Source organism: Streptomyces sp. NPDC040610, assembly GCF_055594065.1.
Map to the genome: position 1 here is coordinate 559214 of NZ_JBVIXA010000001.1, position 47045 is coordinate 606258.

Annotated in this window: 37 protein-coding genes; 17 read left to right on the plus strand and 20 right to left on the minus strand. The window is 72.7% G+C overall.

Going from position 1 to position 47045, the window contains the following annotated elements; translation table 11 throughout:
- Positions 1-103: 103 nt before the first annotated feature.
- The 3 genes from ACZ6AA_RS02625 to ACZ6AA_RS02635 form a co-directional block, all read right to left on the minus strand.
- Positions 104-1321, minus strand: coding sequence for an alpha/beta hydrolase family protein (locus ACZ6AA_RS02625; RefSeq protein WP_471455862.1), 1218 nt, complete (start codon positions 1319-1321; stop codon positions 104-106).
- Between the two features lie 210 nt (positions 1322-1531).
- The gene (locus tag ACZ6AA_RS02630) at positions 1532-2206 is read right to left on the minus strand and encodes a response regulator (RefSeq protein ID WP_468480460.1); all 675 of its coding nucleotides are present in this window, start codon (positions 2204-2206) and stop codon (positions 1532-1534) included.
- A complete protein-coding gene (locus ACZ6AA_RS02635; protein ID WP_471455865.1) occupies positions 2203-3513 on the minus strand; it encodes a sensor histidine kinase in 1311 nt (436 codons plus the stop codon). Before ACZ6AA_RS02635 ends, ACZ6AA_RS02630 begins: the two co-directional genes overlap by 4 nt.
- 281 nt (positions 3514-3794) lie before the next feature.
- On the opposite strand from ACZ6AA_RS02635, the gene ACZ6AA_RS02640 reads away from it, so the two are divergent.
- The gene (locus ACZ6AA_RS02640) at positions 3795-4241 is read left to right on the plus strand and encodes a hypothetical protein (RefSeq protein WP_468451114.1); all 447 of its coding nucleotides are present in this window, start codon (positions 3795-3797) and stop codon (positions 4239-4241) included.
- 342 nt (positions 4242-4583) lie between these two features.
- On the opposite strand, the gene ACZ6AA_RS02645 is transcribed toward ACZ6AA_RS02640, so the two are convergent.
- The 4 genes from ACZ6AA_RS02645 to ACZ6AA_RS02660 form a co-directional block, all read right to left on the minus strand.
- Positions 4584-5495: an aldehyde dehydrogenase family protein gene (locus ACZ6AA_RS02645; protein WP_468480462.1), complete on the minus strand. Its 912-nt coding sequence runs from the start codon at positions 5493-5495 to the stop codon at positions 4584-4586.
- Positions 5488-6933 (minus strand): aldehyde dehydrogenase family protein, encoded by a 1446-nt coding sequence (locus ACZ6AA_RS02650; protein WP_468451118.1) that lies wholly within the window; start codon positions 6931-6933, stop codon positions 5488-5490. Before ACZ6AA_RS02650 ends, ACZ6AA_RS02645 begins: the two co-directional genes overlap by 8 nt.
- 5 nt (positions 6934-6938) lie before the next feature.
- The gene (gene deoC / locus ACZ6AA_RS02655) at positions 6939-7922 is read right to left on the minus strand and encodes a deoxyribose-phosphate aldolase (protein WP_468451120.1); all 984 of its coding nucleotides are present in this window, start codon (positions 7920-7922) and stop codon (positions 6939-6941) included.
- 258 nt (positions 7923-8180) lie between these two features.
- Positions 8181-10514, minus strand: a complete 2334-nt coding sequence (locus ACZ6AA_RS02660) for a glycosyl hydrolase family 18 protein (RefSeq protein WP_468480463.1) — start codon at positions 10512-10514, stop codon at positions 8181-8183.
- Positions 10515-11040: 526 nt separating this feature from the next.
- Between ACZ6AA_RS02660 and ACZ6AA_RS02665 the strand changes: the two genes are divergently transcribed.
- The gene (locus tag ACZ6AA_RS02665; RefSeq protein WP_471456602.1) at positions 11041-11616 is read left to right on the plus strand and encodes a PH domain-containing protein; all 576 of its coding nucleotides are present in this window, start codon (positions 11041-11043) and stop codon (positions 11614-11616) included.
- Between the two features lie 23 nt (positions 11617-11639).
- Here ACZ6AA_RS02665 and ACZ6AA_RS02670 read toward each other — a convergent pair whose 3' ends face one another.
- From ACZ6AA_RS02670 to ACZ6AA_RS02690, 5 genes are all read right to left on the minus strand, one after another.
- The gene (locus ACZ6AA_RS02670; protein WP_471455872.1) at positions 11640-12803 is read right to left on the minus strand and encodes a beta propeller repeat protein; all 1164 of its coding nucleotides are present in this window, start codon (positions 12801-12803) and stop codon (positions 11640-11642) included.
- A gap of 270 nt (positions 12804-13073) precedes the next feature.
- On the minus strand, positions 13074-14282 hold the full coding sequence (locus tag ACZ6AA_RS02675; RefSeq protein WP_468451125.1) for a hypothetical protein: 1209 nt from the start codon (positions 14280-14282) through the stop codon (positions 13074-13076).
- Positions 14283-14556: 274 nt separating this feature from the next.
- Positions 14557-16224: a phospho-sugar mutase gene (locus ACZ6AA_RS02680; protein WP_471455875.1), complete on the minus strand. Its 1668-nt coding sequence runs from the start codon at positions 16222-16224 to the stop codon at positions 14557-14559.
- Between the two features lie 115 nt (positions 16225-16339).
- On the minus strand, positions 16340-17164 hold the full coding sequence (locus ACZ6AA_RS02685; RefSeq protein ID WP_030363584.1) for a purine-nucleoside phosphorylase: 825 nt from the start codon (positions 17162-17164) through the stop codon (positions 16340-16342).
- A gap of 466 nt (positions 17165-17630) precedes the next feature.
- Positions 17631-18068, minus strand: coding sequence for a gamma-glutamylcyclotransferase family protein (locus ACZ6AA_RS02690; RefSeq protein ID WP_385714210.1), 438 nt, complete (start codon positions 18066-18068; stop codon positions 17631-17633).
- A gap of 194 nt (positions 18069-18262) precedes the next feature.
- Between ACZ6AA_RS02690 and ACZ6AA_RS02695 the strand changes: the two genes are divergently transcribed.
- Together ACZ6AA_RS02695 and ACZ6AA_RS02700 are read left to right on the plus strand one after the other, a co-directional pair.
- A complete protein-coding gene (locus tag ACZ6AA_RS02695) occupies positions 18263-19711 on the plus strand; it encodes an NAD(P)H-quinone dehydrogenase (protein WP_468480468.1) in 1449 nt (482 codons plus the stop codon).
- Positions 19712-19927: 216 nt separating this feature from the next.
- Positions 19928-20917, plus strand: coding sequence for a DeoR/GlpR family DNA-binding transcription regulator (locus ACZ6AA_RS02700; RefSeq protein ID WP_189728425.1), 990 nt, complete (start codon positions 19928-19930; stop codon positions 20915-20917).
- 66 nt (positions 20918-20983) lie between these two features.
- Here the strand turns inward: ACZ6AA_RS02700 and ACZ6AA_RS02705 are convergent, their stop codons facing one another.
- Both ACZ6AA_RS02705 and ACZ6AA_RS02710 read right to left on the minus strand, forming a co-directional pair.
- The gene (locus ACZ6AA_RS02705; protein WP_471455879.1) at positions 20984-21562 is read right to left on the minus strand and encodes a TetR/AcrR family transcriptional regulator; all 579 of its coding nucleotides are present in this window, start codon (positions 21560-21562) and stop codon (positions 20984-20986) included.
- Between the two features lie 215 nt (positions 21563-21777).
- On the minus strand, positions 21778-23550 hold the full coding sequence (locus tag ACZ6AA_RS02710) for an acetyl/propionyl/methylcrotonyl-CoA carboxylase subunit alpha (RefSeq protein WP_468480470.1): 1773 nt from the start codon (positions 23548-23550) through the stop codon (positions 21778-21780).
- 357 nt (positions 23551-23907) lie between these two features.
- Between ACZ6AA_RS02710 and ACZ6AA_RS02715 the strand changes: the two genes are divergently transcribed.
- Positions 23908-24336 (plus strand): hypothetical protein, encoded by a 429-nt coding sequence (locus tag ACZ6AA_RS02715; protein ID WP_468480471.1) that lies wholly within the window; start codon positions 23908-23910, stop codon positions 24334-24336.
- A gap of 34 nt (positions 24337-24370) precedes the next feature.
- On the opposite strand, the gene ACZ6AA_RS02720 is transcribed toward ACZ6AA_RS02715, so the two are convergent.
- On the minus strand, positions 24371-24979 hold the full coding sequence (locus ACZ6AA_RS02720; RefSeq protein WP_471455882.1) for a nucleoside triphosphate pyrophosphatase: 609 nt from the start codon (positions 24977-24979) through the stop codon (positions 24371-24373).
- A gap of 31 nt (positions 24980-25010) precedes the next feature.
- Positions 25011-25139: a morphogenic membrane protein MmpB gene (gene mmpB, locus ACZ6AA_RS02725; RefSeq protein ID WP_468451140.1), complete on the minus strand. Its 129-nt coding sequence runs from the start codon at positions 25137-25139 to the stop codon at positions 25011-25013.
- A gap of 138 nt (positions 25140-25277) precedes the next feature.
- On the opposite strand from mmpB, the gene ACZ6AA_RS02730 reads away from it, so the two are divergent.
- The gene (locus ACZ6AA_RS02730; protein ID WP_471455886.1) at positions 25278-26768 is read left to right on the plus strand and encodes an FG-GAP-like repeat-containing protein; all 1491 of its coding nucleotides are present in this window, start codon (positions 25278-25280) and stop codon (positions 26766-26768) included.
- Positions 26769-26826: 58 nt separating this feature from the next.
- On the opposite strand, the gene ACZ6AA_RS02735 is transcribed toward ACZ6AA_RS02730, so the two are convergent.
- Positions 26827-27033: an acyl-CoA carboxylase epsilon subunit gene (locus ACZ6AA_RS02735; RefSeq protein WP_030363570.1), complete on the minus strand. Its 207-nt coding sequence runs from the start codon at positions 27031-27033 to the stop codon at positions 26827-26829.
- A gap of 37 nt (positions 27034-27070) precedes the next feature.
- Positions 27071-28690, minus strand: a complete 1620-nt coding sequence (locus tag ACZ6AA_RS02740) for an acyl-CoA carboxylase subunit beta (protein ID WP_471455890.1) — start codon at positions 28688-28690, stop codon at positions 27071-27073.
- Between the two features lie 150 nt (positions 28691-28840).
- Between ACZ6AA_RS02740 and ACZ6AA_RS02745 the strand changes: the two genes are divergently transcribed.
- The 5 genes from ACZ6AA_RS02745 to hutH all read left to right on the plus strand — a co-directional run bounded on the left by ACZ6AA_RS02745 (position 28841) and on the right by hutH (position 35780).
- Complete coding sequence (locus ACZ6AA_RS02745) at positions 28841-29719, plus strand: biotin--[acetyl-CoA-carboxylase] ligase (protein ID WP_468451146.1); 879 nt, start codon at positions 28841-28843, stop codon at positions 29717-29719.
- 154 nt (positions 29720-29873) lie between these two features.
- Complete coding sequence (locus tag ACZ6AA_RS02750; protein ID WP_468480474.1) at positions 29874-31172, plus strand: adenylate/guanylate cyclase domain-containing protein; 1299 nt, start codon at positions 29874-29876, stop codon at positions 31170-31172.
- 84 nt (positions 31173-31256) lie between these two features.
- Positions 31257-32051: an enoyl-CoA hydratase/isomerase family protein gene (locus ACZ6AA_RS02755; protein ID WP_468451150.1), complete on the plus strand. Its 795-nt coding sequence runs from the start codon at positions 31257-31259 to the stop codon at positions 32049-32051.
- Between the two features lie 308 nt (positions 32052-32359).
- A complete protein-coding gene (locus ACZ6AA_RS02760; RefSeq protein WP_468480475.1) occupies positions 32360-33511 on the plus strand; it encodes a GGDEF domain-containing protein in 1152 nt (383 codons plus the stop codon).
- Between the two features lie 730 nt (positions 33512-34241).
- On the plus strand, positions 34242-35780 hold the full coding sequence (gene hutH / locus ACZ6AA_RS02765; protein ID WP_468451724.1) for a histidine ammonia-lyase: 1539 nt from the start codon (positions 34242-34244) through the stop codon (positions 35778-35780).
- A gap of 137 nt (positions 35781-35917) precedes the next feature.
- Here the strand turns inward: hutH and ACZ6AA_RS02770 are convergent, their stop codons facing one another.
- The gene (locus tag ACZ6AA_RS02770) at positions 35918-36202 is read right to left on the minus strand and encodes a hypothetical protein (protein WP_468451154.1); all 285 of its coding nucleotides are present in this window, start codon (positions 36200-36202) and stop codon (positions 35918-35920) included.
- A gap of 111 nt (positions 36203-36313) precedes the next feature.
- Between ACZ6AA_RS02770 and ACZ6AA_RS02775 the strand changes: the two genes are divergently transcribed.
- From ACZ6AA_RS02775 to ACZ6AA_RS02790, 4 genes are all read left to right on the plus strand, one after another.
- Positions 36314-36649, plus strand: coding sequence for a hypothetical protein (locus ACZ6AA_RS02775; protein ID WP_468451156.1), 336 nt, complete (start codon positions 36314-36316; stop codon positions 36647-36649).
- Positions 36650-36886: 237 nt separating this feature from the next.
- The gene (locus ACZ6AA_RS02780) at positions 36887-38137 is read left to right on the plus strand and encodes a L,D-transpeptidase (protein ID WP_468451158.1); all 1251 of its coding nucleotides are present in this window, start codon (positions 36887-36889) and stop codon (positions 38135-38137) included.
- A 293-nt stretch (positions 38138-38430) separates the two neighbouring features.
- Entirely contained in the window at positions 38431-41706 is a 3276-nt protein-coding gene (locus ACZ6AA_RS02785) for a S8 family peptidase (protein ID WP_468451726.1), read from the plus strand.
- 151 nt (positions 41707-41857) lie between these two features.
- Entirely contained in the window at positions 41858-45184 is a 3327-nt protein-coding gene (locus ACZ6AA_RS02790; protein ID WP_471455898.1) for a S8 family peptidase, read from the plus strand.
- A 113-nt stretch (positions 45185-45297) separates the two neighbouring features.
- Here ACZ6AA_RS02790 and ACZ6AA_RS02795 read toward each other — a convergent pair whose 3' ends face one another.
- Complete coding sequence (locus tag ACZ6AA_RS02795; protein WP_468999646.1) at positions 45298-45672, minus strand: YybH family protein; 375 nt, start codon at positions 45670-45672, stop codon at positions 45298-45300.
- 25 nt (positions 45673-45697) lie between these two features.
- Between ACZ6AA_RS02795 and ACZ6AA_RS02800 the strand changes: the two genes are divergently transcribed.
- Together ACZ6AA_RS02800 and ACZ6AA_RS02805 are read left to right on the plus strand one after the other, a co-directional pair.
- Positions 45698-46120 (plus strand): winged helix-turn-helix transcriptional regulator, encoded by a 423-nt coding sequence (locus ACZ6AA_RS02800; protein WP_468451164.1) that lies wholly within the window; start codon positions 45698-45700, stop codon positions 46118-46120.
- Positions 46117-46905, plus strand: coding sequence for a globin domain-containing protein (locus tag ACZ6AA_RS02805; protein WP_468451166.1), 789 nt, complete (start codon positions 46117-46119; stop codon positions 46903-46905). The genes ACZ6AA_RS02800 and ACZ6AA_RS02805 overlap by 4 nt, the downstream gene beginning before the upstream one ends.
- The last annotated feature ends 140 nt before the right edge of the window (positions 46906-47045 follow it).

Here is a 47045-nt window from a genome sequence, read left to right on the forward strand (position 1 = left end):
GCTCGTCGGCGGTGGTCCGAGCCATTATCAACCGGTGTGCCCCGGGTGCCCAGACCCGGGGCGGCGGCAATGTGCCGACGCCCCGGAACGGCTTGCGGAAACGTTATTTCTGTGTGCCGGGGCGGGCCAGGTGATGGAAGCCGACCTCGGGGTTCGCGGCGCTCGGGCCGTTCAGGATCGGCTGCGGGCGGCCGCGCAGATGCTGGTCGAAGAACGCGCCGACATAGGCGCCGGTGATCGCCGCCGCGCGGCGGCCGGGCAGGCCGCCCGGCTCGTCCTCGCCCAACTGCCCGGCCAGCGGTGCCAGGTCGGTGAAGGCGAAGTGGTCCGCCCCCGCCACCCGCAGCCAGCGCTTCCAGCCGTTGAGCCGGTCCCAGGCGGCCTCCCACGTCCTGTCCCGGCCGCTGTGGTCCTCGGCCGTCCCCACGAACAGCATCGGGCGGCCGGACAGGTCCGACGCGGGTCCGACGTCGACGGCGGGCCCGTCCAGGTTCACCGCGGCCCGCACCCGGGCGTCGCCCGCCGTGGCCGCCGCCGCGCCCGCGCCGCCGAGCGAGTGCCCGGCCATGCCGACGCGCTTCTTGTCGATCAGGTCCGCGTGCCGCCACACCGGCCGGGCGCCGGTCAGCCGGTCCAGGACGAAGCGCAGGTCCTTGGCGCGGCCCCGCGCGGCGGGCCCGACGGTGTTCTCGTCGACCCGGCCGCAGGCCGCGCACGGCAGGATGCCCCGGCCGGGGAACTCCACGCCCACGGCCTCGTGGGCGTGGTCGACGACCGCGACGACGTACCCCCGGCTCGTCAGCTCCTCGGCCAGGCCCGTGAGGGTGGTGCCGGGCACGGAGAAGCCCGGCGAAAGGACCACGAGCGGGTACGAGCCGGGGGCGGGGCGCGCGCCGACGCGAGTGTGGGTGCGGGTGCCGCTCAGGACCTCGGGCGGGACGCCTTCGATGCCCCGGTCCTCCAGGAAGAGTTGGGCGCCCTTGACGCTCATGTACGGCGCCGGGGTGCCGGTGCCCTTCCGCGCGGGGTAGTACAGCGACACCATCAGCTCCCGGTCGCCGGACCTCGGCACCCACGGGTCGCGGCGGCTGTGGTCCGTCAGGTGCAGGGAGGCGCGGCCGACGGCGCGGGGGCCGGTCGGCTTCGGCAGGCGCAGTCGGGGGCTCGGGGCCTCGGGCCGGGTGGACGCGGGCCCGGCGTTCGCGGTGCTGTCCCGGGCGGCCGCGGGGGCCGCTTCGGCGCCGGTGGCGAGGGCCGTGGCCCCGCCGGTGAGGGCGCAGGTGAGGAGGGCGGCGACGGCCCTGCGGCGGCGCGACTTCATGGGTGTGGGCTCCTCTGTCTCACGGCCGCACCCCGTACGCTGCGGGCGGCCTCGGCGACTTCAACGTAGGAGCGGGGGGTGGCGCGGCGAGTCCCGCTGGGGAGCCAACTCCGGGGGTGGCTCCGGGGAGCCAGTCGGCCCGGCGGGGCCCGTCGGCCCGGCGGTGCCAGTCCGTCCGAGGAGTGAGTCGACCCCGGGAGGCCGCCCGTCCTAGTTCTGTCTGCCGCCCGGTACGACGAGGCCGCTCTCGTACGCGAAGACCGCGGCCTGGGTGCGGTCGCGCAGCTGGAGTTTGTGCAGGATGCGGCCCACGTGGGTCTTGACCGTCTCCTCGGCGACGGTGAGCGCCGCGGCGATCTCCGTGTTGGACAGGCCCTGCGCGATCCGGGCGAGCACCTCCGTCTCCCGGCCGGTCAGCCCCTCGACCCGGGCGCCGGAGGCCCGCACCGGACCCGTGCCGAGGCGGGCGAACTCCGCGATGAGGCGCCGGGTGAGGTCGGGCGAGAGCAGCGCGTCGCCGCCCGCCACCACGCGTACGGCCTCGGCGAGTTCGACGCCCGACGCGTCCTTGAGCAGAAAGCCCGCGGCGCCCGCGCGCAGCGCCTCGTACACGTACTCGTCAAGGTTGAAGGTGGTCAGGACCAGGACCTTCGGGTGGGTGTCGGGGTGTGCGGTGATGCGGCGTGTCGCGTCGATGCCGTCGACGCCGGGCATGCGGATGTCCATCACGATCACGTCCGGCCGCAGGTCCGCCGCGAGTCCTACGGCCTCCGCACCGTCCCGTGCCGTCCCGACGACCTCGATGTCCGGCTGGGCGCCGAGCAGGACCGAGAACGCGTCCCGGACCATCGCCTGATCGTCGGCGATCACCACGCGGATCGTCATGCGGGGGAGTCCTTGTCGGTGCGAGGGGAGGGGGAGGGAGCGGGGGTGGAGGTCGTGGCGGGTGCGGGGGCGGGCGGCGGGGTGGTGTGGGTCGGCAGGGTCGCCGTCACTTCGTACCCGCCCTCCGGTGCGGGGCCCGCGGCGAAGTCGCCGCCGAGCATGGCGACGCGCTCCCGCATGCCCGTGAGGCCGTGCCCCGCGCCCGGCGAGGGCGGGGCGGCCCCGGCGGCCGGGCCGTTGGTGACGCGCAGGGTCAACGTGCGGAGACCGTAGCCGAGTTCCACGGTCGTGGGGGCGCCGGGGGCGTGGCGCAGGGTGTTGCTGAGCGCCTCCTGGACGATGCGGTACGCCGACAGCTCCACGCCCGGCGGGAGCGCGCGGCGGGTTCCCGTCACGCTTGCCGACACCGGCAGGCCGGTGGCCCGCACCTGGGACAGGAGGGCGTCGAGCTGGTCCAGGGAGGGCTGCGGGGTGGTGTCGGCCGGGGTGCCGCCGTCGGACTCGGCGCGCAGCAGGCCGAGCAGTCGGCGCAGTTCGGCCAGGCCCTCCAGGGCGTTGGCGCGGATCGACGCCAGCTCCGTGACCAGTTCGCGCGGCGGGTCCGGGACGCGGTAGGGGGCGGCGTCGGCCTGGATGGAGATCAGCGACATGTGGTGGGCCACCACGTCGTGCAGCTCACGGGCGATGCGGGCGCGCTCCTCCAGGACCGTGCGGCGCGCCCGCTCCGCCGCCGTTGCCTCGATCTGTTCGGCGAGGCGGGCGCGGTCCTCGCGGCGGCCCCGGCGGATCGCTCCCGCGAGCAGGGCGGTCGCGTACAGCGCGGTCCCGGTCGCGACCGTCGGCCAGGAGCCGACGCCCGCGCCCAGCAGCTTCAGGGTCGCTCCCAGGGCCGCGCTCAGGGCAGTCGCCGTCGCCGCCGGGAGCAGGGGGACGCGCAGGGCGAGCAGGAACAGGGTGCCCGCTTGGACCGCCCACGCCCACAACTCGTTGTCGTGCGTGGGCGGGTGGCCGAGGGGGATCGCCGCGAAGCAGGCGAGGGACAGCCAGTACGCCAGGGTCGGCCTGCGCAGGGCCAGCAGCAGGGTGGCCGCGTGGGCTGCCGCCAGGAGCCGGGCGGGCAGGTCGGCGCCCGTCGCGGCGAGCGCTGTGGCCGCGAGGGCGATCAGGGTGTGGGGGAGGAACCGGAGGGGGCGGGGCCAGGTGAGTGGGGGGAGAGGGTCGGGGGTGGGGGTGAGGAGGGGCTTGAGGAGGGGCTTGTGGGGGGTGGGGGTGGTGGTGATGTCGTTCGTGGGAGGGGTGGCGGGCACGGTGAGGGTCCTTCGGGCGGGCGTGGTGGGTGCCGGTGGGCCCGGTGGTGGTGACGCTATGCGACCGCGGGGGTGGTGTGCGTCCCGCTCAGGGGCGGTTTCGGGGAGTAGCTCTCCAGGGGGAGACGGGGGCGGGACGGGCTGGTGGAGGGCTTTTGCGGGGTGGTGGAGGGTTCTTTTGGGGGCGTGGGGGTGCGGGTGGTCTTTGATATGCGGGGGGCGGCTCAACTACTCTTCGTGCACGCTCGATTACTTACGTATGTTCCGTAGAGGTGGTCCCCATGGCTCGAAACCCTGCACGTGACTCGGCGCGGCACTCGGCGTCGAAGACTTCTCCCGCCGCCCGGGCGCTGCTGCGCGCGGGGCTCGGCGTCTCCGTGGCGGGGGCGGCGCTGGGGCTCGGGGGTGGGGTCGCCAGTGCGGCGCCCGCGGTGGTGCCTGCGGCGGGGCTGGCCACGCCGGTGGGGGACGTCGACCCCGACACGGCTGGGAACGCGCTCGCCGATGGGTTGCATCGGGCTACCGCCGGGGGGTTGGGGGCCGCGAAGCATCTTCGGCTCAATCCGTTGGCCGGGACGGGGGTTGATCCGCTCGACAACGCGGTGGGGACTCAGGTGGCCGACTTCAAGCCGGTGTCCACGGCCATGGCCACGGGGCCGTTGACCCAGGGTGGGTCGTTGGCGGAGATGCCGGTTGTGGGGGCGGTGGCTGGTGTGTTGCCCGGCTAGGCCCTCGCGGGGCGCCCCAGTCCCGCCCCTTCTCCGTAACCGGGGCTGCGCCCCTGGACCCCGGGGGTGGGTGTCCCGTGGCGGGTGGGACAGTCCTCCGCCGAATCGGCGCTCCGCGCCTCGTCCTCAAACTCCCCCAAGCTCTTAGGGAGCAGGGGGTACCCCCATGACGGGCTGAAACTTCGCCGCTGCGGGCTGGAAGTGAGCCCGTGGCGTGTGGGTCGGAACGGCCCAGGCCTGCACTGCCTGAACGTCCCGGGCCTGCCCTGGACGGTGCGCTGCCCGAAACGCCCTCAGCCCGCCCTGGACGGCGGGCGGGCTGAGGGGTGATTCGGGGGTGGGTCAGTACGCCGAGCCCGAGGCGCCCAGGGAGCCTGTGGGGTGCCAGACCGTCTTGGTCTCCAGGAATGCGGTCAGGCGGTGGGTGCCGGGGGTGGTGGTGAAGTCGGCGTCGGTTTCCACAGCCTGTGGACGCAGTACGCGCTTGAGGTTGTCCGCCGCCGCGATCTCCAGGTCCTTCGCCAGGTCGGCGTCCGCGCCGGCCAGGTCCAGGCCGTTCACGTCCTGGTGGGCGGCGAGGGGGAGGGCCAGCTCCGCCGTCTTGCCGCTGAGGATGTTGACGACGCCGCCCGGCAGGTCCGACGTGGCCAGGACCTCGCCGAGGGAGAGGGCGGGGAGCGGGGACTCCGCGGAGGCGATGACGACCGCCGTGTTGCCCGCCGCGATCACGGGGGCCACCACCGACACCAGGCCCAGGAACGAGGACTCCTGGGGGGCGACGACGGTGACCACGCCGGTCGGCTCGGGCGTGGAGAGGTTGAAGAAGGGGCCCGCGACCGGGTTCGCCCCGCCCACGACCTGCGCGATCTTGTCCGTCCAGCCCGCGTACCAGACCCAGCGGTCGATGGTCGCGTCCACGACCGCGGCCGCCTTGGACTTCGACAGGCCCTCCGCCTCGGCGACCTCGCGCACGAACTGCTCGCGGCGGCCCTCCAGCATCTCGGCCACGCGGTAGAGGATCTGGCCGCGGTTGTACGCGGTCGCGCCCGACCAGCCGCCGAACGCCTTGCGCGCGGCCACGACCGCGTCACGGGCGTCCTTGCGGGAGGACTGCGGGGCGTTGGCCAGCCACTTGCCCTTCGAGTCCGTCACCTCGTACACCCGGCCGCTCTCGGAACGCGGGAACTTTCCGCCCACGTACAGCTTGTAGGTCTTGAAGACGCTGAGTCGCTGCTGCTCGGACTTGTCAGACATCGAGGTACGCCTCCAGGCCGTGGCGACCGCCCTCGCGGCCGAAGCCCGACTCCTTGTAGCCGCCGAAGGGCGAGGTCGGGTCGAACTTGTTGAACGTGTTGGCCCAGACGACCCCGGCGCGGAGCCTGTTCGCGACAGCGAGGATGCGCGAGCCCTTCTCCGTCCAGATGCCCGCCGACAGGCCGTACTGCGTGTTGTTGGCCTTGGCCACGGCCTCTTCCGGGGTGCGGAAGGAGAGGACGGACAGGACCGGGCCGAAGATCTCGTCGCGGGCGACCGTGTGCGCCTGGGTGACGTTCGTGAAGAGCGTCGGGGCGAACCAGTAGCCCGACGTGGGGAGTTCGCACGGCGCCGACCAGCGCTCGGCGCCCTCCGCCTCGCCCGTCTCGGCGAGCGCCGTGATGCGGGCCAGCTGCTCGGCGGAGTTGATCGCGCCGATGTCGGTGTTCTTGTCGAGCGGGTCGCCCAGGCGGAGGGTCGACAGGCGGCGCTTGAGGGAGTCGAGGAGTTCGTCCTGGATCGACTCCTGGACCAGCAGGCGGCTGCCCGCGCAGCAGACCTGGCCCTGGTTGAAGAAGATGCCCGTGACGATGCCCTCGACGGCCTGGTCGATCGGCGCGTCGTCGAAGACGATGTTCGCGCCCTTGCCGCCGAGTTCGAGAGTCAGCTTCTTGTCCGTGCCCGCCACCGTGCGCGCGATCTGCTTGCCCACGGCCGTGGAGCCCGTGAAGGCCACCTTGTTCACGTCCGGGTGCGCGGTCAGGGCCGCGCCCGCGTCGCCGTATCCGGGGAGGATGTTGACGACGCCCTTCGGGAGGCCCGCCTGGCGGCAGATGTCCGCGAAGAACAGGGCCGAGAGGGGGGTCGTCTCGGCGGGCTTGAGGACGACCGTGTTGCCCGTCGCGAGCGCCGGGGCGATCTTCCACGCCAGCATCAGGAGCGGGAAGTTCCAGGGGATGACCTGTCCCGCTACGCCCAGCGGGCGCGGGTTCGCGCCGTATCCGGCGTGGTCGAGCTTGTCGGCCCAGCCCGCGTAGTAGAAGAAGTGCGCGGCGACCAGGGGGAGGTCCGCGTCGCGGGTCTCCTTGATCGGCTTGCCGTTGTCGAGGGTCTCCAGGACGGCCAGCTCGCGGCTGCGCTCCTGGATGATGCGGGCGATGCGGAAGAGGTACTTCGCGCGCTCGGCGCCCGGAAGCGCGGACCACTTCTCGAAGGCCTTGCGGGCCGCCTTCACGGCACGGTCCACATCGGCCTCGCCCGCCTGCGCGACCTCGGAGAGTACCTCCTCGGTCGACGGGGAGACGGACTTGAAGACCTTGCCGTCGGCCGCCTCGGTGAACTCGCCGTCGATGAACAGGCCGTAGGACGGGGCGATGTCGACGACCGAGCGGGACTCGGGAGCCGGTGCGTACTCGAAGATCGATTTCGGATTTGCCATGGGTCTCAGTCCACCGTCACGTAGTCAGGGCCGGAGTAGCGTCCGGTGGCCAGCTTCTGGCGCTGCATCAGCAGGTCGTTGAGCAGACTCGACGCGCCGAAGCGGAACCAGTGGTTGTCCAGCCAGTCCGCGCCCGCGGTCTCGTTGACCAGGACCAGGAACTTGATGGCGTCCTTGGACGTCCGGATGCCACCGGCGGGCTTCACGCCCACCTGGACGCCGGTCTGCGCGCGGAAGTCGCGCACGGCCTCCAGCATGAGGAGGGTGTTCGCGGGGGTCGCGTTCACCCCGACCTTGCCGGTCGACGTCTTGATGAAGTCCGCTCCCGCGAGCATGCCGATCCAGCTCGCGCGGCGGATGTTGTCGTACGTCGAGAGTTCGCCGGTCTCGAAGATCACCTTCAGGCGGGCCCGCGCGGAGGCCTCCTTCACGGCGACGATCTCCTCGTACACCTTCATGTAGTCGCCGGAGAGGAACGCGCCCCGGTCGATGACCATGTCGATCTCGTCGGCGCCCGCGGCCACCGCGTCGCGGACGTCCGCCAGCTTCACGTCCAGGGCCGCGCGGCCCGCAGGGAACGCCGTCGCCACCGAGGCGACCTTCACGTCCGTGCCCGCGACGGCCTGCTTCGCCGTGGCGACCATGTCCGGGTACACACAGACCGCGGCCGTGCGCGGCGTCGTGCGGTCCGTCGGGTCCGGGTGGACGGCCTTCGCGCCGAGCGCGCGGACCTTGCCCGCGGTGTCGGCGCCCTCCAGGGTCGTCAGGTCGATCATGGAGATGGCCAGGTCGATGGCGTACGCCTTCGCCGAGGTCTTGATCGAACGCGTCCCGAGAGCGGCGGCGCGAGCCTCCAGGCCGACCGTGTCCACGCCCGGGAGGCCGTGCAGGAAGCGGCGGAGGGTGGCCGCCGACGCCGTGACGTCGGCGAAGGGGGTGCCGGTGGGTGTGGCTGCCCCTGGGGGTGGTGTCGTCGTCGGCATAGTCACGAGGGGAGCATATCTACGCGCGTAGCGGCGTGTACAGGGGGCGGTGCGGGTGGGTGGGCCCTCGTGGGGCGCCCCGGGCCCGCCCCTTCACCGTAACCGGGGGCTGCCGCCCCCTGGACCCCCGCTGTCGGCGCTTCGCGCCTCGTCCTCGAACTCCCCCAAGCTCTTGAGGAGCAGGGGGTACCCCCATGACGGGCTGAAATGTGCCGGACGGGCTGCGAGCAGCCCGTCCGGCTGGTGAAGGTCACCTGGTGAAGGTCACCGCAAGCCGTTGTCCAGGGCTGTCATGAGTGTGCCCGTCGGGGTGTCGCCGGACATTTCCCAGATCATGCCGCCGAGCAGGCCCTTCGATCTGATCCACTCGGTTTTCTTGCCGATGGACCAGGGGTCGTCGAAGCTCCACCACTGGCCGTTGTTGCCGGTGTAGCCGTAGGTGGATATGGACTGTTCGTCGTGGTGGACGGTGAGGTTCGGGACGGTGGTGAGGAGGTTGTGGTAGCCCTTGGTGCCCGCCTCCTCCGGGAACTGGCCGGGTGCCGCGCCGTTCGCCGACTGCCATTCGCCCTTGGCGCCGCCGTCGACGACCTCCTTCCAGCCGCGGCCGTAGAACGGGAAGCCGATGGTCAGCTTGCGCGGGTTGACCCCGGCGTCCAGATAGGTCTGGACCGCCTTCTCGATGCTGAATTCGAAGGGGTAGGGGTCCTGGGCGTCGCGGCGGAGATTGGCCTGGTGGCCGGTGCGCTTGGGCTCCCAGGAGTTGTCGCTTCCCGCGCCGTGGAAGTCGTAGCCCTGGACGTTGGCGAAGTCCAGGTACTCGAAGATCTTCTTGATGTCCCAGCCCGCCTCGATCTTCACCGGGTCGGCCGGGGTGAACGCGGTCAGGAGCTTGTGGCTGCCGCCGGTGGCGTCGAGCTGCTTGCGGAACTCGGCGAGCAGCGCCGTCAGGTTGTCCTTGTCGGCCGGGCCGTAGCGGTTGCCGGGGTGGCCCTCGGAGCCCGGCCACTCCCAGTCGATGTCGATGCCGTCGAAGACGCCCGCGCCGGTGCCGGGGCCGCCCGCGCCGTTGTAGACGGGCAGGTCGCCCTTGATCCAGGTGTCCACGCAGGACTTCACGAACTTCGCGCGGGAGGCCGGGGTCGCCGCCGCGTCCGCGAAGAACTTGGAGAACGTCCAGCCGCCCAGCGAGACCACGACCTTCAGGTGCGGGTGCTTGGCCTTGAGCTTCTTCAGCTGGTTGAAGTTGCCGCGCAGCTTGCCCCAGCCGTCGTCCGCGACCCCGTCCACCGACTGTGCGGCGGAGAAGGCACGGCCGTAGTCCGCCTCGGCGTCGCCCGCGCCGGTGCCCTCGTCCGGGTCCTGCGGGTTGCCGGAGACGCCCTTCACCACTCCGGCCAGGCAGGTGTGGTTGACCGGGTCGACGTTCTCGAAGGCGTAGTTGATGACGTCGAGCTTCGCGGCCGCCCCGGACGTGTCCAGGTTCTTCACGAAGTGCTGGCGGCCGTAGATGCCCCACTGCGCGAAGTAGCCGACCTTGAGGTGGTTGCCGGGGCCTGCCGCGTCGTCCGTGGTGACGCTCACGGCGTTCGAGGCGGGCGAGGCGTTGTCGGCCGTGTCCCGCGCCTTCACGGTGAACGTGTAGGCGGTCGCGGGGGTCAGGCCCTCGACGGTCGCGGTGGTCGCCGAGGCCGGGACCGTCTTCGCCAGCGTGCCGCCGCGGTAGATGTCGTACGCGGCCACCGCCACGTTGTCCGTCGACTTCTCCCAGGCCAGGGACGCCGACACCTGGGTCTTGCCGGTGGCGCGCAGATTGCCCGGCGCGGTCGGCGGGGTCGGGTCGGTCGACGGGTCGACGGTCGTCGCGGTGACCGGGGGGCTCTCGGGGCTGGTGTTGTCGCGCCGGTCCTTGGCGCGGACGGTGAAGGTGTAGCGGGTCGCCGGGGTCAGCTCGGTGACCGTCGCGCTGTTCGTCGTCGAGGTCGCCACCACGCTGTTGCCGCTCAGGACCTCGTACTTGGTCACGGGGTAGTCGCCCGCCCCGGCCGGGGGCCAGGTCAGGGAGATCGTGCGGGACGTGGCGGTGGTGACCGTCGGGGTGCCGGGCGCCGTCGGGGGCTTGTCCGGCGTGCCGTCGCACTTGTCGCCGTTGATGGTGCAGCCCGTCGGCGTCCCGACCGGCCCCCGGCCCGTGAACGTGTAGCTGTACGGCTCGGTCGAGCCGCCCGCCGGGACCCGGCCGTTGTAGTACGCGTTCTTCACGGTGACGTGGCTGCCCGAGACGGTCGCCTCGCCGTGGGTGTGGCCGCTGACGGTGACGCCCGGCGGCAGGTCGAACTCCAGCGTCCAGGCCGTGGACGGGGCGGAGCCGCTGTTGCGGACGACGTACTTGCCCTGCCAGGACGAGCCGCTGCCCTCCGTCGTGAAGGTCGCGGTGAGCGTGCCCGCCGCGTGTGCGGGGGCCGCCGTCAGGGCGGTGAGCAGGGACAGGGGGAGCAGCAGGGCGACGAGCAGGGCGGCGGTGCGGCCGCGCGTGGCCTCGGTCGCTCTTCGTAAGACTCCTGGCGTTCTCCTGGATCCTCTTTCTGTGGGGGTCATGGCTCTCCTCGGGGGTGTGGCGTGCGGGTGGCTCCTTGGGGTTCGGGTGGCGCCGGTGCGTCGGGTCGCCGTCTGGTTGTCGGCGTACATGACAACCCTCGACCGTACTAGGTCTGGACCAATCCCCATACCCCCGCCGCGCGTGGCCGACCTCATCGCGTCAGGCAGAATCAGGCCCATGACGAGCGACCCGCAGCCCACTCCGGCGGAGCAGGACCCGGCCACCCCGGCGAGCCCGGCCGAACCGGAGACGTCGGCCACCCCGGGCAAGTCGACCGAACCGGAGACCTCGGCCGCCCCGGGCAAGTCGGCCGCCCCGGCGAAGCCCGCCGCCTCGGAGAAGCCCGCCGCCTCGGAGAAGTCCGCTGCCCCGGCGAAGCCCGCCACCCCGGCGAACTCGGCAGCCCGGGCGAAGTCCACCGCCGCGGCCGCCCCGGCCGCCCCGGCCGCCCCGGCGAGCAAGGCCGACCACAGCGACCAGGCCGACCCGGCCTACAAGGACCGCGTCTACCGGTCCCACGGAGCCATCGCCGGAGGCGTCCTGCTGCTCGCCATCGGCATCTGGCTCGGCGTCGACGCGCTGATCCGGGGCGAGGGGCGCACCCCGTGGGTGGCCCTCGCCGGACTGCTGTTCGCCGTGCCCCTCGTCATCGCCTACACGCTGCGGCCCGCCGTCTACGCCAACGAGGACCGGCTGCGCGTCCGCAACCCGTTCCGCACGATCACGCTGCCCTGGGGCGCGATCTCGGGGCTGCGCTCCGGGTACTCGAACGAGGTCTTCACGCAGGACGGCACCAAGTTCCAGCTGTGGGCCATCCCCGTCTCGCTGCGCGGCCGCAAGAAGGCCGCACGGCGGCACGCCCAGCAGGTCGCGGCGGACGACCCGGCCGCGAGCCGGGTCCGGCCCGGCGCCCGGGGCGTGACGCAGCCCCACGCCCGCGACGCCGGCGACCAGTCCATGGACGACCTGCGGGAGATCGCCGAGCGGCGCGAGGGCGCCGAGGCCGCGCAGGGCGAGGCGGTCGCGCACTGGGCGTACGAGATCCTGGCGCCGAGCGCCGCCGGTGCCGTGCTGCTCGCCGTGCTGCTCGCCCTGGGCTGACCGGTCCGGGACCGCCGGAGCCGTCAGTCCCCGCGTCCCAGCCGGAACCCCCGCCAGTGCACTCCGTCCGCCGATATGCGGAACCAGTTCCCGCCGAAGCTGTCCCGCCACAGCCAGCCCACCGGCGTGCCGACCACCGAGCCCGTCGGCGCCCTGGCCGTGGTCCGGTCGAACGTCCGCGCCCCGTCCGTGCTGCGCCACCCCCCGTCCTCGCCGTGCACCGTCAGGCCGTCGTCGGCCACCAGCAGGTCGCCCATGAGCGTGCGCGGCTCGACGCCCTCGCGGTGCCGCCATACCCGCGTCCACGTCAGGCCCTCGTCCTTGCTGACGTGGATCGTCACCAGGCCGTTCTTCGCGGGCGGTGACACCGGTCCGTGCTGCGTCGCGTACAACCCGCCCCGGCCCGCGACCACCCGGAACGCCGCGCCCCCGGCACCGGCGCCCGTCAGGTGCGGCCGCTGCCATGTGCGACCCCGGTCCGTGCTCCTGGCCAGCGCGGGCAGGCCCGTGCGCGGGTCCCTGCCGGAGACGAACAGGCCCGCCCCGCGCAGGTCACCGGCCTGACGCAACGGGCCCTTCAGCGGCGGCTCGTGGGCCAGGACGTGGTGCCGACCCGTCCTCGGCGATACGGCGAGCAGCCGCTCCCGCGCGCAGTCGTTCGGGTCGGACCGGTCGCGCTCCACGCACTCCGGAACGAGCACGCCGCCCCGCGCCACCGCCGCCGCCGTGCCCACCGCCCCCGTCGTCCCGCGCCGCCACGTCCGGCCGCCGTCACCCGTGAACCACGTGCGCCCCGGCGTGTCCGCGCGCTCCGCGCCCTCGCCCATCAGCGCCCGCCCTGGACCCAGCACCGTCACGTCCGCCGAGACGCCCCGGTCGCCCGTCACGTCCCGCAGCGGCGAACTGCCGAGGCGCCACGCCTTCGCACCCCGGTCGAGCACCGCCACACTCTGGCGGCACCTGCGCTCCGAGCACTCCGCGAGCAGCGCGAAGCCGGAGCCGTCCGCCGCGAATCCGATGGCGAACGGCGAGCCGGGCAGGTCCGGCGCCGACGGGACCCGCGGCACCGGGGCCCGGCCCTCCGCCGCCCTCTGCTCCGCCTTCCCCGTTCCCCGGCCGCCGCCCACGGGCCCCGCGCCCCCGCCGCCCTCTCCGCTCCCGCACGCCACCAGCACCCAAACCGCCACCAGGGCCACCACTCCCCGAAGCCCACGCCCTTTCATGCGACGCCCCCCACTCCGCGACGAACCAGCAACTACTCCTGATACACCGCCCACCGCCCGGAGGTTCCCAACCCCCGACCCCCAATTCCCCGACCCTCAATCCCCCACCCCCGACCCCCAAAAATTCCCCGACCCCCGACCCCCGACTCCGGGCCCCGACTCCGGACCCCCGGCCCCCCAATTCCCTTCAACCACCCGCGCCTTGCGGAGCCCACGTCCCGCAGACCCCACAGATCACGGAGGCCCCAGCCACACCAGCAGCATGTGTCCGCCGAACGCCGCAGACGTCAGCGCCGCCGCCGAGACCACCGCGAGCGTCACCCGTGTCCGGGCCCGCGCGAGCGCGAGGGCCACCGGCAGCAGCAGCGGGAAGCCGGGCAGCAGGAAGCGGGCGCGCGGGAAGTAGACGCCGCTGGAGCCGAGCACGATCGCGACCAGCAGACCCGTGAACACCAGGAGCGGCAGCGGCTGTTCGCGCCCGGTCACCGAGAGGACGTACAGCACGAGCGCGCCGAGCAGGACGAGCGTCACCATCACCAGGAACAGTTGCGGGCGCTCCACCAGGAACAACTGCTTCATCCAGCGCAGGGTGCCGATGCCGCCGTCCCACTCGTTGTGCCACAGCTTCTGCACGGCGAAGTAGCCGTCCCAGCGGCCGAGGCGCGCGCCCACCCAGCCGACGTACGCGAGCCAGCCGAGCGGCGCGAGCAGCGCGCCGGTCAGGGCGCGGGCGTCGAAGCGGCGGCGCAGCGCGAGCAGCGCGGTGACGGACACAGCGGCGGCGACGGCGACGCCGGTCGGCCGCGTCAGGCCCGCGAGCGCGGCGAGGGCCCCCGCCCACACCCAGCGGCCGGTGAGCACCGCGTACAACGACCAGGCCGCGAGCGCCGTGAACAGCGACTCCGTGTAGCCCATCCACTGCACGAGCGCGACCGGCAGACAGGCCCACAGCGTCACCAGGAGCACGCCCGCGCGCCGCCCGTGCAGCCGGTCGCCGATCTTGAAGATCCCCCAGGCCGCGAGGAAGGAGCAGCCGACGGCGAGCGCGAGCCCGACGGCGCCGCGCGGCGCCGGGAGCAGCGCGTCGCCCGCCCGGATCAGGAGCGGGAACAGCGGGAAGAACGCCAGGTTGTTGGTGTCGAAGGCATGCCCGAGCGTGTCCGCGTAGCCGTGCGCCGCGATCCTCAAGTACCAGTCGCAGTCCCAGGACTCGGCGAGGAGATGCCACAGCTCACGGCGCTCGCGGCGGGCCCAGACGGCGAGGACGAGCAGGCCCACGACGCGGACGGCGGCGTACGCGAGGAGCGCGGGCGCCGCGTACCGCAGCGCGCGGGCCGCACGCCGGTGCGCGGCGGCGCGCGGGGCCGTGGCGCGGGGGCGGCGGGAGGCGGGTACGCGGGACGGCGCGGTGGTCGAGAGGTCGGAAGGGGGTCCGTACGGCACTGCGGCTCCCGGTACGAGAAGGTGCGCTACCGGTCGACCCTTCCCGAGGGACCGGTGGCGCGCCGGGGAGCCGCGTCAGGCGCCGTACGGGAACCACCCCTTCGGGTGGCAGGGTGTGCGCCCACCCGTACGGGTGGCGGGAGCGGGCCGGAGCTGACGCCACCCGCACGGCCGTACGCGGCCACACGACCTCGCCGTCCGAGAGCGCCCGGCCCGTCGTGCGTCAGGGCCCGCAGCCGTCCCAGCGACCGCAGCCGTACGCGCCCGCAGCGCCTCAGATCCCCGCGGCCTCCGCCAGATCCCGCTTCAGCGCCGCGAGCAGCTCCGCCGCCTTCTCGTGGGCCGCGGGCAGTGCGGCACGGTCCGCCACCGGCACCACGACCTCCAAGTAGCACTTGAGCTTCGGCTCGGTGCCGCTGGGGCGCACGATGACGCGGGCGCCGTCGAGGGTGTACCGCAGGCCGTCCGTGGGCGGCAGCGTCTCCGTGCCCTTGGTCAGGTCCTCCGCGCGGGTCACCGCGAGCCCGGCGAGGCGCTCCGGCTGCCCCTCGCGCAGTCGCCGCATCGCGGCCGCGATCAGCGACAGGTCCTCCACGCGCACCGACAGCTGGTCGGTGGCGTGCAGGCCGTGCTCCACGGCCAGGTCGTCGAGCAGGTCGAGGAGGGTGCGGCCCTCCTCCTTCAGCTCGGACGCCAGCTCCGTGATCAGCAGGGCCGCCGTGATGCCGTCCTTGTCGCGTACGCCCTCGGGGTCGACGCAGTAGCCGAGCGCCTCTTCGTAGCCGTACCGCAGGCCCTCGACACGGGCGATCCACTTGAAGCCCGTCAGCGTCTCCTCGTAGCCGAGGCCCGCCTTCTCGGCGATGCGGCCGAGCAGCGACGACGACACGATCGACTCCGCGAACACGCGCCCGCCGTCCGCCGCCACGCCCCGGCGCACCAGGTGCGCGCCGAGGAGCGCGCCGACCTCGTCGCCGCGCAGCATCCGCCAGTCGCCGTCGCCCACCGGGACGGCCACCGCGCAGCGGTCCGCGTCCGGGTCGTTGGCGATCACCAGGTCGGGGCGGGCCTCGCGGGCCGTCGCGAAGGACAGGTCCATCGCGCCCGGCTCCTCCGGGTTGGGGAAGGCGACCGTCGGGAAGTCAGGGTCGGGCTCCGCCTGCTCGGCGACGAGCACCGGCGCGGGGAACCCCGCCCGCGCGAACGCCGCCAGGAGCGTGTCCTTGCCGACGCCGTGCATGGCCGTGTAGACGGTCCGCGCGGTCCGCGGGGACCCGGCGGCCAGGACGGCGTCCGTACGCGCCAGATAGGCCTCCAGGACGTCCTCGCCGAGGGTCTGCCAGCCGCTCTCCGGACGCGGTACGTCGTGCAGGCTGCGCACGGCCGCGATCTCGGCGGCGATCTCGCCGTCGGCGGGCGGCACGATCTGCGAGCCGTCGCCCAGATAGACCTTGTAGCCGTTGTCGCGCGGCGGGTTGTGGCTGGCGGTGACCTCCACGCCCGCGACCGCGCCCAGGTGCCGTATGGCGAAGGCGAGGACCGGGGTCGGCAGGGGGCGCGGCAGGACGGCGGCGCGCAGGCCCGCGCCGGTCATCACGGCGGCCGTGTCCCGGGCGAAGTCCGCCGACTTGTAGCGGGCGTCGTAGCCGATCACCACGAGGCCGTCGGTGTGGCCCTTCCCCTTCAGGTACGCCGCCAGGCCCGCGGCAGCACGGATCACCACGGAGCGGTTCATCCGCAGGGGGCCCGCGCCCAGCTCGCCGCGCAGACCGGCGGTGCCGAACTGCAGCGTGCCCGCGAACCGCGCGGCCAGCTCGTCCAGGACGGCCGGGGCGCCCGGCGCCGCGTCGACGAGCTTCGCCAGCTCCTCGCGGGTCTCCGGGTCCGGGTCCTCGGCCAGCCAGGCCTGGGCGTGGGCGATGAGTTCTCCGTGGTCCTGCACGTCTGGTCGGCCTCTCCGTGACGGGGGTCTTGCTCTTCCGGCTTTCCCGCCCGGCGCGCGTCGGTACCCGCCGCGCGGCCGGACGGGGGCAGATGGATCAGATGGGACAGCTGGGTCAGATGCGGCCCAGGACCTGCCCGAGCAGCTCGCCCATCCGCGTCGCGGAGTCGCGGCCCGCCTGCAGGACCTCTTCGTGGTTCAGCGGCTCGCCCGTCATGCCCGCGGCGAGGTTCGTCACCAGGGAGATGCCGAGCACCTCGGCGCCCGCCTCGCGCGCGGCGATGGCCTCCAGGACCGTCGACATGCCGACCAGGTCCGCGCCGATCGTGCGGGCCATCCGGATCTCGGCCGGGGTCTCGTAGTGCGGGCCGGGGAACTGGGCGTACACGCCCTCTTCCAGGCTCGGGTCGATCTCCTTGCACAGCGCGCGCAGCCGCGGCGAGTACAGGTCCGTCAGGTCCACGAAGTTCGCGCCGACGATCGGGGACGTCGCCGTCAGGTTCAGGTGGTCGCTGATCAGTACCGGCTGGCCCGGGCGCATGCCCTCGCGCAGGCCGCCGCAGCCGTTCGTCAGCACGATCGTCTTACAGCCCGCGGCCACGGCGGTCCGTACGCCGTGCGCGACGGCGGCGACGCCGCGGCCCTCGTAGTAGTGCGTGCGGCCCAGGAAGACCAGGGCGCGCTTCTCGCCGATCTTGAAGGAGCGGATCCGGCCGCCGTGGCCCGCGACGGCCGGCGGCGGGAAGCCCGGCAGCTCGGTGACGGGGAACTCGGCCTCGGGGGCGCCGAGCGCCTCGACGGCGGGTGCCCAGCCGGAGCCCATCACGAGGGCTACGTCGTGGGTCTCGGCGCCTGTCAGCTCGCGCAGGCGGGCGGCGGCGGCGTCGGCGGCGGCGTAGGGGTCGCCCTGGATGTCGTCCGGAATAACTGAAGCGTTCACGCCGACGAGGGTAGCCGGTTACGCCCTACGCGCGTAGATGACGATGCCCACGGGATCCGGATCGTTGTCTTGTCGTTTCCGACGAAGTCGGCTGGTGCCTGGCCTTCGCGGGGCGCCCCGGTCCCGCCCCTTTCCCGAAACCGGGGCGCTGCGCCCCCTGGACCCCAGCCACTCGCCCGCCGTGCCGTGCGGGTGGGACCCGCCTCCGCCGGATCGGCGCTCCGCGCCTCGTCCTCAAGCGCCGGACAGGCTGAAATCTTGCCGGGGCGGGATGTGCGGGTGGGACCCGCCTCCGCCGAATCGGCGCTGCGCGCCTCGTCCTCAAGCGCCGGACGGGCTGAAATCTTGCCGGGGTCGGCCTGGAGGTGCCGGATGTGGGCGGTAGCCCTGGGTGAGCGGGTGAGCGGGTGAGCGGGTGAGCGGGCCGACGGTTGAGCGGGGGAGGGCGGAGTCGCCGGGGGCCGTTCTAGCAGGGGTGTTTGCGGAGGTTCATGACGTAGTCGTGGGGGGCGCCCGCCGACTCCGCGGCGTCCGCCAGTTCGCCCAGGTAGCGGGCGGAGGGCAGGCCGCCCTCGTAGCCGTTGAGGACGTACACCCAGGCGGCCTCCTCGCCCTCGAGGGTGTGCACGCGGACCCGCATGCGGCGGTAGATGTCGAGCCCGACACCCTCCCACCGGTCCATGGAGTCCTCGTCCATCGGGGCGATGTCGTACAGCGCGACGAACACCTGTGAGCGCGGCGCCTCGACGATCGTCGCGAGCGCGCCCTCCCAGCCCATGTGCTCGCCGCCGAACGTCAGCCGCCAGTCGTTGAGCCAGCCGGTCGCGCGCAGCGGCGAGTGCGGGGCGCGGCGCGTCATCAGCCGCGCGTCGAGATTGCCGGCGTACGCGGCGTAGAGCGACATGGGACCGAGGGTACGTCTTCCTGGCGCGGGCGCCTTACGCGATGGGTTCCCATGGGGCTGCGCCCCTTTCCCCCGCCCGTCGGCGCTTCGCGCCTCGTCCTCAAACGCCGGACCGGCTTTGTCCCCCGGCTCGTCCTCGAACGCCGGGGGCGCACTGCCCCCCGGCTCGTCGTCGGCTCGGGCTGTGCGGGACAATGGGGGGCGTGACTCGGATCGTGATCATTGGTGGCGGACCCGGCGGATATGAGGCGGCCCTGGTGGCCGCCCAGCTCGGCGCGGAGGTGACCGTCGTCGACTGCGACGGTCTGGGCGGGGCGTCGGTGCTCACCGACTGCGTACCGTCGAAGACCCTGATCGCGACGGCCGAGGTGATGACGACCTTCGACTCCTCGTACGAGGAGCTGGGCATCATCGTCGAGGACGACACGCCGCACATCGACCAGGCGGCACGGGTCGTGGGCGTGGACCTCGGCAAGGTCAACCGGCGTGTGAAGCGGCTCGCGCTCGCGCAGTCGCACGACATCACGGCGTCCGTGACGCGTGCGGGCGCCCGGGTCATGCGCGGCCGCGGCCGTCTTGAGGGTCAGCAGGCCATGGACGGCTCCCGCAAGGTCGTCGTGCGCGCCGCCGACGGCTCCGAGGAGACCCTGACCGCCGACGCCGTGCTGATCGCCACCGGCGGCCACCCGCGCGAGCTGCCCGACGCGCAGCCGGACGGCGAGCGGATCCTGAACTGGACGCAGGTGTACGACCTCGACGAGCTGCCCGAGGAGCTCATCGTGGTCGGGTCGGGTGTGACGGGCGCCGAGTTCGCCGGTGCCTACCAGGCGCTCGGCTCGCGGGTCACCCTCGTCTCGTCGCGCGACCGCGTGCTGCCCGGCGAGGACCCGGACGCCGCCGCCGTCCTGGAGGACGTCTTCCGCCGCCGCGGCATGAACGTCATGGGCCGCACCCGCGCCGCCTCCGCCAAGCGCGTGGGCGACCGCGTCGAGGTCACCCTGGCCGACGGCCGCGTCATCTCCGGCTCGCACTGCCTGATGGCCGTCGGCGCCATCCCGAACAGCGACGGGATGGGCCTGGAGGAGGCCGGGGTCAAGGTCAAGGAGTCCGGGCACATCTGGACCGACCGGGTCTCCAGGACCTCCGCCCCCGGCGTGTACGCCGCCGGTGACGTCACCGGCATCTTCGCCCTCGCCTCGGTCGCCGCCATGCAGGGCCGCATCGCGATGTACCACTTCCTGGGCGACGCGGTGACCCCGCTGAACCTGAAGACCGTCTCGTCGAACGTCTTCACCGACCCGGAGATCGCGACCGTCGGCTACAGCCAGGCCGACGTCGACGCCGGAAAGATCGACGCCCGCGTCGTCAAGCTGCCGCTCCTTCGCAACCCGCGCGCGAAGATGCAGGGCATCCGCGACGGCTTCGTAAAGATCTTCTGCCGTCCGGGTACGGGAATCGTGGTCGGCGGAGTCGTCGTCTCGCCCCGCGCCTCGGAACTGATCCACCCGATCTCGATCGCGGTCGACAACAATCTGACGGTGGAGCAGATCGCTAACGCCTTCACCGTGTACCCATCGCTTTCGGGCTCGATCGCCGAAGTCGCCCGTCAGTTGCACACGCGTAAGGTCGCCGGGGAGGCCTGATCCCGACCGTTCGGTCAGCGCGCGCCGACCGGCCGATGTGATCGTCCGGTCGGCCGGAATCAACTCTCCGCAGGTCACAGCCTGTTGCCGCGCATTCGCCCGGCATAGGCGGGGAGAGTACCCCCTATACCACTTCCACCCCTACTGTGCGAACAACTTCTGTAATTCGGCGCAAACTGCTGAAAGCAGACGGTCGTTGGGGTTACTGTCAGTTTCGTGTTCGCTGCAGAACGTCGCCAATTGATCCTCGAAATGGTGCGGGCCAACGGAGCGGTGTCGCTCCGTGAGCTCGCCCGCGTCGTCCAGACCTCCGAAGTGACCGTACGGCGGGACGTGCGCGCGCTGGAGGCAGAAGGACTCCTCGACCGCCGACATGGCGGTGCGGTATTGCCGGGCGGATTCACGCGGGAGTCCGGCTTTCCGCAGAAATCACATCTCGCGTCCGCCGAGAAGACGGCCATCGCCGATCTCGCGGCGGGTCTCGTCGAAGAGGGCGAAGCCATCGTCGTCGGGGCGGGTACGACCACGCAGGAGCTGGCCCGCCGGCTCGCGCGGGTGCCCGGCCTGACCGTCGTCACCAACTCCCTGTTGGTGGCACAGGCACTCGCCCACGCCAACCGGGTCGAAGTCGTCATGACCGGCGGCACCCTGCGCGGCTCGAACTACGCGCTGGTGGGCAGTGGCGCCGAGCAGTCCCTCCAGGGGCTCAGAGTGTCGCGGGCGTTCCTGTCGGGCAGCGGCCTGACCGCCGAACGCGGCCTGTCCACGTCCAACATGCTGTCGGCGAGCGTGGACCGCGCGCTCGTGCAGGCCGCCGCGGAGGTGGTGGTCCTCGCCGACCACACCAAGCTCGGCACCGACACCATGTTCCAGACGGTGCCGACGGACGTCATCACCCGTCTGGTCACGGACGAGCCGCCCGCGCACGACGACCGCGCGGCGACCGAATTGCAGGCACTGGCCGACCAGGGCGTGCAGATCGCGGTCGCCGGAGCGTCTGCGGGCCCCGGCCAGGCCCCCGGAGTTGACTCCGTCCCAGCGGGCCGGCAGCCACGCAGGGACGTGCCGTTGCCCGGTCAGCGGCGGGGGCACGGGGGCCATGGCGCGGGGCCCGGCGCCGGGCCGCAGTTGCGCAGCGCGTCCGTGCTCGGTGAGCAGCCGGCCGGGGAGCGGGCGGCGCGCGTCGCCGACCTGCGCCGTCGGTAGGGCGGGGAGGTCGGCTCGGCCCTGCCCGGCCGGCCCCAGCCTGCCCGGGGGCGATGCGGGGTGCCCTCAGGCGCCGGGTCCTGCTGTGTGGATGCCGGGCTCCGCCTTGAGGCCGCGCAGCGTCAACATCAGGAGGCGGTCCGCCAGTTGCGGGTCGTCCGGGGACTCCTCCGCCGCCAGCGCGATCGCGTTCGTCAGCTGGAGCAGGTCGTCGATCGACACGCCCTCGCGCACCGCGCCCGCCGCCTGGGCCCGTTCCAGGAGCCGGGTGCCCGCCTCCCGCATCGGGCGGCTGCACCGCGCCAGCGCGGAACTGTCGTCCCGCGAGGCCGACATGAGGGCGCGGGCGAGCCCGCGGTACTCGCCCGCGTGCGTGATGATCGCCCTTAGCCACTCCACCAGGGCGGTGCAGGGCTGCGGGGCGTCCAGGAGGGCGCGGGAGCGGGTCAGGAGGTCGCTGACCGCGTCCTCGAAGACGGCGCTCAGGAGGGCGTGGCGAGTGGGGAAGTGGCGGTACAGGGTGCCGATGCCCACGCCCGCTCGGCGGGCCACGTCCTCCAGGGAGGTGTCCGTGCCGTGTTCCGCGAACGCGGTGCGGGCCTCGCTCAGGAGGCGGTGGTGGTTGCGGCGGGCGTCGGCGCGCATGTCGTCTCCTCGCGGGGGCGCCCCAGTCCCGCCCCTTTCCCGAAACCGGGGGCTGCCGCCCCCTGGACCCCCGCTTGTCGGCGCTTCGCGCCTCGTCCTCAAGCGCCGGACGGGCTAGATCATGGGCTGCTGTATTTCAGCCCCTCCGGCGTTTGAGGAGCGGGAGTCTGGGGGCGGAGCCCCCAGGTTCGGGAAGGGGCGGGGTTGGGGAGTGCTCAGTCCTTGATCTCGCAGATCGCGGCGCCCGACGTCAGCGACGCCCCGACCTCCGCCTGCAAGCCCTTGACCGTACCGGAGCGGTGGGCGTTGAGGGGCTGTTCCATCTTCATGGCCTCGAGGACCACGATGAGGTCGCCCTCCTTGACCTCCTGGCCCTCCTCGACGGCGACCTTGACGATCGTGCCCTGCATGGGCGAGGCGAGGGTGTCGCCGGACGCCGCGGGGCCGGACTTCTTGGTCGCGCGGCGCTTCGGCTTGGCGCCCGCCGAGAGTCCCGTACGCGCGAGGGACATGCCCATACCGGCGGGCAGGGAGACCTCGAGGCGCTTGCCGCCGACCTCGACGACGATCGTCTCGCGGTCGCCGTCCTCCTCGTCGGCGTCGCCGCCCACGGGGGCGAACGGCGGGATGTCGTTGACGAACTCGGTCTCGATCCACCGGGTGAAGACCGTGAACGGCTCGTCGGAGCCGGTCAGTTCGGGCGCGAACGCCGGGTCGGCGACCACCTTGCGGTGGAACGGGATGGCGGTGGCCATGCCCTCGACCTCGAACTCGGCGAGGGCGCGCGCGGCCCGCTCCAGGGCCTCCTTGCGCGTACGCCCCGTGACGATCAGCTTGGCGAGCAGCGAGTCCCAGGCCGGGCCGATGACCGAGCCGGACTCGACGCCCGCGTCGAGGCGGACACCGGGGCCGGACGGGCCCGCGAACTTGGTGACCGTGCCGGGCGCGGGCAGGAAGCCCCGCCCCGGGTCCTCGCCGTTGATGCGGAACTCGAAGGAGTGACCGCGAAGCTCCGGGTCGCCGTAGCCCAGTTCCTCGCCGTCGGCGATGCGGAACATCTCGCGGACCAGGTCGATCCCGGCGACCTCCTCGGTGACCGGGTGCTCCACCTGGAGGCGGGTGTTGACCTCCAGGAAGGAGATCGTGCCGTCGGCGCCGACGAGGAACTCGACGGTGCCCGCGCCGACGTAGCCGGCCTCCTTCAGGATCGCCTTCGAGGCGCTGTACAGCTCCTCGACCTGGGCGTCGGAGAGGAACGGCGCCGGGGCCTCCTCCACGAGCTTCTGGTGGCGGCGCTGGAGTGAGCAGTCACGGGTCGAGACGACGACCACGTTGCCGTGCCGGTCGGCCAGGCACTGGGTCTCCACGTGCCGCGGCTTGTCCAGGTAGCGCTCCACGAAGCACTCGCCGCGGCCGAAGGCCGCGACGGCCTCGCGCACCGCGGAGTCGTACAGCTCCGGCACCTCTTCGAGGGTGCGGGCGACCTTCAGGCCGCGGCCGCCGCCGCCGAACGCCGCCTTGATGGCGATCGGCAGGCCGTGCTCCTCGGCGAAGGCGACGACCTCGTCGGAGCCCGAGACCGGGTCCGGCGTGCCCGCGACCAGCGGGGCACCCGCGCGCTGCGCGATGTGCCGGGCGGCGACCTTGTCACCGAGGTCCCGGATCGCCTGCGGCGGCGGGCCGATCCACGTCAGTCCGGCGTCCAGGACGGCCTGGGCGAACTCCGCGTTCTCGGAAAGGAAGCCGTAGCCCGGGTGGACCGCGTCCGCCCCGGAGTCCTTGGCCGCGGCGAGCACCTTCGCCATGTCCAGGTAGCTGGTGGCCGGAGTGTCACCGCCAAGAGCGAACGCCTCGTCAGCGGCCCGCACATGCAGTGCGTCCCGGTCGGGGTCCGCGTAGACGGCAACGCTCGCGATCCCGGCATCCCGGCACGCCCGGGCGACCCGGACAGCGATTTCGCCACGGTTGGCGATGAGCACCTTGCGCACGATGGCTCCCTCCTTGAAACAAGCCGAGTTTAGGGACTGCCGACACGGCCTTACGACCCGTCCCCAATGGTGAGCTTGCCCACACGGAGCGTGATCCGAGGCCCTGTCGATCCCCGAAATCCCTTGTCGCACCGTGGTACGCAGGGTCCTTTCCCGGCAGCGTAGCCCTCCGGTGTGGTCAAGGTCTCTGTGAGGCAGTGCTGCGGCGCGAGGTCATTCTTTGTGGAGTCCCTACGAATGGCCCAAGGATTCTTTGCCTGCGGTACGGCCCTTGTCCCTGGGTTTACCCGTTAGTAGCGTGCCGATGTCTCAAACGTACTAGCGGTAACAGCGGTAGGCAGAGAGTGGGTGGGCGCCGTGGCGCGCAGACCAGTGGCGTGGGTGGGCGCGATCGCGCTCTGGGCCGAGGCGGTCGGGATCGTCCTCCTCAACTGGTTCCTGGGGCTCGTCGTCGACAAGCAGGACATGTCCATGGGCGGGCTCGACCCGCACGCGATGAGTGTGGGCGCCTGGGTCGCGGGCGGCCTCTTCGGGCTCTACCTCGCGCTGTGCGGCCTCGTCCTCGCCCGCACCGCCGCCACCGACCGCGCGCCCGGCCGCTTCGGCAAGATCCTGCTGATCAGCGCCGCCGTCACGCACGGCCTGCTCGGCGCGTTCGCGATCGGCCTGGTGGGCTGGCTCGCGTTCGTCCTGATGATGGCGGTGCTCGGTCTCATCGTGCTGCCGCTGGTGGCGTACGACAGGAGGGACGCCGTGGGCGTGGACGGCGCCCCGCAGGCCGCCTGAGCGCCCCTGTGGGCCCCCGCCCCCGTGCGCTCCCCTAGTCCGCCCACAACTCCGTGATCCCGACGCCCAGTTCCCCGAGCAGGCGCCGCAGCATCGGCAGGGACAGGCCGATGACGTTGCCGTGGTCGCCGTCGATGCCGTCGATGAACGGCGCCGAGCGGCCGTCGAGCGTGAACGCGCCCGCCACGTGCAGCGGTTCGCCGCTGGCGACATACGCGGCGATCTCCGCGTCGGACGGCTTGCCGAAGCGGACCACCGTCGACGCGGTCGCCGCCACGTGCTCGCCGGAGAGCGTGTCGTACACGCAGTGTCCGGTCTGCAGGACGCCCGCGCGGCCCCGCATGTCCTGCCAGCGCGCGGTGGCCTCCGAGGCGTCCGCGGGCTTGCCGAGCGCCCGGCCGTCCAGCTCGAGGACCGAGTCGCAGCCGACGACCAGGGCGCCCTTGACCTCCGGGCGGGCCGCGACCACCGACGCCTTCGCCTCGGCGAGGGCCTTGGCCAGCTCGGCGGGGGTGGGCGCGGTCACCGCGTCCTCGTCGACGCCGCTGACGATGACCTCGGGCGCGAGGCCCGCCTGGCGCAGCAGGCCGAGCCGGGCCGGGGACTGGGAGGCGAGGACGAGACGGCGGGGGTGATCGCTCATGCGGTCAGCCTAGCGAGGGTCGCCGGGCGGTTCAGATCACGCCCAGGACGAGCATCGCCACCACCATCGCGAGGGCGAGCAGGACACCGGCACGGCGCATCTTCGCCTGCATCTCCCGCATGTCCTTGGGCGGGTCGTTCTCCGGGTCGGACCACAGCATGGCTCCGATGGTGCGACCGCGCCGCGCCCCGCGCCTGAGTACGCGTACTCAACTTCCCGAGCCTCCTCGCCCTGAGTCCGTTCACCCGTACAACCCCCGGGCGCCGCCCGGCGTCAACCAGCCGAGGGTTTCCAGGGAATGGAGCGAACCGATATGCGCAAGATGCGCAGAAGTGTCCTGACCGCGGTGGCGACGGCCGTGACGGCCACCGCGGGCCTGCTGGTCCCGCTGTCCGGCACGGCCGCGGCGGCCCCCGCCGCGGCGGCCCCCGCCGCGCCCGCCGCCCCCGAGGCCGCCGACTTCAACGGCGACGGCTACGGAGACGTGGTGCTCGCCACCCCCAAGGCCACCGTGAACGGCGTCAAGAAGGCCGGGCACGTCGCCGTCCTCTACGGCACCGCGCGGGGCGTCGAGGGCGGCCGCAAGGCGCTGATCAGCCAGGCCTCCGCGAAGGTGCCGGGCACCCCGGAGGCCGGGGACCGGTTCGGCGGGGCGTACGACACCGGGGACCTCGACGGCGACGGGTACACCGACCTGGTCGTCGGCGTCCCGGGCGAGAACGGCAACGCCGGGCTCATGACCGTCCTGTGGGGCGGCCGGGGCGGCCTGAACAACGGCGGCCTCAGCACGGTCACGCCGCACCCCGACCTCGACCTGTACTACGGCGAGTCCGTGGTCGTCGGCGACTTCGACGGCGACGGCAAGCAGCAGCTCGCCACGCACTCGTACTACGGCGCCGTCAGCCTCTCCGGCGACGGATTCACGCGCACCAGGGCGCCCGAGCAGCGGCGGCTCTCCCTGGGCGACACCGACGGCTTCCGGCTCGCCGAGCGCCTGGACGCCGGTGACTACGACGGCGACGGCGACGACGACCTGCTCGCCTCCGGCATCGAGAACGCGGAGGGCGACGAGCTGAACGGCTGGTTCGGCCACTGGGCCGGTGGCCGCGACGGCATGAAGTTCACCGACCAGCCCGCCGCGCTGCCCCCGACCCGCACCGGCCTGAAGGGCTCCGGCGACATCGACAAGGACGGCTACGCCGACGTCGTCGTCACCGACTTCAACGTCGGCAAGGGCGGCGGCGTGGGCGTCTACTACGGCGGCCCCGCAGGCCCGGGCACCGGCGGCAAGACCGTCCTCGACCAGGACAGCCCGGGCGTGCCGGGCGTGGACGAGGGCGCCGACGAGTTCGGCGCGAGTGCCGCGGTCGGCGACGTCGACGGCGACGGCTACGCGGACGTCGCGGTCGGCGCACCCGCCGAGGACGTGGACGGCCGGATCGCGACCGGCGCCGTCACCCTCCTCAAGGGCTCCGCGTCCGGCCTCACCGGCGCCGGCGCCCAGGCCCTGAACCAGAGCACCGCGGGTGTGCCCGGCGCCGCCGAGGACGACGACCGCTTCGGCTCCGCCGTCCGCCTGCAAGACACCGACGGCGACGGCCGGGCCGAGCTCGTCGTCGCCGCGACCGGCGAGGACGTGTTCCCCGGGGCGCGCTGGGCCGACGGCTCGGACTGGGTGCTGCGCGGGTCGGCCGCCGGGGTCACGGTGACCGGGGCGTACGCGCTCAGCGAGAAGGCGTTCGGCCTCACCTACCAGAACAAGAGCTTCGGGTCGGTGCTCGGGAGCTGATCCGGAGGCCGGTCCGTGGGGCGCGCACGGGTCGCGCGCGCCCCACGGACACCTCGGGTCACCCCGGCCAGTACGTGCGGCTCCACGCCGCCGCGCCCGGTGCGGGCATCCGCTCCCGGGCCACCCGCGCCGGGTCCGCCCAGGCGGCCGGGACCGGGGGCGCGCCGGACGGCGCCTGCGCGGCCGCCGCGGCGCGCGCCTGGACCACCGCCAGGGCGGCGGCCAGCTCCTCAGGGGTGGGATTGCCCCGTACGACCTTGATCACAGTGGCTCCCTTCGGGGACGAATGCGGACGGCGCGGACTACAGCGGGATGTTGCCGTGCTTCTTCGGAGGCAGGGATTCCCGCTTCGTGCGCAGCTGACGCAGCCCGCGTACGAGGTGCGAGCGGGTCTCGGACGGCAGGATCACGGCGTCGACGTAGCCGCGCTCGGCCGCCGTGTACGGGTTCAGGAGGGCGTCCTCGTACTCCTGGATGAGGCGGGCCCGGGTGGCCTCCTGGTCCTCGGGCTCCGCCGCCGCGATCGTGCGGCGGTGCAGGATGTTCACCGCGCCCTGCGCGCCCATCACCGCGATCTGCGCCGTCGGCCAGGCGAGGTTCAGATCGGCGCCCAGGTGCTTGGAGCCCATCACGTCGTACGCCCCGCCGAACGCCTTGCGGGTGATGACGGTGATGAGGGGGACGGTGGCCTCGGCGTAGGCGTAGATCAGCTTGGCGCCGCGGCGGATGATGCCCGTGTGCTCCTGGTCGACGCCCGGCAGGAAGCCCGGCACGTCCACGAAGGTGATCACGGGCACGTTGAACGCGTCGCAGGTGCGCACGAACCGCGCCGCCTTCTCGGACGCGTCGATGTCCAGGCAGCCCGCGAACTGCATCGGCTGGTTGGCGACCAGACCCACCGGGTGGCCCTCGACGCGGCCGAAGCCCGTGATGATGTTCGGCGCGAACAGCGGCTGCGTCTCGAAGAACTCGGCGTCGTCCAGGACGTGCTCGAGCACCGTGTGCATGTCGTACGGCTGGTTCGCGCTGTCCGGCACGAGCGTGTCGAGCTCGCGGTCCTCGTCGGAGAGTTCGAGGTCCGCCTCCTCCGGGAAGGCGGGGGGCTCGGTCAGGTTGTTCGACGGCAGGTACGAGAGCAGCGACTTCACGTACTCGATGGCGTCCTTCTCGTCGCCCGCCATGTGGTGCGCCACGCCGGAGGTCGCGTTGTGCGTGCGCGCGCCGCCCAGCTCCTCGAAGCCGACATCCTCACCGGTGACCGTCTTGATGACGTCCGGGCCCGTGATGAACATGTGCGACGTCTGGTCGACCATGACCGTGAAGTCCGTGATCGCGGGGGAGTACACCGCGCCGCCCGCGCACGGGCCGACCACGAGGCTGATCTGCGGGATCACACCGGACGCGTGGGTGTTCCTGCGGAAGATCTCCCCGTACATCCCGAGCGCCATCACGCCCTCCTGGATGCGGGCGCCGCCCGAGTCGTTGATGCCGATGACCGGACAGCCCGTCTTCAGGGCGAAGTCCATCACCTTCACGATCTTCTGGCCGAAGACCTCGCCGAGCGCGCCGCCGAACACGGTGAAGTCCTGCGAGAACACCGCCACCGGGCGGCCGTCCACCGTGCCGTACCCGGTCACCACCCCGTCGCCGTACGGCCGGTTGGCCTCCAGGCCGAAGTTCGTGGAGCGGTGCCTTGCGAACTCGTCGAGCTCGACGAAGGAGCCCTCGTCCAGAAGCAGTTCGACCCGCTCGCGCGCCGTCAGCTTCCCCTTCGCGTGCTGCTTCTCGACCGCCCGCACGGAACCCGCGTGCTTCGCCTCGTCGATGCGGCGCCGCAGATCGGCGAGCTTGCCCGCCGTCGTGTGGATGTCGATCTCAGTGTCGGGCGTGTCGGCCCGGTTGGGCTCTTGCGGCTCGGACATCGGGTCGCGGCTCCCTGCCTGCTCAATGGGGACTGGGGCGGGTGACGGCGTGCGCTGGTGGCACGCGGTGCCAGCTGGCTACTGCCCCGTAGCGTATCGGCGCGCATTCGCCTGTGCAGTGCGGCGTTTACCACACCTAGGGTGGCTTGCATGACGCCGCCGAATGACTCAAACGACCCCCCGAACCGCTGGTCCGACCTGGACCGGCCGCCCCTCGCCGCCGCCTCGCTGCGCCGCGCCCTCGTCCGCGAGGGCGGCCTGTGGACCTCCCTCGACGTCGTCGCCGCCACCGGCTCCACCAACACCGACCTCGCCGCCCGCGCCGACGAACTGCCCGAGGGCGCCGTCCTCGTCGCCGAGGAGCAGAGCGCGGGGCGCGGGCGCCTCGACCGGCGCTGGAGCGCGCCCCCGCGCTCCGGGCTCTTCTTCTCCGTCCTGCTCAAGCCGGACGACGTGCCGGTGGAGCGGTGGGGGTGGCTGCCGCTGCTCACCGGTGTCGCCGTCGCCGCGGGCATCGCCCGCACCGCCGGCGTCGACACCGCCCTGAAGTGGCCCAACGACCTCCTCGTCACGGTCGACGGCGAGGAGCGCAAGGCCGGCGGCATCCTCGCGGAGCGCGCCGGGTCCGTCGGCGGCGGCGGGATCGTCGTCGGCATCGGCGTCAACGTCTCCCTGCGCGCCGACGAACTGCCCGTGCCGGGCGCCGGGTCCCTCGCGCTCGCCGGGGCGGCCGGTACCGACCGCGATCCGGTGCTGCGGGCCGTGCTGCGCGAGCTGGAGCGCTGGTACGGGGAGTGGCGGGCGGCGGGCGGCGACCCGGCGCTCACCCGGCTCCAGGAGGCGTACGCGGCCGGGTGCGCCACGCTCGGCCGCCAGGTCCGGGCCGAGCTGCCCGGCGGGCGTGACGTCACGGGCGAGGCCGTCGCCGTGGACGGCGACGGGCGCCTGGTCCTCGCCACGGAGGACGGGGTGCGGGAGCCGGTGGGCGCCGGGGACGTGGTGCATCTGCGGCCCGCGGGGGAGGGCTGAGCGGGGCCGCGCGCCCGCGGTCGAGGTCCCGCGCGGGCGCGCAGCGGACATCGGTCGCACCGGCACGCCGGAGTCGGGAGTGAGCTGCGGCACACCTGCCGTAAAGTTGGCGCCGGTCGATATCTGACCACGGCAGATCGGAAGGGCAGCAGGCGTGACCGTCGACGACACCGGCTCCGGCCAGGGCACACCCCCCGGCCCCGACGGTGACCCCCGCCCGGCGGAATCGGCGTACCCGGAAGGTGACGGGAGCGGCGCGGACGAGAAGCCGGACGAACCGGACCTCTCCGGGGGTGGTCCCGGCCCCGGCGCCGACAGCGGCGTGCACGGCCTGGACGGGGCGGGCGGCCTTGACGGCGCGGCCGGTCTGGACAGTGCGGACGGCCTGGACAGCGCGGACGGGGCCGGAAAGAACCCCCTCGCGCTCCGCCTCGAACAGCTCATCCTCGGCGCCGACCGCCGCTACACCCCGTTCCAGGCGGCCCGCAGCGCCGGTGTCTCCATGGAGCTGGCCTCGCGCTTCTGGCGGGCCATGGGCTTCCCGGACATCGGCCAGGCCAAGGCCCTGACCGAGGCCGACGTGCTCGCGCTGCGGCGGCTCGCGGGTCTGGTGGAGGCGGGGCTGCTCAGCGAGGCCATGGCCGTGCAGGTGGCGCGCTCCACCGGGCAGACCACCGCCCGCCTGGCCGAATGGCAGATCGACTCCTTCCTGGAGGGCCTGACCGAGCCGCCGGAGCCGGGCATGACCCGCACCGAGGTCACGTACCCCCTGGTGGAGCTGCTCCTTCCGGAGCTGGAGGAGTTCCTCGTGTACGTGTGGCGGCGCCAGCTCGCCGCCGCCACCGGGCGGGTCGTGCAGGCCGCGGACGACGAGGAGATGGTCGACCGGCGGCTCGCCGTCGGGTTCGCCGACCTCGTCGGGTTCACGCGGCTCACCCGGCGCATGGAGGAAGAGGAACTGGGCGAGCTGGTCGAGGCGTTCGAGACCACCGCCGCCGACCTGGTCGCCGCGCACGGCGGGCGGCTCATCAAGACCCTCGGCGACGAGGTCCTGTACGCCGCCGACGACGCGGGCACCGCCGCGGAGATCGCGCTGCGCCTCATCGAGACCATGGCCAACGACGAGACCATGCCCGAGCTGCGCGTCGGCATCGCCTTCGGCACCGTCACCACGCGCATGGGCGACGTCTTCGGCACCACCGTGAACCTCGCGTCCCGGCTCACCTCGATAGCGCCGCGGGACGCCGTGCTCGTCGACGGGGCGCTCGCCGAGGAGCTGGTGCGCACCGGCGACGCGCCCGCCTCCGAGACGGAGGCCGCCGCCCTGGCCGAGAAGGCCGAGAAGGAGGGCGAGGAGCCGCCCGGCTACCGCTTCGCCCTGCAGCCCATGTGGCAGCGGCCCGTCCGCGGGCTCGGCATCGTCGAGCCCTGGCTGCTCGCCCGCCGCGGCTGAACCGCCCTCCGGGCCGGGTACCCAACGGGCGCGGCGGCTGACATGATCGCCGGGTAACGGTCGTTAACCGGAGGTGGAGGGGTCATGGGCGAGCGTCGGTTCGGGGAGTTCGTGGAGGTCCGGCGGCACGGGTACGTGGCCGAGCTCGCGTTGGACCGGCCGAAGGCCATGAACGCCGTGTCCAGCGCCATGGCCCGGTCCATCGGCGAGGCCTGCGCGGCGCTCGCCGCGGATCCCGACGCGCGCGTCGTCGTCCTCACCTCCACGCACGAGCGCGCCTTCTGCGTCGGCGCCGACCTCAAGGAGCGCAACTCCTTCTCCGACGCCGAGTTGGTGCGCCAGCGGCCCGTCGCCCGCGGCGCCTACACCGGCGTCCTCGAACTGCCGATGCCGACCGTCGCGGCCGTCCACGGCTTCGCGCTCGGCGGCGGCTTCGAACTCGCCCTGTCCTGCGACATCATCGTCGCCGACCCCACCGCCGTGGTCGGCCTCCCCGAGGTGTCCGTCGGCGTCATTCCCGGCGGCGGCGGTACGCAGCTCCTGCCCCGGCGCGTGGGGGCGGCGCGGGCCGCCGAGCTGATCTTCTCCGCCCGTCGTGTGGAGGCCGCCGAGGCCAAGGAGTTGGGCCTCGTCGACCTCGTCGCGGGGGCGGGCGAGGACCGCGACGAGGCGCTCGCCCTCGCGGCCCGCATCGCGGCCAACTCCCCCGTCGGCCTCCGCGCCGCCAAGCGCGCCCTTCGCCTCGGCCACGGCCTCGACCTCCGGGCCGGTCTGGAGGTCGAGGACGCGGCCTGGCGCTCGGTGGCGTTCTCCGGGGACCGGGCGGAGGGCGTGGCCGCGTTCAACGAGAAGCGGAAGCCGGAGTGGCCCGGGGAATAGTCGGGCGGGGGCGCCTTGGGGGTGGGGTGCGGTCGGCGTGCCTGGGCGCTGCAGCTGTCCCGCCGCTACCGCGGCGGGTTTTACCCACCCGCCCGCCCGTGACTGTGGGGCCAGTCGCACCGGCAGTCCGTGATCGTGGGGCGAGTCGCACCGCCCGCCCGTGATCGTGGGGCGAGTCGCACCGCCCGCCCGTGATCGTGGGGGCAGTCGTACCGCCTGCCCGTGATCGTGGGGTCAGTCGTACCGGGCAGTCCGTGGAATTTGTTCGCCGGATCTCTCTATGGGTGAAATGTCCGTAACCTGGAGCAATGGGTGAGGACGTTCGGTTGCGTGCCGTCGTGGCTCTGGCGCAGGGCATGGCCGCCGCGCACACTCCGCGTGAGTCCTGGCGGGCCGCCGCCCAGGGTGCGCTGCTCGCCCTGGGCGGGAGCTTCGCCGCGCTGTCCGTCTGGGAGCGGGAGCGCGGGCGGCTGCGGGTGCTCGCCAACGTGGGCGAACGCGCCCCGGGGGAGGAGGAGTTCCCCGACGGCGAGGCCTACCCCGTGCACCAGTTTCCGGAGATCACCGAGTTCCTGCACGAACGGTGGGCCGGGGGCGGGGAGCCGCACGCGTGGGTGGAGACGGCGGGCGGGCCCGGGGACCGGGAGCGTGCCGGTTACTGCCACCAGCGGGTGGCCGCGCTGCGCAGGCGCGGGCGCGGGTGTTGCGTGGTCGCGCCGATCGTGCTGCACGGGCTGGCCTGGGGCGAGCTGTATGTGGCACGGCCCGTGGGGGAGCCCGTCTTCGAGCGGGACGACGCGGACTTCGCGTCCGTGCTCGCGGCCGTCGTCGCCGCGGGCATTGCCCAGACTGAGCGCCTCGAGGAGGCGCGGCGCCTCGCCTTCACGGACTCCCTGACCGGGCTCGCCAACCGGCGCGCCGTCGACCTGCGGCTCGACGAGGCGGTGGAGCGGCACCGGGTCGAGGGGGCGGTGGTCAGCCTCGTCGTGTGCGACCTGAACGGGCTCAAGCGGGTCAACGACAGCCTTGGGCACGCGGTGGGCGATCGGTTGCTGGAGCGGTTCGGGTCGGTGCTCTCGCTGTGCGGGGCGATGCTGCCGGGGGCGCTCGCGGCGCGGCTCGGCGGGGACGAGTTCTGTCTGCTCTCGGTGGGGCCGTCGGCGGACGAGGTGGTGCGGGTCGCCGACGAACTGTGCGTGCGGGCGGACGAGTTGGAACTCGGCGACGGGGTCGCCTGCGGCGTGGCGTCGACGGGGGATCCGATCGGGGCGGTGCGGTCGGCCCGCCGCTTGTTCCGTCTCGCGGACGCCGCCCAGTACCGCGCGAAGGCCGCGAGGGCGGCCAAGCCGGTGGTGGCGGGAAGGGAGGGCCCCGCGGGCGGCGAGGACCCGGTGATCCGCCTGGCCGACTCGGCACGACCGACGAGCGCGGGGGAACGGAGGCGCTTCCGCGGGAGGTAGGTGTGGGGAGGTATGTGTGGGGTGCCTGGGGCGCCTGGGGTTGCTTGGGTGCCACGGGGCGTGGGTTTGGGTGTGCCCCTGCCTGGTTGTCGCGGGGCCGTGGGTGCCGCGGTGCCGTGGCCCTGAGCGTGCCCCTCCCCGGTCGTCATGGCGCCCTCGTGCCGGGCGGTGCCCCTCCGCCCGCGTCAAGGGCCCGTCGCCCTGGGGCTGTGCCCACCCTCCCCCTCAAGCCCCCTCAAGCTCTCGGCCTCGCGCGAGCCGCGGGCGCCCCCACCGCCCTCTGGGCGGCTCAGCCCCCCATGGCGGGGTGGCGATGGTGGGATTGACCCTCGACCCTGGCCGGTACCCCCCCCACGGACCCCATCGACGCCACCCACCCCCCCCGCGGCACCAGCACCCCGACCAACCCCAGGCCGAATTCGACGGAGGCACCGCTCGCGGCGCGGAGCCGGTGGCCCATTGGAAACGGGTAGGCGGGTGGGAGGGGGGTTCCGCCGCGGAGCGGCGGGGGACCCGCCGGGGGGCGGACGCCGGGCGACCGTACCCGGCACCGGGAGGCCGGACGGCCAGGGTCGTGCGGCCGAGGGCCAGCGGGCTCGGGGCGCGGCACCCGCGGGGGCCGGAAACGGGTGGGCGGGCGGGAAACCCCCGGCGCGGAGCGGCGGGGCCCCGAGGGCAGCCGGACTCGTGACACGAGGCGATTCAGTGCGTAGGCTCCCTGAATATGGATATGCAGACCGTGGTGCTGGGAACCACCGGCACAACCGCAGAGGACGTCGTAGCCGTCGCAAGACACAACGCCCGCGTCGAACTCGGCGAGGACGCCGTCACCGCCCTCGCCGCGGCCCGCGAGATCGTGGACGCGCTCGCGGCCAAGCCGGACCCCGTCTACGGCGTCAGCACCGGCTTCGGCGCGCTCGCCACCCGCCACATCGGCCCGGACCTCCGCGCCCAGCTGCAGCGCAACATCGTCCGCTCGCACGCGGCAGGCATGGGCCCGCGGGTGGAGCGCGAGGTCGTGCGCGCGCTGATGTTCCTGCGTCTGAAGACGGTCTGCTCGGGCCACACCGGCGTCCGCCCCGAGGTCGCGCAGACCATGGCGGACATCCTGAACGCCGGTATCACCCCGGCCGTCCACGAGTACGGCTCCCTCGGTTGCTCCGGCGACCTCGCCCCGCTCAGCCACTGCGCGCTGACGCTGATGGGAGAGGGGGAGGCCGAGGGCCCGGACGGGGAGACCCGGCCCGCCGCCGACCTCCTCGCCGCGCACGGCATCACCCCCGTCGAACTGCGCGAGAAGGAAGGCCTCGCCCTCCTCAACGGCACCGACGGCATGCTCGGCATGCTGGTCATGGCCCTCGCCGACCTCGACACCCTGTACAAGTCCGCCGACGTCACCGCCGCCCTCAGCCTGGAGGCGCTGCTCGGCACCGACAAGGTCCTCGCCCCCGAGCTGCACGCCATCCGCCCGCACCCGGGCCAGTCCGCGTCGGCCGCCAACATGCTGGCCGTGCTCGCCGGTTCGGGCCTGACGGGCCATCACCAGGACGACGCGCCCCGCGTGCAGGACGCGTACTCGGTGCGCTGCGCCCCGCAGGTCGCGGGCGCGGGCAGGGACACCCTCGCGCACGCCCGTACGGTCGCCGAGCGCGAACTGGCCTCCGCCGTCGACAACCCGGTGGTCCTGCCCGACGGCCGCGTCGAGTCCAACGGCAACTTCCACGGCGCCCCCGTGGCGTACGTCCTGGACTTCCTCGCCATCGCCGCCGCCGACCTCGGCTCGATCGCCGAGCGCCGCACCGACCGGCTGCTCGACAAGAACCGCAGCCACGGTCTGCCGCCGTTCCTCGCGGACGACGCGGGCGTCGACTCGGGCCTGATGATCGCCCAGTACACGCAGGCGGCCCTGGTGAGTGAGATGAAGCGGCTCGCCGTCCCGGCCTCCGCCGACTCCATCCCGTCGTCGGCGATGCAGGAGGACCACGTCTCCATGGGCTGGTCGGCCGCGCGCAAGCTGCGTACGGCCGTGGGCAACCTCAACCGGATCATCGCCGTGGAGCTGTACGCGGCCACCCGCGCGATCGAGCTGCGCACGGGCCTGACCCCGGCCCCCGCGAGCCGCGCCGCCATCGAGGCCGTCCGCAAGGCGGGCGTCGAGGGCCCCGGGCCCGACCGCTATCTGGCCCCGGACCTGGCGGCCGCCGACACCTTCGTCCGCGAGGGCCGGCTCGTCGCGGCCGTGGAGCAGGTCACCGGGCCGCTGGCCTGACCCCGGTCCGGCAGTACGACGCGTGGCCCCGGCTCCGGTTCGTCCGGAGCCGGGGCCACGTGCGTACGGGCTCAGTCGAGGCCCAGAAGGAGTCCGGCAAGGGCTCGGTCCGGGATCCGTCCGGGTTCAGTCCGGGTTCAGTACAGTTCCGCCCGCTCCCGCCGCACCGAGTACAGGACGAACCCCGCACCCAGGCCCAGGAACGCCGTGCCCCCGGCCACGTACGGAGTCGTGTCGATGCCGCCGGAGTCGGCGAGGCGGCCGTCGGCGTGGGCTGTCTCGTGCGTCGAGCTCGCCGAGTGGCGCGCGATGTCACCGGGCGCGCCCGGTGACGCGGTCGCCTTCGCGGAGGGGACGAACCACAGGGCGCCGAGCAGGGCCCCGGCTGCGGCTGCGGTCAGCAACGGTCGACGTGCGATCACGGGAAACGGATCCCCCTTGTGGAGCTGGCGAATTGGCCGTCTGGGGCGATGCTAGTGAAAGGCGCGGGTCGCGGGAAAGCCGAGCCGGTGACGGGCCGTACGCTCCGGCGTATGAGTACGGACGAGACATCACGCTTTGTGCGACTGCGCGTCGAATTGGTGGTCGAGGTCGACGGCCCCGAGGACCTGCGCTCCACCGCCCTCGGGCGCATCGCCCAGGACACGTACATGCCGGACGACGAGCGGGCGCACGCCCAGACGGCCGTGAAGGAGGACGACGCGGAGGCGCTCGCCTACCTCGTGGACCCCGTCGACCTCGTCGGGAACGTCCCCGGCGTGGAGCTGACCCAGGCCTCGTGGAGCAGCGAGGTGATCGACTACGACCCCGATTCGCCGGAATGGGACCCGGACGAGCATGATGACGCCGAGGACGGCGACGAGCCGTAGCCGCGGCGGGCGAACAGCGTCCCGGGAAGCGTTTTCCGAAACTCGGAGCCCCGGGCGGCAACCGCCGCCCGGGGCTCAGTCGTCTCCTGGATGCACGGCCGTCCCGGCCGTCCCGCCGACGTGGCGTTCACCACATCTTCGGCTGAAATGGAACGGGATGAACCGGCAAGGCGTTAGGCGGGGTTGCGGGGGGACCCGCGGGGTCTTGGGGATTCGGCGACGATGGAGAAGCGTGTAATGACGGACAGTAAGCGGCGCAGGGGTCTGATGGCCGTGTCCGCCCTGGTCGGCGGGGTGCTTGTGCTCTCCGCCTGTAGCGACGACGGCGGCGACAAGGGCAGCTCCGGCAGCGGCAAGAAGTCGCAGAACCAGGTCGACGAGGCGGCGGCCGAGAAGACCTCGGAAGCCAAGATCGAGATCGCGCCGAAGAACGGCTCCGACAACACCGGCATCAACAACGACGCCAAGGTCACGGTGAGCGAGGGCACGCTCACGAACGTGGCCATGAAGACCGAGGACGGCACCGCCGTCGCCGGCCGGATATCCGCGGACAAGAAGTCGTGGAAGCCGAGCGCGCAGCTGGAGCGCGCCACCACCTACAAGATCGCGGTGACGGCGAAGGACTCCGAGGGCCGCAAGGCGCACGAGAACTCCTCGTTCACCACCGTCTCGAAGGCCAACAGCTTCATCGGCAGCTTCACGCCGGAGGACGGCTCGACGGTCGGCGTGGGCATGCCGGTGTCGATCAACTTCGACAAGGCGATCACGAACAAGAAGGACGTGCAGTCGCGCGTCAAGGTGTCCTCCAGCAGCGGCCAGGAAGTCGTGGGGCACTGGTTCGGGGCCAACCGCCTCGACTTCCGCCCCCAGGACTACTGGAAGGGCAACTCCACGATCACCCTGAAGCTGAACCTGGACGGCGTCGAGGGCGCCGACGGGGTCTACGGCGTCCAGCAGAAGACCGTCACCTTCAAGATCGGCCGCAATCAGGTCTCGATCGTCGACGCCAAGACCAAGCAGATGAAGATCATGCGGGACGGCAAGGTCGTCAAGACCATCCCGATCTCCGCGGGCTCGCCGGAGAACAAGACGTACAACGGCAAGATGGTGATCTCCGAGAAGTTCAAGGAGACCCGGATGAACGGCGCCACCGTCGGCTTCACGGACAACGACGGCAAGGGCGAGTACGACATCAAGGACGTGCCGCACGCCATGCGTCTGTCCTCTTCCGGCACCTTCATCCACGGCAACTACTGGGGCTCGCCGTCGATCTTCGGCAACGCGAACACCAGCCACGGCTGCATCGGTCTGCAGGACGCGAAGGGCGCGGGCGACAAGTCGAAGCCCGGCGCCTGGTTCTTCGAGAACTCGATCACCGGTGACGTCGTGGACGTCCGCAACACCGGCGACAAGGTCATCGCCCCGGACAACGGCCTCAACGGCTGGAACATGAGCTGGGCGCAGTGGAAGGCGGGCTCCGCCGTCTGACCGGCGCACCCTCCGGCCCACGCGCAGTGGCCCGCACCCCACCCGGGGTGCGGGCCACCGTCGTGTCCACGGTGTTGCGACACCATGTTGAACCGGCCAACAACACCAACTAATCACTTCTGTCTCATAGTTGAGCAGATATCGTCCTCCTCGACATACTGCGTGACTCAGTGCTTTCACCTTGAGGGGGAAACTTGCTCAGACAAGTACAGAAAGCGAAGAGACCGGTCAGCGCGCGGCGTGCCGCCGCGGCCGCCGTCGCCACCGCCGCAGCCGTGGCGCTCGCGGCGGGCATGACCAGCCCGGCGCAGGCCGACCCGGACGCGGCCCGCCCGGCCGGCACCTCGGCCGACGAGGTCAGGGTGCCGGTCCGCCACCACATCACGCTGCTCACCGGCGACCGCGTCACCCTGGACAGCTCGGGGCGCCCCATCGCGTTCGACCCCGCCAAGGGCCGTGAGCGGATACCCGTGCGGACCACCCAGCGGGGCGGCCACATCCTCGTCGTACCGGCGGACGCCCAGCGTCTGATCGCCGACGGCACGCTCGACCAGCGTCTGTTCGACGTCACCGAGCTGAGCAAGAAGGCCAACCGCACCGCCCAGAAGCAGGGCCTGAAGGTCATCGTCGGCTACAAGGGCGCGGCCGGTGCGGCCAGGTCCGAGGTGCGCGACGCGGGCGGCACCAAGCTCCGCCGCGCCCTGAAGACCCTCAACGCCGACGCGGTGCAGACCCCCAAGCGGGACGCCGCCCAGCTGTGGCAGGCCCTGACGGCCGAGCGGGACGGGGAGCGCACGACCGCGTCCGGCATCAGCCGGGTCTGGCTCGACGGGGTGCGCAAGGCCAGCCTGGACAAGTCCGTCAAGCAGATCGGCGCTCCGAAGGCGTGGGAGGCCGGGTACGACGGCAAGGGCGTCAAGATCGCCGTCCTGGACACCGGCGTCGACGCCACCCACCCGGACCTGAAGGAACAGGTCGTCGGGGACAAGAACTTCACGCCGTCGCCGGACACCAAGGACCGCGTCGGGCACGGCACGCACGTGGCGTCCATCGCGGCGGGCACGGGCGCCAAGAACGCCGCGTACAAGGGCGTCGCACCGGGGGCGAAGGTCCTCAGCGGCAAGGTGCTCGGCGACACCGGCTCCGGCGACGACTCGGGGATCATCGCGGGCATCGACTGGGCCGCGGCCGAGGGCGCCGACGTCGTGAACCTGAGCCTCGGCGGCGGTGACACCCCGGGTGTCGACCCGCTGGAGGCCGCGGTCAACAAGGTCTCCGCCGACAAGGGCATCCTCTTCGCCATCGCCGCCGGGAACGACGGCTCGCCCCGCTCGGTCGGCTCGCCCGGCAGCGCGGACGCGGCGCTGACCGTCGGCGCGGTCGACGACAACGACAAGCTGGCGCCCTTCTCCAGCGAGGGCCCGCGCGTCGGGGACGGCGCGATCAAGCCCGACGTGACCGCGCCCGGCGTGGGCATCACGGCTGCTGCCGCGCCCGGCAGCGAGATCGAGAAGGAGGTCGGCCAGAAGCCCGAGGGCTATCTGACGATCTCCGGCACCTCGATGGCGACCCCGCACGCCGCGGGCGCCGCCGCCCTCCTCAAGCAGCAGCACCCCGACTGGAAGCAGCCGGAGCTGAAGGGCGCGCTCACCGCGTCCACCAAGGGCGGCAAGTACACGGCGTTCCAGCAGGGTTCGGGCCGCATCGCCGTCGACAGGGCCATCAAGCAGACGGTGATCGCCGACCCGGTGTCGGTCAGCTTCGGCACCCAGCTGTGGCCGCACACCGACGACAAGCCGGTCACCAAGAAGGTCACGTATCGCAACCTCGGCAAGGACGAGGTCACCCTCGACCTCACCGCCGAGTCCCTCGACCCGAAGGGCAATCCCGCGCCCGACGGGTTCTTCACGCTCGGCGCGAAGAAGGTCACCGTCCCCGCGGGCGGCACGGCCTCCGTCGACCTCACGGCCGACACGCGCCTGGGCGGAGCGGTCGACGGCGGCTACTCCGCGTACGTGGTGGCGACCGGCGGCGGACAGAGCGTCCGCACGGCCGCCGCGGTCGACCGCGAGGTCGAGTCGTACGACCTGACGGTCAAGCACATCGGCCGGGACGGACAGGCCGCGAAGCACTACAACACCACGCTCGTCGGCATCTCCGGGCTCGGCAAGGAGCAGTTCCTCCCGGTGCACGACGAGTCCGGGACCGCCAAGGTCCGGGTGCCCAAGGGCGGTTACGTCCTGGACTCCGGTGTCCTCGTCGACCCGCAGGACGTCACCAAGGGCGCCGACTGGATCTCGCAGCCGAAGCTCGACGTCACCAAGGACGCGACGCTGACGGTGGACGCGCGGACCGCCAAGCCGGTCGACATCAGCGTGCCGTCGTCCGCCGCGAAGTCCGTGTTCGCCTCGCCCTCCTACGAGATCACCGCGGGCGAGGCCGGCTACGGCTTCGGCTGGTGGCTCGACTCGTACACCGGGCTGCGCAGCGCGCACCTCGGCCCGCAGGTCACCGACGGCTCGCTGCTGCAGAAGTGGGAGGGCCACTGGACGAAGGGCGAGAAGGCGCAGTACAGCACCGTCGCCGGCGGCCCCGTGAAGCAGCTCGCGACCGGCTTCACCCGCGAGTACAAGGACGCCGACCTCGCCACCGTGAAGGCGGGCCTCGGCGCGTCCTCCAGCGGCAAGCAGGCCACGGCCACCGCCTACGGCCGCCTGCCCGGCAGCTTCAGCGCCACCGGCTTCAGCGCCCCGCAGAAGGCGCCGAGCACCCGCACCCTGTATGTCTCCACGGACGACAAGGTGAAGTGGAGCCTGGAGTACGAGCAGCGGGGCGGTGTCGACGCGGACGGCTGGCCGATCGTCGACGCGCAGTACACGCTGGGCAAGCCGCAGGCGTTCGCCGGGGGCAAGACGTACACCAAGACGTTCAACACGGCCGTCATCGGGCCGCGCGTCGGCGGTGACTACGGCGTCGTGCGCGACGGCGACAAGCTCGCGGGCTATCTGCCGGTGTTCGCCGACGGCAAGACCCACGCGGGCGGCTCGCTCTACACCTCGGTGAAGACGACGCTGACCCGCAACGGCACCCAGATCGGCACCAACGACGACCCGCTGACCGGCGACAAGCCGTTCACGGTCCCCGCCGGTGACGCCGAGTACAAGCTGTCGACGTCCGTGAAGCGCTCGGTGGCCGTCTCCGCGGCCTCCACGCGGGTCGACGCCAACTGGACGTTCCGCTCCAAGAAGACGTCCACCGCCACGAAGCTGCCCGTCTCCGGCGTGCGCGTCGACGCGGCGGTCGGCCTCGACAGCCGGGCCCCCGCGGGCGCCAAGCAGTCCGTGCCGGTGAAGGTGACGGGCGCGGCGGCCGGTGCCAACCTCAAGACGCTCTACTTCTACGTCAGTTACGACTACGGCCAGAAGTGGGACCCGCTGAAGGTCAAGAACGGCAAGGTCGAGATCACGAACCCGGAGAAGGGCAAGGCGATCTCGTTCCACGCCAAGATCACGGACAAGAAGGGCAACAAGTCCACGATCTCGATCTACAACGCGTACTACGGGAAGTGACCTTCACCGCAAGGGAACTGATCCGCGTCCGGCGGGAACCGACCTGATTCCCGCGGACAGTTGAAGGAGTGTGAGGAGCGGCCCCCGAAGCCTGAAGGGCTTCGGGGGCCGCTTCCTGTGTACGGACCACACTTCGACGGCAGGGGGAATCTTGCGTCAGCACAGGAAGAAGGCGTACGCGGCGGTGATCGCCGCGGTGCTCGCGGCGGGGGTGGTCGGGCCCGCGGCGGCGGGGACGGACAGCGGGGCGGACCGACGGAGCCCCGGGCCGGCCCGGCACGCGCAGGCCGGGTCCGCGCACCACCTCACCCTCGTCACCGGCGACCGCGTCACCGTCGACTCCGGGGGCCGCCTGGTCGGCTTCGTCCCGGCGAAGGGGCGCGAGCGGATACCCGTGAGCACCCGGACCGTGCGCGGGCACTCCCTCGTCCTGCCGTACGACGCCGAACGGCTCATCGCCGCGGGCAAGGTCGACCGGAGGCTCTTCGACGTCACGGAGTTGACCAGCGAGGCGAACCGCAGGGCCCAGCGGCAGGGCCTGAAGCTGATCGTCGGCTACCAGGGCACCGCGCACGGCGCCAAGGCCGGGGTCCGCGCTGTCGGTGGCACCACGGTCCGCCGCAGCCTGACGTCCCTGAATGCGGACGCCGTGACCACGCCCAGGAAGGACGCGGCCGCCCTCTGGAAGACCCTCACCGGCGGCAAGCGCGGCACCGCGTCCGGCGTCGGCCGCGTCTGGCTGGACGGGACACGGAAGGCGAGCCTCGACAAGAGCGTCGAACAGATCGGGGCACCGAAGGCCTGGCAGGCCGGGCTCGACGGCAAGGGCGTCAAGATCGCCGTCCTGGACACCGGCGTCGACGCCACCCACCCGGACCTGAAGGAACAGGTCGTCGGGGACAAGAACTTCACGCCGTCGCCGGACACCGAGGACCGCGTCGGGCACGGCACGCACGTCGCGTCGATCGCGGCCGGTACGGGGGCGAAGTCGGGCGGCAGGTTCAAGGGCGTCGCCCCGGGCGCGAAGGTCCTCAGCGGCAAGGTCCTCGGCGACGACGGCAAGGGCAGCGACTCCGGGATCATCGCGGGCATGGAGTGGGCGGCCGCGCAGGGCGCCGACGTCGTGAACCTGAGCCTCGGCGGCGCCGACGACATCGGCGTCGACCCGCTGGAGGAGGCCGTCAACAAGATCTCCGCCGACCAGGGCGTCCTGTTCGCCGTCGCGGCGGGCAACGAGGGCTATCGCGGCTCCATCGACTCGCCGGGCAGCGCGGACGCGGCGCTGACCGTCGGCGCGGTCGACGGCAAGGACAAGCTCGCGGGCTTCTCCAGTCAGGGGCCGCGTGTCGGCGACGGCGCGATCAAGCCGGACGTGACCGCGCCCGGCGTGGGCATCACGGCTGCTGCCGCGCCCGGCAGCGAGATCGAGAAGGAGGTCGGCCAGAAGCCCGAAGGCTATCTGACGATCTCCGGCACCTCGATGGCGACCCCGCACGCCGCGGGTGCCGCCGCCCTCCTCAAGCAGCAGCACCCCGACTGGAGGGCGGCCGACCTCAAGCGGGCCCTGACATCGTCCACGAAGGGCGGCGCGTACACGCCGTACCAGCAGGGTTCGGGCCGTATCGCCGTCGACAAGGCCGTCGGGCAGAAGGTGGTCGCCGACCCGGTGTCGCTGAACCTCGGCGCGCCGAAATGGCCGCACACCGACGACAAGCCGGTCACCAGGAAGGTGACGTACCGGAACCTCGGCACGAAGGACGCCACCCTCGACCTCTCGGTGACCGCCACCGACCCGAAGGGCCGCCCGGCCCCGGGCGGCTTCTACACGCTCGGCGCGAAGAAGGTGACGGTGCCCGCGGGCGGGCGCGCGGCGGTCGACCTGACGGCGCACACCAGGCTCGGCGGCTCGGGACGCGGCACCTACTCCGCGTACGTCGTGGCGAAGGGCGGCGGGCAGACCGTGCGCACGGCCGCCGTCGTGCAGCGCGAGGGGGAGACGTTCGACCTGACGCTGAAGTACATCGGGCGTGACGGCCGGCCCGCGAGGTTCTACTCGTCCGGGCTTCTCGGTCTGAGCGGGCCCGGCGCCGACGCGGACTTCGAGGTCCATGACGTCTCCGGAACGGTCAAGGTCAGGGTGCCCAGGGGTGGTTACCTCCTCGACGCCAAGATCTACCAGGACCCGGAGGACGCCGCCAAGGGCGTCGACTGGCTCGCCCGGCCGAAGCTGAACGTCACCAAGGACATGACGCTGACGGTGGACGCGCGGGCGGCGAAGCCGGTGGACGTCACCGTGCCCGACAGGGGCGCCGAGCAGGTGACCGCCTTTCCCCAGTACGAGCTGCCGGACGACATGGGCGCGGGAGTGAGCGTCGACTCCTACGCCCACCTGCGCACCGCGCACCTCGGGCCCGAGGTCACGGACGGCTCGCTGTACCAGCAGTGGGCCGGGTCGTGGGTCAAGGGGGGCGACGAGCAGTACGACATCCTCGTCGGCGGCAAGGTCGACCGGCTCGCGACCGGCTACACCAGGCACTTCGAGGACAGCGAACTCGCCACCCTGAAGACCCGCTTCGGGGCGTCGGCCAAGGGCAAGAGGGGGGTGGGCAGCGTCACGGGGTGGCTGCCCGGGGGCAGCGGCATCGGCACCGGCTGGATGGCCCCGCAGGACGCCCGCACCACGCGGACGTTCCACGTGTCCACGGCGGACAAGGTGGAGTGGGACACGTTCTTCCACCAGTTGGGGAAGGACCAGAACGGCGACGTGACCGCCGAAGCGACCTACAGCGTCCACGCGTCGGCGGTGTACCAGCCGGGCAGGACCTACACGAGGACGTTCAACACGGCCGTGTTCGGGCCGCGCCTCGGCGGTGACCTGGGGATCCACCGCGAGGGCAACCGGATCTACGGCTTCGTGCCGGTGGTCGCCGACGGTGAGGGGAACGAGGGCGACTCCCTGTTCTCCTCGGTGCGGACGACCCTCTACCGCGACGGCCGCAAGATCGGCGAGAACAAGGACCCGCTGTCCGGCGACGAGACCTTCAAGGTCTCCGCGTCGGACGCCGAGTACCGTCTCGTCACGTCCGTGCGGCGGGACCCGCGCGTGGCGCCCGTCTCCTCGCGTGTCGACGCGAGCTGGACGTTCCGCTCCAAGAAGGTCGGGGCGGAGACCCGGCTGCCCGCGTCGACGGTCCGCTTCACGCCGAAGGTGGGCCTGGACAGCCGGGTGCCCGCGGGGGTGACCCAGTCCGTGCCGGTGACGGTCCAGGGCGACGCGGCGGGCGCGGGCCTCAAGTCCCTTGCCGTGTACGTCTCCCACGACCGGGGCCGCACCTGGAAGAAGGCGACGGTGCGCGACGGCCGGATCTCCGTGCGGAACCCGGCCGCGGGCAAGTCGGTCTCCTTCCGCGCCGAGGTCGAGGACAGGAAGGGGAACAGGGCGACGGTGGCGATCCGCGACGCGTACATCGGGAAGTGAGGGGCGCGCCCGGAGTGAAGTGAGGGGCGCGTACGGCGTGAGATGAGGGATGCGTACGACGTGCCATGAGGGACGCGTGCCTCCACGGGGGTGGGGCACGCGTCCCTTCGTATTCAGGCGTCCCGGCGCCCCGCACCGAACGGGCTGTCGATCAGATAGCGCCAGTACCCGTCGGCGCCCCGGCGCGCCACGTCCGTGGCGGTGGCCCGCACCTTGCCGTCGATCTCCCAGTCGACGAGCAGGAGCGCGATGTCGTCCGCGACGTGCACGCGCCGGGGCGTCACGGAGATGGGCAGGCCGAGGGCGAGGAACGGGGCGTTCTGCGCGGCGATCGCGTCGGCACCGTGGACGGGGGTACCCGACTCGGGGACGAAGGAGGCACCGGGTTCGTACAGCTCACGGACGGCGGCCGCGTCGCCGCTGTTGAACCGCTCGGCGAACGCCGACGGGACGTCCTCGGGGCGCTGGGGCAGGATGAAAGTGCTCATGACCGGCACAGTAGGAGGCGCGCCCGTGGCTCACCGAACGGTAAGGCAGGCACCCCCGGCCGCCCGGGAGCCGCGCCCCGGCCTGCCCGACGACCCCCGCGCCCGTGTCCCCGCACCGAGCCCCGACTGCCCCGTCGAGGTCACCCTCGCGGCGCTGCGGGGACGCTGGACGACGCTTTTGGTGCGCGAGTTGCTCGCTGGTGACGTGTACGCGTACAGCGAACTGGCCGCCGCGCTCCCGCAGTTGTCCGACAAAGTACTTGCGGAGCGGCTGGCGCAGCTGGCCGCCGCCGGAGTCGTCCGGCGCACCCGGACTCCCGGATGGCCGCCCACCGTCACCTATGAACTGACTTCGCACGGCCGGGATCTGGGTCCAGTCCTGCAGGCTCTCTGGGACTGGGGCGCCCAGCACCCGGCTCCCAGGGAAGAGGAAGCCGTCACCCCATGAGCGCCCACACGGTCGAATACATCCGCTACCGCGTCCCCGAGGACCGCGCCGCCGAGTTCCTCGCCGCGTACACCCTCGCCGCCGTCCCGCTGGCCGCCGCGCCGCAGTGCGTGGACTACGAACTCACCCGCTGCGAGGAGGACTTCGAGCACTTCGTCCTGCGCATCACCTGGACGTCCACGAAAGACCACGCGGAGGGCTTCAGATCCTCCCAGCAGTTCAAGGACTTCTTCGCACACATCAGCCCGTACGTCTCGAACATCGAGGAGATGCGGCACTACACCCCGACGTCCGTGCGCGGATCGGGCGCCGCCACCCCGACGCTGTACACGTGGGCGGGCGGCGCCGAGCGCTTCGACCGCCTCACCGAGGTCTTCTACGAGAAGGTGCTCGCCGACGACCTGCTCGCCCCGGTCTTCGCGGGCCTCGCGCCCGAGCACGCCGCGCACGTCGCGCAGTGGCTCGGCGAGGTCTTCGGCGGCCCGGCGGTGTACTCCAAGGAGCACGGCGGCGAGGGCGGCTCCGGCGCCCACGCCCACATGGTCGGCAAGCACTTCGGCAAGGGCATCACGGAGCCGCAGCGGCGCCGCTGGGTGAACCTCATCCAGGACGCGGCGGACGAGGCGGGCCTGCCGACGGACGCGGAGTTCCGCTCGGCGTTCGTCGCCTACATCGAGTGGGGCACGCGCCTCGCGGTGTACTTCTCCGGCCCGGACGCGGCCCGCCCGGCCAACCAGCCGGTGCCCCTGTGGAACTGGGGGGCGGCGCCGCCGTACCAGCCCTGATCACCCGCCCGGGGAAGGGGCAGGTGGCCCGGGCGCGGGGGGGGGGGGGGGGGGGGGGGGGGAGCGGGGGGGGGGGGGGGAAAAAAAAAAGAGGGGGGAACTGGGGGTGCAGGGAGTGCTTCACTCCGTGGGGGTTTCCA

Excerpts from the sequence above, each read along its gene's own strand:
- ACZ6AA_RS02625 (WP_471455862.1), bottom strand. The coding sequence starts at position 1,321 with ATGAAGTCGCGCCGCCGCAGGGCCGTCGCCGCCCTCCTCACCTGCGCC.
- ACZ6AA_RS02630 (WP_468480460.1), bottom strand. The coding sequence starts at position 2,206 with ATGACGATCCGCGTGGTGATCGCCGACGATCAGGCGATGGTCCGGGAC.
- ACZ6AA_RS02640 (WP_468451114.1), top strand. The coding sequence starts at position 3,795 with ATGGCTCGAAACCCTGCACGTGACTCGGCGCGGCACTCGGCGTCGAAG.
- ACZ6AA_RS02645 (WP_468480462.1), bottom strand. The coding sequence starts at position 5,495 with ATGTCTGACAAGTCCGAGCAGCAGCGACTCAGCGTCTTCAAGACCTAC.
- ACZ6AA_RS02650 (WP_468451118.1), bottom strand. The coding sequence starts at position 6,933 with ATGGCAAATCCGAAATCGATCTTCGAGTACGCACCGGCTCCCGAGTCC.
- ACZ6AA_RS02660 (WP_468480463.1), bottom strand. The coding sequence starts at position 10,514 with ATGACCCCCACAGAAAGAGGATCCAGGAGAACGCCAGGAGTCTTACGA.
- ACZ6AA_RS02690 (WP_385714210.1), bottom strand. The coding sequence starts at position 18,068 with ATGTCGCTCTACGCCGCGTACGCCGGCAATCTCGACGCGCGGCTGATG.
- ACZ6AA_RS02695 (WP_468480468.1), top strand. The coding sequence starts at position 18,263 with ATGGGGGGCGTGACTCGGATCGTGATCATTGGTGGCGGACCCGGCGGA.
- ACZ6AA_RS02705 (WP_471455879.1), bottom strand. The coding sequence starts at position 21,562 with ATGCGCGCCGACGCCCGCCGCAACCACCACCGCCTCCTGAGCGAGGCC.
- ACZ6AA_RS02720 (WP_471455882.1), bottom strand. The coding sequence starts at position 24,979 with ATGAGCGATCACCCCCGCCGTCTCGTCCTCGCCTCCCAGTCCCCGGCC.
- mmpB (WP_468451140.1), bottom strand. The coding sequence starts at position 25,139 with ATGCTGTGGTCCGACCCGGAGAACGACCCGCCCAAGGACATGCGGGAG.
- ACZ6AA_RS02730 (WP_471455886.1), top strand. The coding sequence starts at position 25,278 with ATGGAGCGAACCGATATGCGCAAGATGCGCAGAAGTGTCCTGACCGCG.
- ACZ6AA_RS02740 (WP_471455890.1), bottom strand. The coding sequence starts at position 28,690 with ATGTCCGAGCCGCAAGAGCCCAACCGGGCCGACACGCCCGACACTGAG.
- ACZ6AA_RS02745 (WP_468451146.1), top strand. The coding sequence starts at position 28,841 with ATGACGCCGCCGAATGACTCAAACGACCCCCCGAACCGCTGGTCCGAC.
- ACZ6AA_RS02755 (WP_468451150.1), top strand. The coding sequence starts at position 31,257 with ATGGGCGAGCGTCGGTTCGGGGAGTTCGTGGAGGTCCGGCGGCACGGG.
- ACZ6AA_RS02760 (WP_468480475.1), top strand. The coding sequence starts at position 32,360 with ATGGGTGAGGACGTTCGGTTGCGTGCCGTCGTGGCTCTGGCGCAGGGC.
- hutH (WP_468451724.1), top strand. The coding sequence starts at position 34,242 with ATGCAGACCGTGGTGCTGGGAACCACCGGCACAACCGCAGAGGACGTC.
- ACZ6AA_RS02775 (WP_468451156.1), top strand. The coding sequence starts at position 36,314 with ATGAGTACGGACGAGACATCACGCTTTGTGCGACTGCGCGTCGAATTG.
- ACZ6AA_RS02780 (WP_468451158.1), top strand. The coding sequence starts at position 36,887 with ATGACGGACAGTAAGCGGCGCAGGGGTCTGATGGCCGTGTCCGCCCTG.
- ACZ6AA_RS02785 (WP_468451726.1), top strand. The coding sequence starts at position 38,431 with ATGACCAGCCCGGCGCAGGCCGACCCGGACGCGGCCCGCCCGGCCGGC.
- ACZ6AA_RS02795 (WP_468999646.1), bottom strand. The coding sequence starts at position 45,672 with ATGAGCACTTTCATCCTGCCCCAGCGCCCCGAGGACGTCCCGTCGGCG.
- ACZ6AA_RS02805 (WP_468451166.1), top strand. The coding sequence starts at position 46,117 with ATGAGCGCCCACACGGTCGAATACATCCGCTACCGCGTCCCCGAGGAC.